The sequence below is a fragment of the Methylobacterium sp. P5_C11 genome, from assembly GCF_054049775.1.
Genome location: NZ_JBFULS010000003.1, coordinates 56,653 through 110,267 on the forward strand (window position 1 = coordinate 56,653; position 53,615 = coordinate 110,267).

General features: G+C 67.2%; 61 protein-coding genes, 1 other RNA gene and 1 pseudogene (2 of these 63 only partly in view). 38 read left to right on the forward strand and 25 right to left on the reverse strand.

Annotation, left to right across the window (positions count from 1 at the left end):
• Positions 1 to 367, reverse strand: partial view of an ABC transporter substrate-binding protein gene (locus tag ACXJKQ_RS03010; RefSeq protein WP_457104295.1) — the start only. The gene continues 893 nt to the left of window position 1, outside the view; 367 of the gene's 1,260 nt are visible here — the first part of the coding sequence; it begins with the start codon at positions 365 to 367; its stop codon lies off the left edge, out of view.
• A gap of 119 nt (positions 368 to 486) precedes the next feature.
• Here ACXJKQ_RS03010 and ACXJKQ_RS03015 point away from each other — a divergent pair, with 119 nt between their 5' ends.
• The 5 genes from ACXJKQ_RS03015 to ACXJKQ_RS03035 all read left to right on the forward strand — a co-directional run bounded on the left by ACXJKQ_RS03015 (position 487) and on the right by ACXJKQ_RS03035 (position 7,789).
• A complete protein-coding gene (locus tag ACXJKQ_RS03015) occupies positions 487 to 1,200 on the forward strand; it encodes a GntR family transcriptional regulator (RefSeq protein ID WP_457104296.1) in 714 nt (237 codons plus the stop codon).
• 2 nt (positions 1,201 to 1,202) lie between these two features.
• The gene (locus tag ACXJKQ_RS03020) at positions 1,203 to 1,970 is read left to right on the forward strand and encodes an SDR family oxidoreductase (protein WP_457104297.1); all 768 of its coding nucleotides are present in this window, start codon (positions 1,203 to 1,205) and stop codon (positions 1,968 to 1,970) included.
• 154 nt (positions 1,971 to 2,124) lie between these two features.
• Positions 2,125 to 3,930 carry an IlvD/Edd family dehydratase gene (locus tag ACXJKQ_RS03025; protein ID WP_457104298.1) on the forward strand — a complete coding sequence of 602 codons (1,806 nt, stop codon included), beginning with the start codon at positions 2,125 to 2,127 and terminating at the stop codon, positions 3,928 to 3,930.
• Between the two features lie 169 nt (positions 3,931 to 4,099).
• On the forward strand, positions 4,100 to 7,087 hold the full coding sequence (locus tag ACXJKQ_RS03030) for an FAD-binding and (Fe-S)-binding domain-containing protein (protein ID WP_457104299.1): 2,988 nt from the start codon (positions 4,100 to 4,102) through the stop codon (positions 7,085 to 7,087).
• A gap of 21 nt (positions 7,088 to 7,108) precedes the next feature.
• Positions 7,109 to 7,789, forward strand: a complete 681-nt coding sequence (locus ACXJKQ_RS03035) for a GntR family transcriptional regulator (protein WP_457104300.1) — start codon at positions 7,109 to 7,111, stop codon at positions 7,787 to 7,789.
• A 4-nt stretch (positions 7,790 to 7,793) separates the two neighbouring features.
• On the opposite strand, the gene ACXJKQ_RS03040 is transcribed toward ACXJKQ_RS03035, so the two are convergent.
• Positions 7,794 to 8,723, reverse strand: a complete 930-nt coding sequence (locus ACXJKQ_RS03040; protein ID WP_457104301.1) for a class I SAM-dependent methyltransferase — start codon at positions 8,721 to 8,723, stop codon at positions 7,794 to 7,796.
• Between the two features lie 156 nt (positions 8,724 to 8,879).
• Positions 8,880 to 9,533: a GntR family transcriptional regulator gene (locus ACXJKQ_RS03045; protein WP_457104302.1), complete on the reverse strand. Its 654-nt coding sequence runs from the start codon at positions 9,531 to 9,533 to the stop codon at positions 8,880 to 8,882.
• Between the two features lie 193 nt (positions 9,534 to 9,726).
• Between ACXJKQ_RS03045 and dctP the strand changes: the two genes are divergently transcribed.
• The 4 genes from dctP to ACXJKQ_RS03065 are packed head-to-tail and all read left to right on the forward strand — an operon-like array spanning position 9,727 to position 13,286.
• A complete protein-coding gene (gene dctP, locus ACXJKQ_RS03050) occupies positions 9,727 to 10,749 on the forward strand; it encodes a TRAP transporter substrate-binding protein DctP (protein WP_457104303.1) in 1,023 nt (340 codons plus the stop codon).
• A complete protein-coding gene (locus ACXJKQ_RS03055; RefSeq protein WP_457104304.1) occupies positions 10,746 to 11,438 on the forward strand; it encodes a TRAP transporter small permease in 693 nt (230 codons plus the stop codon). Before dctP ends, ACXJKQ_RS03055 begins: the two co-directional genes overlap by 4 nt.
• A complete protein-coding gene (locus ACXJKQ_RS03060) occupies positions 11,435 to 12,787 on the forward strand; it encodes a TRAP transporter large permease (RefSeq protein ID WP_457104305.1) in 1,353 nt (450 codons plus the stop codon). The genes ACXJKQ_RS03055 and ACXJKQ_RS03060 overlap by 4 nt, the downstream gene beginning before the upstream one ends.
• A gap of 31 nt (positions 12,788 to 12,818) precedes the next feature.
• Positions 12,819 to 13,286, forward strand: a complete 468-nt coding sequence (locus ACXJKQ_RS03065; protein WP_457104306.1) for a YbaK/EbsC family protein — start codon at positions 12,819 to 12,821, stop codon at positions 13,284 to 13,286.
• A 9-nt stretch (positions 13,287 to 13,295) separates the two neighbouring features.
• Here ACXJKQ_RS03065 and ACXJKQ_RS03070 read toward each other — a convergent pair whose 3' ends face one another.
• From ACXJKQ_RS03070 to ACXJKQ_RS03085, 4 genes are all read right to left on the reverse strand, one after another.
• On the reverse strand, positions 13,296 to 14,108 hold the full coding sequence (locus tag ACXJKQ_RS03070; protein ID WP_457104307.1) for an enoyl-CoA hydratase/isomerase family protein: 813 nt from the start codon (positions 14,106 to 14,108) through the stop codon (positions 13,296 to 13,298).
• Between the two features lie 23 nt (positions 14,109 to 14,131).
• Positions 14,132 to 15,352, reverse strand: coding sequence for a CaiB/BaiF CoA transferase family protein (locus ACXJKQ_RS03075; protein ID WP_457104308.1), 1,221 nt, complete (start codon positions 15,350 to 15,352; stop codon positions 14,132 to 14,134).
• Positions 15,353 to 15,358: 6 nt separating this feature from the next.
• Positions 15,359 to 16,651 carry an MFS transporter gene (locus tag ACXJKQ_RS03080; protein WP_457104309.1) on the reverse strand — a complete coding sequence of 431 codons (1,293 nt, stop codon included), beginning with the start codon at positions 16,649 to 16,651 and terminating at the stop codon, positions 15,359 to 15,361.
• Positions 16,652 to 16,888: 237 nt separating this feature from the next.
• The gene (locus ACXJKQ_RS03085) at positions 16,889 to 18,139 is read right to left on the reverse strand and encodes a nitrate/nitrite transporter (RefSeq protein ID WP_457104310.1); all 1,251 of its coding nucleotides are present in this window, start codon (positions 18,137 to 18,139) and stop codon (positions 16,889 to 16,891) included.
• A 501-nt stretch (positions 18,140 to 18,640) separates the two neighbouring features.
• Between ACXJKQ_RS03085 and ACXJKQ_RS03090 the strand changes: the two genes are divergently transcribed.
• Positions 18,641 to 19,588: a L,D-transpeptidase gene (locus tag ACXJKQ_RS03090; RefSeq protein ID WP_457104311.1), complete on the forward strand. Its 948-nt coding sequence runs from the start codon at positions 18,641 to 18,643 to the stop codon at positions 19,586 to 19,588.
• 69 nt (positions 19,589 to 19,657) lie between these two features.
• On the opposite strand, the gene glpX is transcribed toward ACXJKQ_RS03090, so the two are convergent.
• Positions 19,658 to 20,641 carry a class II fructose-bisphosphatase gene (glpX, locus tag ACXJKQ_RS03095; RefSeq protein ID WP_457104312.1) on the reverse strand — a complete coding sequence of 328 codons (984 nt, stop codon included), beginning with the start codon at positions 20,639 to 20,641 and terminating at the stop codon, positions 19,658 to 19,660.
• A 144-nt stretch (positions 20,642 to 20,785) separates the two neighbouring features.
• Positions 20,786 to 22,102 (reverse strand): homoserine dehydrogenase, encoded by a 1,317-nt coding sequence (locus ACXJKQ_RS03100; protein ID WP_457104313.1) that lies wholly within the window; start codon positions 22,100 to 22,102, stop codon positions 20,786 to 20,788.
• Between the two features lie 846 nt (positions 22,103 to 22,948).
• Here ACXJKQ_RS03100 and ACXJKQ_RS03105 point away from each other — a divergent pair.
• Entirely contained in the window at positions 22,949 to 23,233 is a 285-nt protein-coding gene (locus ACXJKQ_RS03105; RefSeq protein WP_457104314.1) for a hypothetical protein, read from the forward strand.
• A gap of 681 nt (positions 23,234 to 23,914) precedes the next feature.
• On the opposite strand, the gene ssrA is transcribed toward ACXJKQ_RS03105, so the two are convergent.
• The 7 genes from ssrA to ACXJKQ_RS03140 all read right to left on the reverse strand — a co-directional run bounded on the left by ssrA (position 23,915) and on the right by ACXJKQ_RS03140 (position 28,119).
• Positions 23,915 to 24,086, reverse strand: a transfer-messenger RNA (tmRNA) gene (ssrA, locus tag ACXJKQ_RS03110).
• Between the two features lie 198 nt (positions 24,087 to 24,284).
• Positions 24,285 to 24,596, reverse strand: a complete 312-nt coding sequence (locus ACXJKQ_RS03115) for a hypothetical protein (RefSeq protein WP_457104315.1) — start codon at positions 24,594 to 24,596, stop codon at positions 24,285 to 24,287.
• 426 nt (positions 24,597 to 25,022) lie between these two features.
• Complete coding sequence (locus ACXJKQ_RS03120) at positions 25,023 to 26,186, reverse strand: site-specific integrase (RefSeq protein ID WP_457104316.1); 1,164 nt, start codon at positions 26,184 to 26,186, stop codon at positions 25,023 to 25,025.
• A gap of 198 nt (positions 26,187 to 26,384) precedes the next feature.
• Positions 26,385 to 26,606 (reverse strand): J domain-containing protein, encoded by a 222-nt coding sequence (locus ACXJKQ_RS03125; protein WP_457104317.1) that lies wholly within the window; start codon positions 26,604 to 26,606, stop codon positions 26,385 to 26,387.
• Positions 26,570 to 26,968, reverse strand: coding sequence for a hypothetical protein (locus ACXJKQ_RS03130; RefSeq protein ID WP_457104318.1), 399 nt, complete (start codon positions 26,966 to 26,968; stop codon positions 26,570 to 26,572). The genes ACXJKQ_RS03125 and ACXJKQ_RS03130 overlap by 37 nt, the downstream gene beginning before the upstream one ends.
• Entirely contained in the window at positions 26,965 to 27,501 is a 537-nt protein-coding gene (locus tag ACXJKQ_RS03135) for a DUF1643 domain-containing protein (RefSeq protein WP_457104319.1), read from the reverse strand. The genes ACXJKQ_RS03130 and ACXJKQ_RS03135 overlap by 4 nt, the downstream gene beginning before the upstream one ends.
• Before the next feature lie 372 nt (positions 27,502 to 27,873).
• Complete coding sequence (locus ACXJKQ_RS03140) at positions 27,874 to 28,119, reverse strand: hypothetical protein (protein WP_457104320.1); 246 nt, start codon at positions 28,117 to 28,119, stop codon at positions 27,874 to 27,876.
• A 91-nt stretch (positions 28,120 to 28,210) separates the two neighbouring features.
• Between ACXJKQ_RS03140 and ACXJKQ_RS03145 the strand changes: the two genes are divergently transcribed.
• The 4 genes from ACXJKQ_RS03145 to ACXJKQ_RS03160 all read left to right on the forward strand — a co-directional run bounded on the left by ACXJKQ_RS03145 (position 28,211) and on the right by ACXJKQ_RS03160 (position 29,855).
• A complete protein-coding gene (locus ACXJKQ_RS03145) occupies positions 28,211 to 28,453 on the forward strand; it encodes a hypothetical protein (protein ID WP_457104321.1) in 243 nt (80 codons plus the stop codon).
• A 161-nt stretch (positions 28,454 to 28,614) separates the two neighbouring features.
• Positions 28,615 to 28,890 carry a hypothetical protein gene (locus tag ACXJKQ_RS03150; RefSeq protein WP_457104322.1) on the forward strand — a complete coding sequence of 92 codons (276 nt, stop codon included), beginning with the start codon at positions 28,615 to 28,617 and terminating at the stop codon, positions 28,888 to 28,890.
• A gap of 215 nt (positions 28,891 to 29,105) precedes the next feature.
• The gene (locus tag ACXJKQ_RS03155; RefSeq protein WP_457104323.1) at positions 29,106 to 29,402 is read left to right on the forward strand and encodes a hypothetical protein; all 297 of its coding nucleotides are present in this window, start codon (positions 29,106 to 29,108) and stop codon (positions 29,400 to 29,402) included.
• A gap of 168 nt (positions 29,403 to 29,570) precedes the next feature.
• Positions 29,571 to 29,855, forward strand: a complete 285-nt coding sequence (locus ACXJKQ_RS03160) for a hypothetical protein (protein ID WP_457104324.1) — start codon at positions 29,571 to 29,573, stop codon at positions 29,853 to 29,855.
• A gap of 5 nt (positions 29,856 to 29,860) precedes the next feature.
• On the opposite strand, the gene ACXJKQ_RS03165 is transcribed toward ACXJKQ_RS03160, so the two are convergent.
• Positions 29,861 to 30,865 carry a DNA cytosine methyltransferase gene (locus ACXJKQ_RS03165; RefSeq protein WP_457104325.1) on the reverse strand — a complete coding sequence of 335 codons (1,005 nt, stop codon included), beginning with the start codon at positions 30,863 to 30,865 and terminating at the stop codon, positions 29,861 to 29,863.
• Between the two features lie 267 nt (positions 30,866 to 31,132).
• Positions 31,133 to 31,639 (reverse strand): annotated as a pseudogene (locus tag ACXJKQ_RS03170) (DNA cytosine methyltransferase); the annotation flags it as partial.
• 55 nt (positions 31,640 to 31,694) lie between these two features.
• On the opposite strand from ACXJKQ_RS03170, the gene ACXJKQ_RS03175 reads away from it, so the two are divergent.
• From ACXJKQ_RS03175 to ACXJKQ_RS03205, 7 genes are all read left to right on the forward strand, one after another.
• On the forward strand, positions 31,695 to 32,087 hold the full coding sequence (locus ACXJKQ_RS03175) for a RusA family crossover junction endodeoxyribonuclease (RefSeq protein ID WP_457104326.1): 393 nt from the start codon (positions 31,695 to 31,697) through the stop codon (positions 32,085 to 32,087).
• Between the two features lie 100 nt (positions 32,088 to 32,187).
• Positions 32,188 to 32,802, forward strand: a complete 615-nt coding sequence (locus ACXJKQ_RS03180; RefSeq protein ID WP_457104327.1) for a class I SAM-dependent methyltransferase — start codon at positions 32,188 to 32,190, stop codon at positions 32,800 to 32,802.
• Positions 32,803 to 32,805: 3 nt separating this feature from the next.
• The gene (locus ACXJKQ_RS03185; protein ID WP_457104328.1) at positions 32,806 to 33,663 is read left to right on the forward strand and encodes a hypothetical protein; all 858 of its coding nucleotides are present in this window, start codon (positions 32,806 to 32,808) and stop codon (positions 33,661 to 33,663) included.
• Positions 33,635 to 34,228 carry a hypothetical protein gene (locus tag ACXJKQ_RS03190; protein WP_457104329.1) on the forward strand — a complete coding sequence of 198 codons (594 nt, stop codon included), beginning with the start codon at positions 33,635 to 33,637 and terminating at the stop codon, positions 34,226 to 34,228. The genes ACXJKQ_RS03185 and ACXJKQ_RS03190 overlap by 29 nt, the downstream gene beginning before the upstream one ends.
• A complete protein-coding gene (locus tag ACXJKQ_RS03195; protein WP_457104330.1) occupies positions 34,225 to 34,518 on the forward strand; it encodes a hypothetical protein in 294 nt (97 codons plus the stop codon). The genes ACXJKQ_RS03190 and ACXJKQ_RS03195 overlap by 4 nt, the downstream gene beginning before the upstream one ends.
• Before the next feature lie 100 nt (positions 34,519 to 34,618).
• Positions 34,619 to 35,482: an SPFH domain-containing protein gene (locus ACXJKQ_RS03200; RefSeq protein WP_457104331.1), complete on the forward strand. Its 864-nt coding sequence runs from the start codon at positions 34,619 to 34,621 to the stop codon at positions 35,480 to 35,482.
• 53 nt (positions 35,483 to 35,535) lie between these two features.
• Positions 35,536 to 35,958, forward strand: coding sequence for a hypothetical protein (locus ACXJKQ_RS03205; RefSeq protein ID WP_457104417.1), 423 nt, complete (start codon positions 35,536 to 35,538; stop codon positions 35,956 to 35,958).
• Positions 35,959 to 35,971: 13 nt separating this feature from the next.
• Here the strand turns inward: ACXJKQ_RS03205 and ACXJKQ_RS03210 are convergent, their stop codons facing one another.
• The gene (locus ACXJKQ_RS03210; protein ID WP_457104332.1) at positions 35,972 to 36,301 is read right to left on the reverse strand and encodes a hypothetical protein; all 330 of its coding nucleotides are present in this window, start codon (positions 36,299 to 36,301) and stop codon (positions 35,972 to 35,974) included.
• Positions 36,302 to 36,504: 203 nt separating this feature from the next.
• On the opposite strand from ACXJKQ_RS03210, the gene ACXJKQ_RS03215 reads away from it, so the two are divergent.
• The 11 genes from ACXJKQ_RS03215 (at position 36,505) to ACXJKQ_RS03265 (ending at position 44,344) form a co-directional block, all read left to right on the forward strand.
• Positions 36,505 to 37,239: a hypothetical protein gene (locus tag ACXJKQ_RS03215; protein ID WP_457104333.1), complete on the forward strand. Its 735-nt coding sequence runs from the start codon at positions 36,505 to 36,507 to the stop codon at positions 37,237 to 37,239.
• 167 nt (positions 37,240 to 37,406) lie between these two features.
• Positions 37,407 to 37,649 (forward strand): hypothetical protein, encoded by a 243-nt coding sequence (locus tag ACXJKQ_RS03220; protein WP_457104334.1) that lies wholly within the window; start codon positions 37,407 to 37,409, stop codon positions 37,647 to 37,649.
• A 174-nt stretch (positions 37,650 to 37,823) separates the two neighbouring features.
• A complete protein-coding gene (locus ACXJKQ_RS03225; RefSeq protein ID WP_457104335.1) occupies positions 37,824 to 38,597 on the forward strand; it encodes a recombinase family protein in 774 nt (257 codons plus the stop codon).
• Positions 38,594 to 38,827: a hypothetical protein gene (locus ACXJKQ_RS03230; RefSeq protein WP_457104336.1), complete on the forward strand. Its 234-nt coding sequence runs from the start codon at positions 38,594 to 38,596 to the stop codon at positions 38,825 to 38,827. Before ACXJKQ_RS03225 ends, ACXJKQ_RS03230 begins: the two co-directional genes overlap by 4 nt.
• Positions 38,821 to 39,003, forward strand: a complete 183-nt coding sequence (locus ACXJKQ_RS03235) for a hypothetical protein (protein ID WP_457104337.1) — start codon at positions 38,821 to 38,823, stop codon at positions 39,001 to 39,003. The genes ACXJKQ_RS03230 and ACXJKQ_RS03235 overlap by 7 nt, the downstream gene beginning before the upstream one ends.
• Before the next feature lie 100 nt (positions 39,004 to 39,103).
• Positions 39,104 to 39,277, forward strand: a complete 174-nt coding sequence (locus tag ACXJKQ_RS03240) for a hypothetical protein (RefSeq protein WP_457104338.1) — start codon at positions 39,104 to 39,106, stop codon at positions 39,275 to 39,277.
• Positions 39,278 to 39,358: 81 nt separating this feature from the next.
• Positions 39,359 to 39,676: a hypothetical protein gene (locus ACXJKQ_RS03245; RefSeq protein ID WP_457104339.1), complete on the forward strand. Its 318-nt coding sequence runs from the start codon at positions 39,359 to 39,361 to the stop codon at positions 39,674 to 39,676.
• Positions 39,677 to 39,697: 21 nt separating this feature from the next.
• A complete protein-coding gene (locus ACXJKQ_RS03250) occupies positions 39,698 to 39,988 on the forward strand; it encodes a DUF5681 domain-containing protein (RefSeq protein WP_457104340.1) in 291 nt (96 codons plus the stop codon).
• A complete protein-coding gene (locus ACXJKQ_RS03255) occupies positions 39,978 to 41,300 on the forward strand; it encodes a PBSX family phage terminase large subunit (RefSeq protein ID WP_457104341.1) in 1,323 nt (440 codons plus the stop codon). The genes ACXJKQ_RS03250 and ACXJKQ_RS03255 overlap by 11 nt, the downstream gene beginning before the upstream one ends.
• Positions 41,297 to 43,255, forward strand: coding sequence for a portal protein (locus tag ACXJKQ_RS03260; protein WP_457104342.1), 1,959 nt, complete (start codon positions 41,297 to 41,299; stop codon positions 43,253 to 43,255). The genes ACXJKQ_RS03255 and ACXJKQ_RS03260 overlap by 4 nt, the downstream gene beginning before the upstream one ends.
• A 60-nt stretch (positions 43,256 to 43,315) precedes the next feature.
• Entirely contained in the window at positions 43,316 to 44,344 is a 1,029-nt protein-coding gene (locus ACXJKQ_RS03265; RefSeq protein WP_457104343.1) for a hypothetical protein, read from the forward strand.
• Positions 44,345 to 44,574: 230 nt separating this feature from the next.
• On the opposite strand, the gene ACXJKQ_RS03270 is transcribed toward ACXJKQ_RS03265, so the two are convergent.
• Positions 44,575 to 46,737 carry a TonB-dependent receptor gene (locus ACXJKQ_RS03270; protein ID WP_457104418.1) on the reverse strand — a complete coding sequence of 721 codons (2,163 nt, stop codon included), beginning with the start codon at positions 46,735 to 46,737 and terminating at the stop codon, positions 44,575 to 44,577.
• Between the two features lie 989 nt (positions 46,738 to 47,726).
• Here ACXJKQ_RS03270 and ACXJKQ_RS03275 point away from each other — a divergent pair.
• The 4 genes from ACXJKQ_RS03275 to ACXJKQ_RS03290 all read left to right on the forward strand — a co-directional run bounded on the left by ACXJKQ_RS03275 (position 47,727) and on the right by ACXJKQ_RS03290 (position 49,849).
• Positions 47,727 to 48,824 (forward strand): N4-gp56 family major capsid protein, encoded by a 1,098-nt coding sequence (locus tag ACXJKQ_RS03275; protein WP_457104344.1) that lies wholly within the window; start codon positions 47,727 to 47,729, stop codon positions 48,822 to 48,824.
• A 94-nt stretch (positions 48,825 to 48,918) separates the two neighbouring features.
• Complete coding sequence (locus ACXJKQ_RS03280) at positions 48,919 to 49,056, forward strand: hypothetical protein (protein WP_457104345.1); 138 nt, start codon at positions 48,919 to 48,921, stop codon at positions 49,054 to 49,056.
• A 23-nt stretch (positions 49,057 to 49,079) separates the two neighbouring features.
• Positions 49,080 to 49,241, forward strand: a complete 162-nt coding sequence (locus ACXJKQ_RS03285; RefSeq protein ID WP_457104346.1) for a hypothetical protein — start codon at positions 49,080 to 49,082, stop codon at positions 49,239 to 49,241.
• Positions 49,242 to 49,507: 266 nt separating this feature from the next.
• Positions 49,508 to 49,849, forward strand: coding sequence for a hypothetical protein (locus ACXJKQ_RS03290; RefSeq protein WP_457104347.1), 342 nt, complete (start codon positions 49,508 to 49,510; stop codon positions 49,847 to 49,849).
• A 172-nt stretch (positions 49,850 to 50,021) separates the two neighbouring features.
• Here ACXJKQ_RS03290 and ACXJKQ_RS03295 read toward each other — a convergent pair whose 3' ends face one another.
• The 4 genes from ACXJKQ_RS03295 to ACXJKQ_RS03310 form a co-directional block, all read right to left on the reverse strand.
• Positions 50,022 to 50,231, reverse strand: a complete 210-nt coding sequence (locus ACXJKQ_RS03295; protein WP_457104348.1) for a hypothetical protein — start codon at positions 50,229 to 50,231, stop codon at positions 50,022 to 50,024.
• An 80-nt stretch (positions 50,232 to 50,311) separates the two neighbouring features.
• Complete coding sequence (locus tag ACXJKQ_RS03300) at positions 50,312 to 50,587, reverse strand: hypothetical protein (protein WP_457104349.1); 276 nt, start codon at positions 50,585 to 50,587, stop codon at positions 50,312 to 50,314.
• Between the two features lie 1,059 nt (positions 50,588 to 51,646).
• Positions 51,647 to 51,778 carry a hypothetical protein gene (locus tag ACXJKQ_RS03305; RefSeq protein WP_457104350.1) on the reverse strand — a complete coding sequence of 44 codons (132 nt, stop codon included), beginning with the start codon at positions 51,776 to 51,778 and terminating at the stop codon, positions 51,647 to 51,649.
• Between the two features lie 266 nt (positions 51,779 to 52,044).
• Positions 52,045 to 52,404, reverse strand: coding sequence for an ATPase inhibitor subunit zeta (locus ACXJKQ_RS03310; protein ID WP_457104351.1), 360 nt, complete (start codon positions 52,402 to 52,404; stop codon positions 52,045 to 52,047).
• Between the two features lie 168 nt (positions 52,405 to 52,572).
• On the opposite strand from ACXJKQ_RS03310, the gene ACXJKQ_RS03315 reads away from it, so the two are divergent.
• Positions 52,573 to 52,755: an Rmf/CrpP fold protein gene (locus ACXJKQ_RS03315; RefSeq protein WP_457104352.1), complete on the forward strand. Its 183-nt coding sequence runs from the start codon at positions 52,573 to 52,575 to the stop codon at positions 52,753 to 52,755.
• A gap of 362 nt (positions 52,756 to 53,117) precedes the next feature.
• On the opposite strand, the gene ACXJKQ_RS03320 is transcribed toward ACXJKQ_RS03315, so the two are convergent.
• On the reverse strand, positions 53,118 to 53,615 hold the 3' portion of the coding sequence (locus ACXJKQ_RS03320; RefSeq protein ID WP_457104353.1) for a hypothetical protein. Its footprint extends 75 nt past the window's final position; 498 of the gene's 573 nt are visible here — the last part of the coding sequence; its start codon lies off the right edge, out of view; the stop codon is at positions 53,118 to 53,120.

The window sequence follows — 53,615 nt, forward strand, 5'->3', positions numbered from 1 at the left end:
TGATCGCCAGCGCCGATGCGGAGTTGATCTCGCCGACGAGGCAGGCGACGCGGTCGCGCTGGACCATGCGCTCGGCCTTGGCCGAGGCGGTCTGCGGATTGACGCTGTCCTCCGAGAGCAGCTCGACCTTCCGGCCGGCGATGCCCCCGGCAGCGTTGATCTCTTCGACCGCCAGTTGAGCCGCCTGCACGGCGAACTCGCCCAGCGGTCCCAGGAAGCCGGTGCGCGGCGTCAGGTGCCCGATCCGGATCACGTCCGACTGGCCCTGCGACAGAGCCGGGCTCGCGAGCGCCGGCGCGAGCAGCGCCGCGCCACCGGCCCTCAGAAGGCTGCGGCGAGAAAGGGAATCCCCGAACCGGTCCGTCATCGTTCCGCTCCCGTGCGTTTCCTCCAGCCGGGTTGTTGTCGTGGGCTCTCGCGGCCCTCACCCAAACTGTGATCACAGATCACTAGCGCGATAGTGCCGGATCCGTCTAGTGTCGGCACATGAATTCCAGCGTGGCCCTGGCCGAACTGCCCCAGCTCGAGCGGCGGACCCTGTCCGACACCGTCTACGAGGCGCTAGCGGATCTTCTGGCGTCCGGGCGGCTGGCGCCGGGCGACCGCCTGTCCTTGCGCCAGAGCGCGGCGGCTCTCGGCGTCTCGGTGATGCCGGTGCGCGATGCGGTGAGCCGCCTCGCGGCGGACGGGGTGCTGGAGGTGGCACCGAACCGGGTGATCCGCGTGCCGGTCATGAGTGCTGCGGCCTTCCGCGCGCTGGCCGAGACGCGCATCGCGGTCGAGGGTATCGCCGTCGCCCGGGCCGCGAAGCGCCGTACGGACGATGAACTCGCGGCGATCCGGCGGGCGGAGGCGGCCTTCCGTGCCGAGGCCGAGGCCCCCCGGCCCGATTGCGCACGGGCGGTCCAGCTCAACCGCGACCTGCATTTCGCGATTTACGGAGCCTGCGGGCTCGCGCCTCTGCAGGAGATCATCGCCCGGTTGTGGCTCAAGGCCGGCCCGGTCATCAACCTGGACCTGCGTGCCCATCCGGAGCGGCTGTTCCAGGGGTTCGCGCTCCGGCGCCACGCCGAGGCCCTGGTGGCCATCGAGAACCGGGACGGCATCGCGGCGGCGGCCGCCATCGCGGCCGACATCCGGGAAGCCGCCGACTTCATCATGTCCCGCGGCGGCTTGCGGGACGCCCAAGGAGAGGACTGACCATGGATCTCGGGATCACCGGCCTGCGTGTCCTGGTGACGGCGGGTGCCGCCGGAATCGGCCGCGCCATCGTCGACGCCTTCGTGGAAGAGGGTGCACGGGTCTTCGCTTGCGACATCGACACGGATGCGCTCGCCGGGCTGCCGGACGTCGTCGGGCGCTGCCGAACGGATGTCGCCGACCGTGACGCGGTCGCCACGATGATGGACCAGGCGGTCGACTTCCTCGGCGGCCTCGACGTGCTGGTCAACAATGCCGGCATCGCGGGGCCGACCGGCCGCGTCGAGGAGATCGCCCCCGAGGAGTGGGACCGGTGCCTGACCGTCTGCCTGACGAGCCAGTTCAACTGCGCGCGCCTGGCGGTGCCGCATCTACGTCAGAGCGCGAACGCCTCGATCGTCAACCTGTCATCAGCCGCCGGGAAGTTCGGCTTCGCCCTCCGCAGCCCGTATGCCGCAGCCAAATGGGGCGTGATCGGCTTCACCAAGTCCCTGGCCATCGAGCTCGGAGGCGCCGGCATCCGCGTGAACGCGATCCTGCCCGGGCTGGTGGCCGGCGACCGCCAACGCCGGGTGCTGGAATCCAAGGCCCAGCAGCAGGGCACGAGCTTCGCCGAGATGGAGGCGCGGGCGTTCTCGTTCGTTTCCGTGAAAGAATACGTCACCGCGGGCCAACTGGCCGATCAGATCATGCTGCTGAGTTCGCCACGCGGCCGGACCATCTCGGGTCAGGCGATCTCGATCGACGGTGACACGCGGATGCTGTCCTGAAATCAATCCGGCGTCGTTTCTGCTGCGGACCGAGACGCGGCAGAGTAGGTATTCCCGATGGGATTCCGTCGAGGCCGGACCGTCGACGGGGAACGGGATGCGCAACATTGCCGCCCGTCTCCCGACGCCGGCCTGAGGATGTGAGGAAGCGACCATGAGCGACAAACGCCGGATCACGCCCGCCGACCTGCGCTCGAAGGCCTGGTTCGACAATCCACACAACCCGGGCATGACCGCGCTCTACCTGGAGCGCTACCTGAACTACGGACTGACGCCTGAGGAACTGCGCTCGGGCAAGCCGCTGATCGGCATCGCCCAGACCGGCTCGGACCTGTCGCCCTGCAACCGCCATCACCTCGAACTCGCCAAGCGGGTACGCGAGGGGATCACGGCGGCCGGCGGCGTCGCCTTCGAGTTTCCCTGTCATCCGATCCAGGAGACGGGCAAGCGCCCGACCGCATCCCTCGACCGTAACCTCGCCTACCTCTCCCTGGTCGAGGTGCTGTACGGCTATCCGCTGGACGGGGTCGTGCTGCTCACCGGCTGCGACAAGACGATGCCGGCCTGCCTGATGGCGGCCGCGACGGTGAATATCCCGGCGATCTCGCTGAACGTCGGGCCGATGCTGAACGGCTATTTCCAGAAGGAGCTGACCGGCTCCGGCACGATCGTCTGGAAGGCCCGCGAGCGCCACGCGGTCGGGGACATCGACTTCCAGCAGTTCATGGACATCGTCGGATCGTCGGCACCGTCCACGGGCCATTGCAACACGATGGGCACGGCATCGACCATGAATGCTCTGGCTGAAGCGCTCGGCCTCGCCCTGCCCGGCTCCGCGGCGATCCCGGCGCCCTATCGCGAGCGTGGACAGGCCGCCTACGCCACCGGCCAGCGAATCGTCGAGATGGTCTGGGAGGACCTCAAGCCCTCCGACATCCTCACTCGGGAAGCGTTCGAGAACGCCATCGTGGCCAACGCCGCGATCGGCGGCTCGACCAACGCGCCGATCCACATCAACGCCATCGCCAAGCATATCGGCGTGCCGCTGAGCTGCGACGACTGGGAGCGGATAGGGTTCGAGATCCCGCTCCTGGTGGATATGCAGCCCGCCGGCCGGTGGCTCGGCGAGGAGTATTTCAGGGCCGGCGGCCTGCCGGCGGTGTTCGCCGAGCTGATCGAGGCGGGCAAGGTCCACGAGGGCGCGCTGACCTGCAACGGCCGCTCCGTGGGCGAGAATTACCGGGGCCGACACAGCTGGAACCGCGACGTGATCCGCGCCTACGCCGAGCCGCTGATGGAACGCGCCGGCTTCCTCAACCTGAAGGGCAGCCTCTTCGATTCGGCGATCATGAAAACCTGCGTGATCTCCGAGGAATTCGCCGCCCGCTACCTGCGCAACCCGGCCGATCCGATGGCCTTCGAGGGCCGCGTGGTCGTGTTCGACGGGCCGGAGGATTACCACACCCGGATCGACGACCCGGCCCTCGACATCGACGAGACCACCATCCTGATCATGCGCGGTGCCGGTCCGATCGGCTATCCCGGCGCTGCCGAGGTGGTGAACATGCAGCCGCCCGGCGGCCTGATCCGGCGCGGCGTGACATCCCTGCCCTGCATCGGCGATGGCCGGCAATCCGGCACGTCCGGTACGCCGGCCATCCTCAACGCCTCGCCCGAGGCCGCGGCGGGCGGCGGGTTGGCACTGCTGCAGACCGGTGACCGCATCCGCGTGGATCTCAACCTCCGGAGCGCCGACATACTGCTCCCGCCGGAGGAGCTGGAGCGCCGGCGGGTGGACCTGCAGGCGCGGGGCGGCTTCCCCTACCCGGCGTCCCAGACGCCCTGGCAAGAAATCTACCGCGACCAGGTCGATCAGCTCGACCAGGGCATGGTGCTCAAGGGTGCAGTGAAGTTCCAGAAGGTCGCGCAGGCCTCCGGGGTCCCACGGGACAACCACTGAGGCGGCCCGCACCTGCGGCGGGGCGCGGCCGTCCCCGATCCGCGGCGCACCCGCCGATACCGGTTCGGCACCGTGGCCCCGTCGTGAGATTACGACGGGTTTGCTCGGCTATGAATTTTGAATACATTTCTTTCCGGGTGGGTGCGGACCATCCGGGGAGGAAGCGACCTTGACCGAAGCGAGGGCACAAGCCCCAGCGCCGCGCGCGGCGGCGCGCCTGGATTCCGGATTGGCGCGCAGGCTGGCGGAACAACTCCAGGGCGAGGCACGGTTCGACGCCTTCACGCGCGGGCGATACAGCACCGATGCGTCGATCTATCAGATCATGCCGGCCGGAATCGTGCTGCCGCGCTCCGCCGCCGACATCGCCGCGACCCTGCGGATCGCGGCCGAGCACGGCGCGCCGGTGGTCATGCGCGGCGGCGGCACGTCCCAGAACGGTCAGCCGATCGGCGCGGGGCTCGTCGTGGACTGCGCGCGCCATTTCAACGGCGTGCTCGCCTATGATCCTGACGGCGGGACCATCACGGTCGAGCCGGGGATGGTGCTCGAGCGGCTGAACGCCCGCGTGAAGGCCGACGGCTGGTTTTTCCCCGTGGAACCCTCGACCGCCACCCGCTGCACGATCGGCGGCATGGCGGGCAACAATTCCTGCGGCGCCCGCTCCCTGCGCTACGGCAAGATGAGCGACAACGTGCTGGCGATGGAGGCGCTGTTCCACGACGGCGAAGCCTTCGGCTTCGGCTTGACCGGAAACGCCCGCTCGGGCGTGAGCGGTTCGGTCCGGGCCGAGGCGCTGGCCGGGCGCATGCTCGACCTCGCCCACGGCCATCGCGAGGAGATCGCGGCCCGCTATCCGAAGGTGCAGCGCCGGGTGGGCGGCTACAATCTCGATGCGCTGATCGAAGCGCAGCCGAACCTCGCGCATCTCCTCGTCGGGTCGGAGGGGACGCTGGCCGCCACCACCGCGGTCACCCTGAAGCTGTCGCGTCTGCCCCAGCACCGGGTGATGGGCGTGTGCCACTTCCCCTCCTTCCGGGTCGCCATGGAGACGACGCAGCACATCGTCGCCCTGGACCCGGTGGCGGTCGAGCTGGTGGACAACAACGTCCTCGTTCTCGGCGCCGACATCCCACTGTTCCGCACGACCCTCGCCGACATCACCCGCGGCCAGCCGAACTGCCTGCTGCTCACCGAATTCGCCGGCGACGACCTGACTGCCCTGCGGCGCGCCCTGAAGCGCCTCGAGACCTGCATGGCCGACCACGGTTTTCCCGACGCCGTCGTCGAGGTGGTGGAGCCGCCCCGGCAGAGAGCGGTCTGGGAGGTGCGCGAAGCCTGCCTCAACATCATGATGTCGATGAAGGGCGACGCGAAGCCGGTCTCGTTCATCGAGGATTGCGCAGTCCCGCTGGAGAACCTCGCCGACTACACGGATGCGGTGACCGCGGTGTTCACCAAGCACGGAACCCGTGGCACATGGTATGCGCACGCCTCGGTCGGCTGCCTGCACGTCCGCCCGATCCTCGACATGAAGGAGGCGGGCGACGTCCGGCGGATGCGGGCCATCGCGGAGGAGACCTCCGCCCTGGTGCGCCGCTACAAGGGTTCGTATTCCGGCGAGCACGGCGACGGCATCTCGCGCTCGGAATACATCGAACCCTTGTTTGGCTCGGTCCTCACCCGCGCCTTCGAGACGGTGAAGGATGCGTTCGATCCCGACAACCGGCTGAACCCCGGCAAGATCGTGCGCCCGCTCGCGATGGATGACCAGTCGCTGTTCCGGTTCAAGCCGGATTACGCGGTGACGGAGCCCGTGAGCCCGGCCCTCGACTGGTCGGACTGGGGCGGCTTCGGCTCAGCCGTCGAGATGTGCAACAACAACGGCACCTGCCGGAAACTCGCTGGAGGCGCCATGTGCCCCTCCTACCGGGTGACCCGGGAGGAGCAGCACCTGACCCGGGGCCGCGCCAACACGCTCAGGCTCGCCATCTCCGGCCAACTCGGGCCGGACGCGTTCACCAGCCCGGAGATGAAGCGCACCCTCGACCTCTGCGTCTCCTGCAAGGCCTGCCGCCGGGAATGCCCGACCGGCGTCGACATGGCCAAGATGAAGATCGAGTTCCTGCACCACTACCATGCCCGGCACGGGCTGCCCGTGCGCGAGCGGCTGATCGCCCTGATGCCGCTCTATGCCGGGACCGCGGCGAAGCTCGCGCCGCTCCTCAACCTGCGCGACCGGTATCCAGCCCTCGCGACCCTGTCCGAGCGGCTCGTCGGCCTGTCGGCGAAGCGGTCTCTGCCGCGCTGGCGCCGCCCCTGGAACGAGCAGGGCGAAGCCGCCCATGTCGACGACGTCGCGGGCGATTTCCGCGACGTCATCCTGTTTGGCGACACCTTCAACCGCACCTTCGAACGGGAGAATCTCGAGTCCGCCGAGCGCGTGCTGCTGGCGGCGGGCTACCGGCTGCACCGGGTCTACCCGCCGCGCGGCCGGCGTTCGCTGTGCTGCGGACGAACCTGGCTGTCGGCCGGCCAGACCGATCGGGCGCGCCGGGAGGCGCGCCGGACCCTCGACGCGCTCCTGCCGTTCGTCCGCGCCGGTGCGCGGGTCGTGGGCCTGGAGCCGTCGTGCCTGCTCACCTTCCGAGACGAATTCGCGGCGCTGCTGCCCGGAGCGGAGTCCGCGCTGCTGGCACGCCAGTCCGTTCTGTTCGAGGAGCTGCTGGCCGCTGACTTGGCGGCGGGTCGGATCGCGCTGCCGTTGGCCGACCAGGGCGGACGGGTCGCGCACCTGCACGGCCATTGCCATCAGAAATCCTTCGGTCTGATGGGGTCCGTGGAGACAGTGCTCCGGGCGGTGCCGGGGCTCGATTTGCGGGTCGTCGAATCGAGCTGCTGCGGCATGGCCGGGGCCTTCGGCTACCGGCCGGAATCCATCGAGACGTCCTTCGCCATGGCGGAGCTGTCCCTGTTCCCGGCCCTGCGGGCCGCCGGACCTGACGACCTCGTGGTCGCCGACGGCACCAGCTGCCGGCATCAGATCCATGACGGTCTCGGCATCCACGCGGAACATGTGGCTCGCACACTCGATCGAGCCCTCCTGCCTCGACACTCCAGGGTCGGGGACCTACAGATAGATCACAGGCCGCAATGATCTGGCCTGGGTCGGGGGACCATGAATAAGATCGAGCCCGGGATCGGAATCAGCCGACGCTACCTCCACGACGAGGTGGCGGACCGGATGCGCGAACTGATCCGCTCTGGCGAGATGGAACCGAAGGCCCGGATCAACGAGGGCGAGCTGACGGAGCGGTTCGGGATCTCCCGGACACCGCTTCGGGAGGCGATCAAGATCCTGGCGACGGAGGGGCTGCTCGAATTGCTGCCGAACCGCGGCGCCCGCGTCGCCAGTATTTCGGACAGCGAACTCGAAGAGATGATGGAGGTGATCGCCGGCCTGGAGGCGACGGCTGGGGATCTCGCCTGCCGCACGATCACCGAGGCCGAGATCGACGCCCTGGTGGTCGATCACGATGCGATGGTGGCGGCCTGGAAGGCGGGCGACGAGGCCGGCTATTTCAGCCACAACCGGCAGATCCACGAAGGGATCATGGCGGCCAGCCGCAACACGACCCTGTCGAACATCTACGAGAGCCTCTCGGGCCGGATCCAGAGGTCGCGCTATTCGGCGCATCAGACGCCGGAACAGTGGGCGCGGGCCGTCTCCGAGCACGAGCGGATGATCGAACTCCTGCGCGCCCGGAACGGCGCCGCCCTCGCCGTGCTGATGCGCGAGCACATCCGCGGCAAGAAGACGGTGATCGCCGCCAATTACGGGGCGGCGGAGAGCGCCTGATCGCTCAATCCGGCGCTCTCGTCATCTCGAACCAGGACGACGCGCCCGGCGTGCGGGAATCGTTGGGGTAGAGAAACGGAATGTCGGGGCCGGTTCCGCGGGCGGCGAAAACGGTCTTCACCCGGGCGCTCATCGCCGGATCCTGACAGATGTACATCACCTGTGCAGTCACCCGGAACGGCGAGGCGCCGCACATCAACATCGCGGCGAGAAGATACTGCTCGTTGTAGAGGCGGCACTTCCACGCGGACGGATAATCGTCCGGGATGAAGATGTCGTGGATCTGCACGATCACGCCCGGCGCCAGGCGCGGCATGACCTCGAAGAAGAACACCGTCACGTCGGAATTCGCGAAGGAGCGATGCGAGCCGTCGAAGAACAGGACGTCGCCCGCCTTGAGCTCGTCGAAGATCTTGAGGTCGCAGGATTCCAACGGGCTGCGCACCGTCCAGTCGCAGATCTCGTCGATCTCGCGGCGCGGCATCGGATCGATGGTGGTGATCCGCGTCGGCAGCGTCAAGGTGTCGATCGCATGGCGCGCGAAGCAGGTCGAGCAGCCGGAGCCGATCTCGAAGAACCACGCCGGGCGCTTCCAGGCCAGCATCGTCATCAGCGCGGCCCCGTCGAGGGCGGTGAACCACGTGTTGTTCCAGTGGGGTACCGCCGAATGCGCACCGGGCGCCTCGTGCGGGACGCTGTGGAGCAGGTCGGCCTGCGCTTCCAGGGCGGCGAGGAACGCGTCGTAGGCGGCCTGATGGCGGGCGAGGACCACCTTCAACTGGCCGTGCGGCGCGGCGCCCGTCTTCCAGCGCGCGGAGGGCACCACCGGGTAATAGTTGTGGACCGTGTGGCTCCAGCGGAACGCCTCGCCGCTCGCGCGGAAGATATCCACGCCGGCACGGCGGCCGACACTCCTGACGACATCCTTCAGCATGGTCACTCCCGCGGCTTCGGGCTGACAATGGCGGCATTACAACTTACGGTCGAGTCGTTCGGAACACCTACGCAGTCCAACCCGCGTGTAGGGTTAGGACGCGATGAACGATACCGGCCGACCTGTCGCGGCGCGTTCGGGTGCGTGCCGTCGCATTCAGGCGGCGCTGGGCGCCCGCAGGCCCGCCACCAGGTCGGTGAAGCGGTCGCCCTGGACGATGACGTGACTGCGCAGCGCCTCCGCCGCCCCGTTCTCGTCGCCCGACAGGATCGCCGCGACGATCGCCGCGTGCTCGGCGAGCGACTGCGGCAGGCGTTGGCGGACGCGCAGCTGCAACCGGCGGTACGGCGCCAGACGGCGATGGAGCGAGAGCGCCTGCTCCGCCAGGAAAGCGTTGCGGCTGGCCCGGTACACTACCGTGTGGAAGACGTAGTTCTCCGCGTAGTAGGATTCGGTGTCCTCGGTCGCCAGCGCCGCGCGGCACCCTTCGAGGGCCGCGCGCAGGGCGGCGGCATCGTCGGCCACGAGGCGGCGTGCGGCGAGACGGCCGCACGCCGCCTCGATCTCCGCCATCGTCTCGAACATGGCCAGCAACAGATGGGGCTCGGGGGCGCTGACGATCGCGCCGCGCCGGGGTTTCGTCTGCACCAGGCCGGTGACCGCAAGCTGCAGCAGCGCTTCCCGGATCGGCGTGCGCGAGACGCCGAAGCGGGCCGCGAGCTGGTTCTCGTCGAGCCGGGCGCCCAGGGCTAGGTCGCCCGAGACGATCTCGTCCTCGATCCGCTGCCGCAGACGCTGAGCGTGGCTCATGCTGGTGGTTCCTCCCCCGCTCGACGGGCCGCGCGCCGCCCCGCCATTTCGGCCGGCGGAGGTTCGACGCACGCGAACATTATGCTGGAGCATTGACAAAATATACAAGCCGGTTTTCCATGCATACAACGAACCGGCGCACTATTGCGCCGCATAAAACGATGCCGCGTTGTTTGCGGTGCGGGAGAACGCCATGACGCCAACTCGTCGTTCGCTGATCGCGGCCACGCTCGCAGCACCGGCGGTCCTGCGGTTCGGACTGGGCACCGCCCAGGCGGCCACCACCCTGAAACTGTCCCACCAGTTTCCCGGCGGCACGATCGACGAGGGCGATTTTCGCGACCGCATGTGCCGGAAGTTCGCCAAGCTCGTCGGCGAGCGGTCGAAGGGCGCCCTGGACGTTCAGGTCTATCCCGGCTCCTCGCTCATGAAGACGAACGCGCAGTTCGGCGCCATGCGCAAGGGCGCCCTGGACATGTCGCTCTATCCGAGCCCGTACGCGGGCGGCGAGGTGCCCGAGCTGAATATCGGCCTGATGCCGGCGCTCGTGACGTCCTACGCTCAGGCGGTGGCCTGGAAGGCCGCACCGGTCGGCCGCAAGCTCGCCGAGATCCTCGACGCCAAGGGGATCGTCCTGGTCTCGTGGGTCTGGCAGGCCGGCGGCGTCGCGAGCCGCGAGCGGCCGCTCGTCTCTCCCGCCGACGCCAAGGGCATGAAAGTCCGCGGCGGCTCGCGCGAGATGGACATGATGATGAAGGAAGCCGGGGCGGCGACCCTCTCCATCCCGTCGAACGAATCCTACGCGGCGATGCAGACCGGCGCCTGCGACGCGGTGATCACCTCGTCCACCAGCCTGATCTCCTTCCGCCTGGAGGAACTGTCCAAGGCGCTGACCTCGGGCCGGGAGAAGTCCTACTGGTTCATGCTCGAGCCGATCATGATGTCCAAGATCGTGTTCTCCGGGCTGCCGAAGGACCAGCAGGATCTGATCATGGCCGTCGGGACCGAGCTGGAGGCCTTCGGCCAGGCCGGCGCCAAGGAGGACGACATCCGCGTCGAGGAGATCTTCGCGAAGGCCGGTGCCAAGGTCTCCCAGCTCGACGAGAAGTCCCTCGGCCAGTGGCGGGACATCGCCCGCAACACGGCCTGGAAGGACTATGCCGGCAAGAACGCGAATTGCGCGGAGCTTCTCAAGCTCGCGGAGCAGGTCGCGTGAGCCACGCCTTCGACGCGGCCACGGCCGCGCCGGACGCGCGGGGTGCCGACGAGCCGCGCGTGCCCGGCCTCCTGGGTGTGTTCGACCGGGCGATGCGCCTCCTGAACCGGGTGATCCTGGCGTTGGGCGGCCTGTGCCTGGTGGCCGCCTGCCTGGTTCTGACCCACAGCGTCGTCGTCCGCTACCTCCTGAAGGAGCCGACGGAGTGGCAGGACGAGATGGCGGTGTTCCTGATCGTCGGCGCCACCTTCCTGTCGGCGGCCGGCGTCCAGGCGAAGCGCGGCCACGTGGCGATCGAGGCGCTGACCGGGCTCCTCCCGCCGGCCGCCAACCGGGTTCGCCTGCTGCTGGCCGACATCGTGAGCCTCACCTTCTGCCTGTTCTTCGCCTGGAAGAGCTGGTCGCTGGACCATGAGGCCTGGGTGGATGGCCAGGTCTCGCAGTCGACCTGGGGGCCGCCCCTGTGGATCCCCTACACGCTGATGTCCGCCGGCATGAGCCTGCTCTGCCTGCAGTTCGTCCTCCAGATCGCCGAGGCCCTCGCCTACGGGCCGCGCGCCGCCGGCTGGGCGAAGCCCAAGATCGGGCTCGGCGCCGACGTGAACCGCGACATGCACGGGGCGCCCGAGATCGAGCCCCGGGGACCGGATCCGCTGGGTCAGACCGTCACCGCGAAGGTAGAGCGATGAGCACGGCCGCGATCGGCTTCCTGTACGCGGGCGCGACCCTGGGGGCGATGCTCTCAGGCATTCCCATCGCGTTCGCTCTGGGCTTCGTCGCCCTGGCGTTCATGGTGGCGTTCATGCCCGGCGCCTCCCTCGATACGGTGGCGCAGAACGTCTACGAGGAGATGGCCTCCATCACCCTGCTGTCGATCCCGCTCTTCATCCTGAAGGGCGCAGCGATCGGCCGGTCGCGGGCGGGTCAGGACCTCTACTCGGCGATGCACGCCTGGATGCACCGCATCCCCGGCGGCCTCGGCATCGCCAACGTCTTCGCCTGTGCACTCTTCGCCGCCATGGCGGGCTCGAGCCCGGCCACCTGCTCGGCGATCGGCTCGGCCGGCATCCCCGAGATGCGCAAGCGCGGCTATTCGCCGGGCTTCGCCGCCGGGATCATCGCGGCCGGGGGCACGCTGGGCATCCTGCTGCCGCCCTCGATCACCATGATCCTCTACGCCGTGGCGGCCGAGCAGTCGCTGGGCCGCCTGTTCCTGGCCGGGATCGGACCCGGCCTGCTGCTGGTAAGCCTGTTCGCGACGTGGTCGGTCGTGCGCTTCCGATCCGAATACGCGACCGCGAAGGCCACCCTCGAACGCGGCGGCCCGGCCTCGCCGATCCTGGCGGACGAGCAGTACAGCATGGCGCAGCGCTTCTCGACGCTGCCGCGGGTGCTGCCCTTCGTGATCCTGCTGACCGGCGTGATGGTCGCGCTCTACGGCGGCTACGCGACGCCCTCGGAGACAGCCGGTCTCGGCGGCCTGATGGCCCTCCTGCTGATCGCTGCGATCTACGGGGTCTGGCGCTTCCGCGACGTCACGCCGATCCTCACCGCGACGCTGCGCGAATCGACGATGCTGATGCTGATCATCGGCATGTCGCTGCTCTACGCCTACGTGATGAGCTACCTGCACATCTCGCAATCGGCCGCGCAGGCGATCGTGGCGATGCAGCTGTCGCCGTGGGTCCTACTGGTGACGATCCTGGCTCTCGTGATCGTCCTCGGCTTCTTCCTGCCGCCGGTCTCGATCATCCTGATGACCGCGCCGATCATTTTGCCGCCGTTGAAGGCCGCGGGCTTCGACCTCGTGTGGTTCGGCGTGGTGATGACCATCACCATGGAGATGGGGCTGATTCACCCGCCGGTGGGCCTGAACATCTTCGTCATCAAGAACATCGCCCCGGACATCCCGCTCTCGGACATCATCTGGGGCACCCTGCCCTTCGTCATCCTGATGGCGGTGGCGATCTTCATCCTGTGCCTCGTCCCGGGCATCGCGATGTGGCTGCCGGACCTGCTGCTCAGCTCGACCCGGTAAGGTCGCGGCGTCCGCTCGCCCGGAATCCGCCATGAGCCTCGAATCCGTCCGCGCCTTCTTCGCCGAGAAGGCGGCCGACATCGCGGTCCTCGAACTCGAGACCCGCACGGCGACCGTGGCGGAGGCCGCGGCCGCCCACGGCGTCGGCCCTGYGCAGATCGCCAAGACCCTGTCGATCCGCATCGGGGATCAGGTCGCCCTGGTCGTGGTCCGCGGCGATGCGCGGCTCGACAATCGGAAGGCCAGGGCCGCGTTCGGCGGCAAGGTGCGGATGCTCGATCTCGACGCGGTCGAGGCCGCCACCGGTCACCCGGTCGGCGGGGTCTGCCCCTTCGGGCTGATCGCCCCGCTGCCTGTCTACTGCGACGTGTCGCTCAAGGCGTTCGACGAGGTCGTGCCGGCGGCCGGCAGCACGCACAGCGCCGTCCGCATCGCACCCGACCGCATGGCCGAACTGACGGATGCGACCTGGGTCGATGTCTGTGGGGAACTGGTCTGAGGCCCGTGCTCAGCGCCCGTTCCACTCGGGCGTGCGCTTGCCGAGGAAGGCCTCCATGCCTTCTCGGAAATCCGCGCTCATGTAGCACATGAGGATCAGGTCATCGCCGGGATGGGACGCGCCTTCGGCGGGAGCCTCCTCCTCGGCGAGGCGGCGCAGGCCCTCCTTGGTGGCCTGCATGGTGAGCGGCGCGTGGCCGGCGAGCAGCTGCGCCAGGGCGTCCACCCGGGTGCTGAGGGCCGATCGGTCCTCGACGACCTCTCCGACGAGGCCGATGGCCAGCGCCTCCTCCGCGCCGACGAGGCGAGCGGTGAAGATGATGTCCTTGACCCGGGCGGGGCCGATCAGGCCGGCGAGCCGCTTCAGGTTGCCCTGGCTCAGGCAGTTGCCGAGCGTCCGCGCGATCGGGAAGCCGAACCGGGCGTCACGGGTTGCGACGCGCAGGTCGCAGGCCGCCGCGATGGCCGCACCGCCCCCCGTGCAGGCGCCCGCGATCGCCGCGATGGTCGGCACGCGCAGCCGCTCCAGGGATCCCAGCACCCTGTCCATGAAGCGCTCATAGCCCAGCGCGTCCTCGGCGGTCTTGAAGCTCCGGAACTGGGCGATGTCGGTCCCGGCCGCGAAGGCCTTGTCGCCGGCCCCGGTGATGATCAGCGCCTTGACGGCCGGGTTCGCGGCGATCGCCTCGCAGCAGGTGATCAGGCCCTGATACATCGCGAAGGTCAGGGCGTTGCGGGCCTGGGGCCGGTTGAGGACGATCCGGGCGATGCCGGCCGCGTCGGTCGTGAACAGCAGCTCGTTGGTGGCGGGCTCGGCGCTCATCGCAGCGTCTCCGGAGGGCAGGTTCAAGCCAGGGTCTCGCGGACAACGCCCCGCGCGATCAGACCGTCGATCTCGGCGGCGGAATAGCCGACCTCCGCCAGGATCGCCCGGGAATGCTCGCCGAGCAACGGTGCAGGTCCGTGGACCCGGCCGGGCGTATCCGAGAATTTGACCGGCAGGCCGAGGGTCTTCATGCGACCGACCCGGGGATGCTCGACCTCGACCACCATGTCGCGGGCGAGCGTCTGCGGGTCGCGGTGCATGGCGTTCACGTCCAGCACGGGGCCGGCCGGGACACCGCCGGCCTCGAGCCGCGCGAGCCACTCCGCCGAGCCGTGGGCGCGGAAGATCGGCGCGAGGGTCGCGGCGAGTTCGTGCCGGTTGGCCATCCGGTCGCGATTCACGGCAAAGCGCGGATCATCGGCGAGGCCGTCGGCGCCGATCGCCTTGAGCAACCGCAGCCAGTTGGTCTGGTTGGCCGCCCCGATAGTGATCCAGCCATCGGCGGTCTCGAACGCTTCGTAGGGGGCGTTCAGCGGATGGGCTGAGCCCATCGGACCGGGTGCGAGCCCGGTCGCCATGGCGATGGCCGACTGCCAATAGGTGTGGGTAATCCCGGCCTCGAACAGCGAGGTGTCGACGGCCTGCCCCTTTCCGGTGCGGAGCCGGTTCGCATACGCGGCCAGGACACCCATGGCCGCCAGGATACCGGCGGTGATGTCGGTGACCGGTGGCCCGCACTTCATCGGCGGCCGGCCAGGCCCCTCCCCCGTCACCGACATGAGGCCGCTCATGCCCTGTGCGACGAGGTCGAACCCCGCCCTATCGGCGTAAGGTCCGGTGCGACCGAAGCCGGAGAGCGAGCAATAGACGAGTTCGGGAAACTCCGCGCGCAGCGTGTCGTAGCCGATCCCGAGGCGCTCCATGGTGCCGCCGCGGTAATTCTCGATCAGCGCATCGGCCCCCTTCAGCAGCCGGCGCAGGACGGCGACGCCGTCCGGATCCTTCAGGTCGAGGCTGATGCCGCGCTTGCCGCGGTTCATCATCATGTAGGCGGCGCTCTCGTTCTGGAGGGCCGGCGGAACGGTGCGACGGGTGTCGTCACCGTCCATCTTCTCGACCTTGATCACCTCCGCGCCCATGTCGGCGAGCATCAGCCCGCAGACCGGACCGGCCATGATGTGAGCGAGTTCGATCACCCGCATGCCCGCGAGCGGACCGGACCGCCCCGTCGCTTCGGCCATCGCGCCCTACTCCCCTGCGGCCGCGGTGGCCACGGGGCCGCCCGTCGGCGCTGCGGGATCCACGAATTCCCGCTCGGGATGCATCGTGAAGGCGAGCCCGGCGCCGAGCAGGCACAGGCCGATCGAGCCGACGAACGGCAGGGTCCAGCTTCCGGTCAGGTCGACGATGACGCCGAAGACGATCGGCGAGACGATCGCCGCCACGGCCGAGCCTGTGTTCATCAGCCCGCTGGCGGTTCCGGCATACTTGGGTGCGATGTCCATCGGCACCGACCAGATCGGCCCGATCACGAGTTCGGCGAAGAAGAAGCCCGAGGAGAGGAGCAGCGCCACCAGGGTCAGGTCACGCGTCATGAACACGCCGGCGAGGCTCGCGGCCGCGCCCAGGAAGCCGACGACGATCACCGACAGGCGCGCGAGCTTCACGTTGCCGGTTCGATGCAGGATCGCGTCGCTCATCAATCCGCCGACCGTGTCGCCCACCACGCCGGCGAAGAACACGCCCGAGGCGAACAGCGCGGAGTTCTTCAGATCGAGGCTGTAATTCTCCTTGAAGAAGCTCGGGAGCCAGCCGAGGAACAGCCACAGGGTCCATCCGTAGCAGAAATACGTGATGCTCACGGGCAGCATGCGGCGGGTCAGGGCGCCCCACGGCACGTTCTGCTTCGCGCCGACTTTGCGGGGCGGCGGCAACGTGTCGAGTTCCGCCCGGGTGATCGCCGGGTGGTCGGAGGGATCGTCGCGGAAGTACAGCCACCAGATTGCGACCCAGACGAAGCTGGCGGCGCCGAGGATCACGAAGCTGGTGCGCCATCCGAAATGGTAGATCAGGAAGGCGACGATCGGCGGCGCCACCGCATTGCCGAGCCGCGCGAAGGCGTGGGTGATGCCCTGCGCGAAGCCGCGCCGGCCGGGGGCCGTCCAGTTCTGCATGGCGCGCGTGGCGGTCGGAAAGGTCGCGCCCTCGCCGAAGCCCAGCAGGACCCGGGCCAGGAACAGGCTGACCAGACCGCCGACCATCCCGGTCAGGATCGTCGCCATGGCCCAGATCATGCCGCAGATTAAAAGGGTCCGCCGGGCGCCGAACTTGTCGCCGACCGACCCGCCGATCACCTGGAAGATTGCGTAAGGATAAGCGAAAGCCGACAGGATCAGCCCGAAATCTGTCTTCGACATTCCGAAATCGCGGATGATTTCGGCTCCGGCGGTCGCGATGTTCACCCGGTCCAGATAGGTGATGAAATACATCACGCAGAGCAGGCCGAGTACGCCGTTCGTGGCGCTCACGCGCTTCAACATCGACCGTTCCTCCAGCGGTGAGCGTCGCGGCAAGCGGACGCCGGGCGCCTCGGCTCCGGGCCGCACGCTTTCTTGTAATGCATTATTCAAACGCCTCGGGCCGCAGAAGGCAACCACCGAACTGCATCCGCACAGCGATTCGATACCGATCCCGGCAAACGGAAACGGGGGCCGCAAAGGCCCCCGTACCAGGTGGATCGCCGAAATGGATTACCGTGCCGGCGGCGTACGGTTCCGTCAGGCCGTGGCCGGCCGCAGCTGGCCCTGCTCGGCTTCGGTCGCGAGGCCGAGCGCCTTGCCGCGGGGTCCGACCCAGCGGCCGACCCACTTGCGCTGCCACAGGGCGAGGCATCCGAGGACGAGCGCCGTGAAGGCCGCGTACCCGATGAAGCCGATCGAGAACGACCCGGTATACTGCTTGGACAGACCCATGACGTTCGGCAGGATCGCGCCGCCGAGCGCACCGATCTCGCCGATCATCGAGCCGGCCACCGCGGTGTTGCTCGGCCAGCGCAGCGGCACGAGCTGGAAAAGCGCACCGTTTCCGGCGCCGAGCGCCGCGAAGCACAGCATGAACAGGATCGTGGTCAGCGCCAGCGAGGGCGTGGCGGTGAGCGACAGGAACGTCGCGATCGCGGCGAGCAGGACCACCGACAGGACCGCGATGCCGCCCATCCGGTCGGCGAAGTAGCCGCCGACGATCCGGATGCCCGAGCCCATGAAGGCCGCCAGCATGGTGAGTCGCCCGGCCTCGACCTTGGTCACGGCGAACTGCTCGTAGAAGAAGGTCGGCAGGAAGTTCGACAGGCCGATGAAGCCCCCGAAGGTGATCACGTAGATCAGCGAGAAGGCCCAGCCGTCCTTCGTGAACAGACAGGAGACGTGCTCCCTGAACGACTGGTGCTCGCAATCCGGCGGCTCCTTGGCGAACACGATCATGATCGCCAGCGGCAGCAGCATCACCACCCCCGCAAAGGCATAGGTGGTCTGCCAGCCGTACGCCTGCGCCAGGGGCGGCGCGAACAGCACGGCGAGCACGGTCCCGGAATTGCCGGCGCCGGCGATGCCCATCGCGAGCCCCTTGTGCTCCGGCGGGAACCAGCCCGAGCCCAGCGACAGCGCGACGCCGAACGAGGCGCCCGCGATGCCGAGCAGGACACCCATGGCGAGCACGTCGCCGTAGGACGAGACGAAGAAGAACCCGTAGGCCATCGCCAGGATGATCACGCTCATCTCGGTGATCGCGGCGTTCTTGCGGCCGATATACTGGGCCAGGATCCCGAGGGGGAAACGCATGAGCGCGCCCGCGAGGATCGGTAGCGAGATCATGAAGCCGGTCTGGGCCGGCGTCAGCCTGAAGGTCTCCGTGATGAACGGACCCATCGCGCCGTTCAGGACCCAGATGGCGAAGCAGAAATCGAAGTACAGGAAGGCGGCGAACAACGTCGGGGGGTGACCCGACTTCATCACGGTCTTGAAGCTGGCCATAGCTGGTGCTCGTCTCAAGTGGGCGAACCGTCACGCGGTCGCTCATGCCGGGGGGTCCGGACTCACACCGTCCGCTGTTGGGAGCGCCGTTGCTCCGCCGCCGCAGCAGGCGCGGCTGATCCAGCAATGCAGCAAGTGTGCCAATCGAACGCGGTGCGGGAGACGTCGGCGGCGCGGATCGGCACTCTGGCGGCGCCGACTGGAAAACGGCCAAGCCGGTGCCCTTGATCGCGGCATCCCTGCCGAGCAAGCGGGCCACGGAACAGGCTCCTCACGGATCGGTGAGCGGCGACCTGGAAATCATTGCTGCATGTGAGCAACACAGGGTCGGAGAAAGTGTCCTCAACACCCCGTAAGTAGCCCGGGATCGCTCTCGGCAACTTGGCGGTAATGCGTGATCTTTGCTAAGCCCCGGCATGAGCTGAGCCGTGTCTTCGTGCAGGCCCGCTCCACCGCGCGCCGCGGCGGGTCCCGGCGTCGCCTCCCGAGGAATTCTGACCCATGTCCGCCCCGATCCGTCGCTTCCTCTTGGCCGGCTTCGCCGTCCTAGCCCTAGCCTCGACCGCACACGCCCAGGGCCGCGGCCCGGTCGGCGACTCGGGCATCGACGGGTTCGGAGACGACGGGCAGCTCTATCAAGATCAGAACGGTGCCTACTATGTGCGCCGCGGCGGCCGCTACCTGCCCTATACCGGGCGGACGGACTTCGTTCGCCCGGCGCCGCGAACCCCCGCTGCAGCGGTCCCGGCGCCAGCCGCGCCGGCCACCGCGCTCACCGAAGACCCGACGGTTCCGGTCCGCCCAGGCAGCGTGCCGCCCGCCGAAGGTCTCTCGCCCCTCGAAGCCGCCAAGGCCAAGGCGGTGTTGCGGGCGCCCGACAACGAGCCGATCGACTATGCCAAGGCCTATGGCCCGGTCACGGATGACGTGTTCCCGGTCCAGGCGTTCAATTACAAGAAGATGAGCCCGGCCTTCCTCCGGCAGGAAATCGCCTATAACGGCCCCTACGAGCCCGGGACGATCATCGTCGATCCGCGGGCGCACCAGTTGACTCTCGTGCAGCCCAACGGCCGGGCTCGGCGCTACGGCGTTGGCGTCGGCAAGCAGGGCTTCTCGTGGTCCGGGACTGCGACGGTCAACTCGAAGCAGGCCTGGCCGGACTGGTACCCGCCCAAGGAGATGATCGCCCGCAGCCCGAAGCTCGCAGGCGAGGTCGACAAGCTTCAGAGCGGGCTCGGCGTCCCCGGCGGCCTGCGCAATCCCCTGGGCGCGCGGGCCATGTACCTGTGGCAGGGCAACAAGGACACGCTGTTCCGCATCCACGGCACGCTGGAGCCCTTCTCCATCGGGAAGAGCGTGTCTTCGGGCTGCATCCGGATGATCAACCAGGATGCGATCGACCTGTTCAGCCGCGTCAACGTCGGCTCCAAGGTCGTGGTGCTGAACTGAACTGAGCTCCGAAGGAAAGCGTAGCGCCCCTGTCCGGATGCGTCCGGACCAGGGCGCCGGTGCTCCGCCTTAGCTCAGACTGCGGCGGTGTTCGCCGAGGATCCGCCGGACCGTCCCGGCCTCGGAGCGGTAAACGAGGGTCTCGGTCTGGATCCGGTCCGGCCGGAAGCGGACGCCCCGCAGGAGCGCTCCGTCGGTGATGCCCGTGGCGGCCACGATGACGTCGCCGCTCGCGAGGTCGGTGAGGTCGTACTTCCGATCGAGATCCGTGATGCCCATCTCGGAGGCCCGACGCCGCCGCTCGGGGGTGTCGAGGATCAGGCGCCCCTGCATTTGGCCGCCGATGCAGCGCATGGCAGCGGCAGCCAGCACGCCCTCCGGGGCCGCACCGGTGCCGAGATAAAGGTCGATGCCGGTCTCCTCGGGGCTCGCGGTGAAGATGATCCCGGCGATGTCGCCATCCGAGATCAGGCGGACCGCCGCACCGGCGGCCCGCACTTCGGCCACCAGGGCCGCGTGGCGCGGTCGGTCGAGGATGAGGGCGGTGATCTGCTGCGGATCGACCCGCTTGGCGCGGGCAAGCGCGGCGATGTTGTCGGTGGGACTCGCATCGAGATCGACAAGTCCGGGCGGATAGCCGGGGCCGATGGCGATCTTCTGCATGTAGACGTCGGGGGCGGCGAGGAGCGAGCCGCGCTCGGCCATGGCCATCACGGCGATGGCGCCAGGCATGTCCTTGGCGCAGAGCGTCGTTCCCTCCAGCGGATCGACGGCGATATCGACCTCCGGTCCCTCGCCGAGGCCGAGCTGCTCCCCGATGAAGAGCATCGGCGCCTGATCGCGCTCCCCCTCCCCGATCACCACCGTGCCACGAATGGGCAGGCCGTTGAGTTCGTCGCGCATCGCGTCGACGGCCGCCTGATCGGCGGCCTTCTCGTCTCCCTTGCCACGCAATCGCGCCGCGGCGATCGCAGCACGCTCCGTCACACGGGCGAGTTCGAGGGCAAGCGTGCGTGGAACGCCGCGCGGTGCCGACTTGGGGGCCTCAGCCATTGTTTCCTGCCTTTGTCCAGGCCCGATCTTGAGGTCGGATCCCGGGTGGACACCGCCGAATGACGGCCGTCCAGCCTACACACCGTTCACCGACGCCCAATATCCTGCATTAAGGCCTAGCTGGTCGGCACCCAAGATGCATTCTTATTCACGCTCGATCCGGATGAGCTGCGGCGGTTCCGCCAGCAGCCCGTCGGACCCAATGGCGTCGAGGGCCGCCCGGATGTTCCCCTCGGTGGCCGCATAGGTGATGAGGACCAGCGGCACGGGCCGGCCGGAGCGCCCGCGCGGATCAGTTTCCGCGCCTTCGATGCGGCGCTGCAGGATGCTTTCCAGCGAGATCTCGCGCTCCGCCATCCGCTGGGCCACGCCGGCCGCGACGCCGGGGCGATCGTGGACGGTGAGGCGGATGTAGTAGCCGCCCTCGTGACGCTGCATCTCGACGCGTTCGCTGGCGCGCATCGCGCTGGCCGGGATCCCGAAGGTCGGGCGCGTCACGCCGCGCGCCACGTCGGCGATATCGGCCACCACGGCAGAAGCCGTCGCTTCGCCGCCGGCACCGGGGCCGATCAGCGTCAGCTCACCCACCGCATCCGCATCGATCGTCACGGCATTGGTCACCCCCATGACTTGGGCGATCGCCGAGGATTTCGGCACCATCGTCGGGTGAACCCGCTGCTCGATGCCGGCCTCGGCGGCCTGAGCCACGCCGAGCAGCTTGATCCGGTAGCCGAGTTCGTCCGCCATGCGCAGGTCGAGGGGCTGGACCCGCGAGATCCCTTCCACCGACACGCCCTCCGCGTCGATGGCGGTGCCGAAGGCAAGGCTGGTCAGGATCGCGAGCTTGTGGGCGGTGTCGAAGCCCTCGACGTCGAAGGTCGGATCCGCCTCGGCGTAGCCCAGGGCCTGTGCATCCCTCAGGCAGGCCTCGAAGGTCAGCCCCTCCCGCTCCATGCGGCTCAGGATGTAATTGCAGGTGCCGTTCAGGATCCCGTAGACGCGGGAGATGACGTTGCCCGGCAGGCCCTCGCGCAGGGTCTTGATCACCGGGATCCCGCCGGCGACCGCCGCCTCGAAGGCGAGCGCCACGCCCTTCTCCTCGGCGCGGGCCGCGAGGGCGGCACCGTGGCGTGCGAGCAGCGCCTTGTTGGCGGTGACCACGGGCTTGCTGGCCGCGATCGCCGCCTCCACGACCGCCTTGGCCGTCCCGTCGGCTCCGCCGATCAGCTCAACCACGCAATCCACGGTGTCGGACTCGGCGAGCGCCACCGGATCGTCGAACCATGCGAAGCCGGCGAGGTCCAAGCCGCGGTCCCGGCTGCGGTCGCGGGACGAGACCGCGGTGACGCGGATGTCGAGGCCCGCTGCCGCGAAGGCGGCGCGCCGACGCTCGACCATCCGGACCACGGACGCTCCGACAGTGCCGAGTCCGGCGATCCCGAGGCGTAAGCTCACTTTCATGACCCCTTCCGTGCCCAGGCGACTGCGATGGACCAGCCGCCCGATGCGGCGCACTTTTGCAAGACACGACCCATATTCGTCAAGGCCTTGACTTCCTTTATGTTTTCGCTGTGTCCGATTGTCTTAAGTCTAGTTGAGGGGGCGTTTCGACGGTGGAGCGGGCACTTGTTGAAGACGAGCTGTCGACGTTGCTGTTCAGCTTGGATGCGCGTCTCCCAGCCCTGCCGCTCCTTTCAGAGCCAACATCGCGGGGGCCGCCGCAAGGAGGATCTCACGACCGGGACCAGGCGGCTTCGGAAGACGATCACGGATCCCACTCATAATCGACTGATCCTGCAGCGCTGCGCCGAAAGTGCCGCGTGCGATTAACGCCCGTCGCTTATTCAAAGATGTGGCAATACAAGCTTAATTTGAGACTTCGGCCCAGCACTTCAGTCTGATATATCTTTCGCAATCCATGCATTATATCGAATATTATACTGTTCATCTGCAGCGATTGAATCAATCGGCGGTTGAATTTTACAAATCAAACACAGTTATTTGCCCATCCATCGTCCCAAATGCATAAATATCGGGCAGAAAACTAATTCTACGACAACTCGAAGACGAAGATTAGTCGCTGTGACACACATGCAGACCACAAAGTCGATACGTACGAGGTTCGGCTGTTCGCTTTGTTCAGTTAGGCACGCTGCTTTTGTGGGCCGACCGTTGACAACATCAACGCATCGCGTGCCCCCGACTTCGCCTGGCTCGTCCGCCGCGGCATTGAGCATCGACGTAACCTATTCTTTACCATCCCATGCGGACGCGGCTACCGAATGCAGGCCAGAGTCGTTGAGGCGCATGGACATGTCCGCACCTTCCAAACGGGACGACCCTACGTCCGAATTGGACACCCTGGCCGATCTGCCAATCAACCTTTTCATCAAGCGCTGGCGGCAGATCACCGGCGAGCCGCCGGCCATTCTCCTGAACTCGCGCTCGGCGATGATCGCGCTCTTGGTTGAGAGTGTGCCCGTCGCACCGATTGAGGTCCACGGCGGGGCGGTTGGTGAGCCGCGCGACGAACAAGCCCCGAACTCACTCCCCTGTCGCGGGCGTGAACCGGATTCAGACCGAGCGGCATGACGGATCGGCGCAGAGAGGGCACCTCATCCTCGTGGTGGCCAATCGGTCAGCCCCGCGGTCAACGGCAGTCTTCTCTCCTGACCGCGACGGAGAGCCGTTTCGGACCGGCGCGGCCCTGGACGCACCCATCCGCACGTGCGGGCGCGGCAATGATCCCGATGCACGCGCGGCCATCGGACCTGCAGAGGGTCCGACAGCCGATTGCGGACCCTGTGATCCCATGCGTCGAGGTCGAGCGCATCAAGGACAGAATGCCCTTCAGCCAAGAGCGCACTGACACGGTCAGCAAGACCCTTCAAGCGCGGCTTTATCATCAACAGAAGCGGGATCGCTTGCCGCCAGGACGATCCGGCACTCGCGGAAGACCAGTAACGAACACGGCTGTTACGTTGTCCGAGCCGCGTCGGTCAGCGGTCGAATGCCCCTCGCTGGATTCAATCCGTGAGGGCTTGTGTCGTTTCAGCGAAGAAGAAATACGGGCCCCGAGGCCGAAGCCCCGGGTTCTGTTGCTAGGCGTGCCCACGCCCCGGAAGATTACGCCGCGAGGCGCATCTCCATGCCGACGTTGTCGTTGGCATTTAGAGTTTTGGTCAGGTGCTCGGAACGGGGGTTGCCCGCGCCGAACCGGTCGAGTCCTTACCGAAAGTCGCATCTTACCCTGCCGAGGCAGGACAGAACTCGCGATCCCTTTACCGTCCAGTCGAACCTGTTTCGCCCCCAGCAGAAGCACCCTGGCAACGCGCATCCGCAACGCCGGACGCTCGCTCTCGCCCCCGTGCGGTATCCGGGGCAGGATGCTTCTGGTGGAGGCGCCGGGTACCGCCCCCGGGTCCTGAAACGTTATTATGAACCGGTCATCAACCTCGCCCACACCTTACACCGAAACGGATGGCCGGGTCCACCGACGGATTACGGCCCCACCGTCAGCCGCGCCGTAAAGTCGCCTGCCGGGTTTCCCTGGCGAATCCGACCATCGACTGCGCGAGGCGGGATCTGGCACGACATCCCCTGGCCATCACCGGTGTGCGCGCCGCTTCAGCCACCTGCGCTGTCAGTACCGGACGTTGCGGAAGCCGCCGCCGCTGCCGGCGACGACGTGCTCGATCACTTCCTTGGTGGATGGGCTGATCCCGCCGTCGCCGCGCAGCCGCCGTCCATCCGCCCTTTCCAGGCGCGCGACATCATCGGAGCACCGGTTCAGCGCCTCACGAACCTTCGCCGTGAGCGGCTCCCGACGTTGCATCGGGGCGCCTCCCATCTCGAACCGCAGGCAGGAGGCCAGGTAGCCTTTCAGGTCGTCGAAGGCGGCTGCCTGCGCGCCTGACGTCAGGATTAGGAACAGCACAGCGGATCGGGCGAGCATCGAACACTCCAGCCGAGGGCGGACCGAGCTGAAACGCGCGAACAGGGCGTTGGTGGCCGAGCATCGCTTCGGTAGCTCTCCCCAAAGGGATGAAAGCAGCCGGTCCATCTGCTCAGACGTCAGGAAGCCATCCGCGACTGGCCTGCGCGTCCCTCGCCAATAAACGGTCCTATGGACGCCGCGCCGATTGGCCCGCCGCCTCGCGACTGGACCGTGCGGAGTACCCACGGATCGGAGAGCCGGAATCGATCCGCCTCCCGGCTTTCGCGCCGAAGCCCGTCGCCGCACGACCGGCCGATCAATTATCGAGGGGGCAGAACTCGGGAAAGATTGGTCGGAGTGGCAGGATTTGAACCTGCGACCCCCACGTCCCGAACGCGTTTCCATTCGATCTTGCCGCGTCGTCCCTAGGAGACGCTCAGATCATCACCCCGCTTTGTTCACGTTCGGTGCGCGGGAAAGCGTCCCGGTAGGCGTCCCGGTACTCCTACGACCGCCGGTCGCCTTGAGCGCGCCCTGGAAGTGCTCGGGGCAGTGGTGACCGTAGACATCCTGCAGGACCTCCAGCGTCACGCCGAAATAGCCGCACGCCTCCCATGGCGGACAGCCGCCGCGGAGCGCCAGGGTGATCGCCGTGTGGCGGAACGAGTGCGGGATGACGTCGGCGCCGAACCCGGCATCCTCGCGCGCCGCGCGGAACGCCTTGTTGATCCGCCCGATCCGCTTGCCCTGCCACTCGACCACGTAGCGGAACGCGATGCCGGTCCGCTCCCAACGCCAGAGGTGCGCCAGGAGCCGCGGGTGCAGCGGCGCCGGCGGCTGGCGCTTCTTGGTCTGCCGCGATCCCGGCGGCCGCCGGTAGAAGGTGCCGTGCTCAAGGTCGACGTAGCCGCTGCCCACGGTGGGGCGGATCGCGGCGCCGCAGATCGCACCAGCACGGGTACCCGTGTACAGCGCAACCAGGATGAACCGGGCGACGTGCTGGCGGGACCGCCGGCCGGTGGCGTGGCCCTTCTGCACCTCGCGGTAGCGCCAGGCCGACCAAATCAGCTTCGCGACCTCGGAGCGGGTGAGCCATCGCTCCCGCGCGGCGCCGCGTTCCGGCAGAACCACCGGCACCGGCGAGGCGAGATGCCCCTCGCGGTGGTAGTGGTTGATCGCCGCCCGAAAGTCCTCCAGCTCGCGCCGCGCCACCGCGAGGCCCCGGTGCTCCGCATAGTCTCGGCAGGCCCGGCCGGTGACCGTCGACAGCCGCTTGCCCTCGAAGAAGGCCAGGATGTTGCCCAGGCGGCCGGCGATCTCCTTCGGCCGCGCCTTCTTGCTGGCGATGTCGTCGAGGTAGACCGAAACTACGTCGGCGACCCAGACCTGAGCGGGGTCACGATCGCTCTCCCGCGCGGGTTCGTGCTTTTCGGCGATGTAGGCGGCGAGCCGCTTTTCAGCCGCTGCAGCCTCATCAGCGCGGCGACCTGTGCGGATTTTCCGTCGTCCGTCTCGGATGATCCAGGACGCATGCCGGGTGATCCGGCCTTCGAAATCCGTCTCTGCCCGTTCGAGCTTGAGGTGGGGGCCTTCGGAGCGGCGCGGCATAGCTCGATCATCTCGGCAATCGCACGAAGCGTGGTCCAGTCTTTCCCTGCCACGCGCGAGACAGCAAGCCGGTTGCGGGCTGCCTCGCGGCGCAACCCCGCCCCCGTCATCGCGCCGCCGGGGAAGGCGATAGCGGCCGCCACGTCGAGCCGCAGCGGCGTCGTGTCGTCGACCTCGTGCCGGTCCGGGATGCGAACGCTACGCGGCACGGTCCCCTCCCCTCGCCTTCAGCCCGGCGTCGCGCGCCCGGTTCAGATCGGCCATCAGGTCGTGGGACCCGCCCGGCCGGTCTGGGTGCCGCCGCTGGGCGAGCGCGCGATAGGCGGCATCGATCGCCTCAGGGCTGGCGGTCTCCTCGACGCCGAGCACCTGCCACCAGGGCATCATGCCCGGTGCCGGCAGCGCCTGGAATCCACGCATCGAAGCCCGCACCAGCGCCAGAGTCCCGTGCCGGAGTTCGACGCGCCGGGCCTCAATGATGTGATGGATCGCCTGGAGGTTGGCAGCGGGGTCGCGTAGCGGTCGACTGGGATGCAGCGCTGCTYGCCGTCCCATTTGAACCACACCGCGACTCCCGGGTCGGCCGGCTTCTCGTGCCCGAGCGAGACGTTCGACGAGAGCACGATGTCGGCGACCGGCTTGCCGCTGTCTGAGCCGAACAGGCCCAGGCTGTCGCGAACGTTCGCCAGGGCTGCCGAGAGCGTCGTCTTGAACTTGCCCTGCTCCCGGCGCGTCGAGCGCGGGATGAAGTCGGGCCACTGGAGCGGGTAGGCCCGGGTCACGCTGCCCTCCCGCTCGTGTCCTCAGTCGTCCGGATGACGTCCAGGCTCTCCCAGATGCTGAGCCGCCTTTCGTAGCCGAGCATCAGAGGGTGTAGCGGGTGGCCGTCCTGGGCGGTGCCGAGGCACATCAGGCGCCTGCCGGCAGCGAGCGCCATGTCGTGGAACCGTGCCCAGCGCCGACGGAGCCCAGGTGGCAGTTTGGCGAGCGCGCCCCAAGCCGCGATGCACATATCCGACTCGCCGAGGATCCGGCGCAGATGGGCGTCGTTCTCCACGCCGACCGGGGCTGGCGCGCTGTGCAGCACCCTGATGTCGGTTGCCCGGAAGGCGAACAGGTTGCCGACGACGACATGCCGGGCGCCCATCCGCTCGGAGAAGCCGACAACCTTCCGGATCGTGGCGTCATCGGTCTCGGCGTCGGCGGTCGACGGGTTGACCATGATCCAATCCACAGACGGGCCTGCCAAGTAACCGCCGATGCTGCGCTCCAGCCGATAGCGGTAGGTGCCACAGGGTGAGATGATAGCGTTCACACCACCTCCGGAAGATCCATCACGCCGCATTGCTTAATATTTTCAGAGTAAATGAGTACTGGCCGCCAAAATGGGCGACCGATATAAAACCCGCCTCTACGGGGACTCTGAATGCCCAACGAACGCAGAGTCACCACGCGCGGAACCGCCTTGAAGACGGGGCACATCCTTTTCGGACCTGACCAAGATTTCTGCGACTGTCTTATATGGGATCTCACCAAATCCGGCGCGATGATTGAGACAGGACCCGAGACTAATCTTCCGGCCGAATTCCAGCTGATCTCAGAAAGGCTGTATCTTAACAAGACCTGTCTAGTGATATGGCGCGCTGGCAGGAAATTGGGCTTGAAGTTCTCCGGCTGAGTCCTTCGATCATACATGGCGGCACTCGTCGCCGAACAGATCCCCCTTCGCGCCCTCGGCACCGGCCTCCGCGCGGAGCTTGCGCGCGATCGCCTGCATCAGCGCAGTCTGGCGGTCGGCGAGCTGCTGCGTCATGCGCCCGGCCTCGACCCAGCGCGGGTAGGCGCGCAGCCTCTGGCGGACCTCGCGCTCAGCGCAGCCGGCGAGATCGGCGGCGGTGAAGCCCTCGCGCGTGATGGTGCTGGACTCGGCCATGCTGCTACTCCGAGGCTTGGGTTAATGTCTGCCTGTGGCAAGGTGCCCCGAAACGCCCTAGGTCCTGGAGCCACTCCTCGAGAGACCCGTCATGGCCATTCCCACCACGACCGAAGTTACCGACGAGCCGGACGACGACATGGCGATGATCAACGGGCTCATCGCGCGCAAAGAGGCCGGCGAGCCGGTCGATGCGGACATCCTGGCGCTCTTGACCGACATGGAGCAGATCGGGCTGACCAATACGGAAGCCTACGCGGCGCTGGACGCCTACCGGCCCGGACTGGCAGTCGGCGCGACAGGCGGGGAGGATGAGGCTGTGTCCGAGGCATAGACGACGCGGCACCGAGCTCCTCCACCGCGACCGGTGCGGGATCGGCCGAAGGGCCGTCTCGCTGTGAGACGCGTTCATGCCGCGGCTTCCTCGCCGCTCGCCTGAAGTGGCGCGACGTCGAGCACACGAACCGCGCATAAGATCAGGCCGTTAGGTCCCCGATGCCCGACCTGACGATCCCGCTGATCTCGGCTGCCGCGTTCGTCGGCGTGGGCTGGCTGATCGTCCACGCCGGACGTGAGTTCGAGGACGCGGTCCACCACACCCTGACCATCTTCGCGCTGGTCATCGGAATGCTCGTGTTGATGGGCGTGACCGCGAAGCTGCGATCCATAATGGGTGTCGGTCGGATGTCGCATCGGATCGAGGCACGATCGCAGGTCGACGCTGCGCCGGGGCGGCCTGTACGAAAGCCTGTTTCGGGGCCAGGTCGGTAAGGCGCACTCGGTGCCGCCACTGCCGCCACGTCCGACCAGCAGCCGGCCGGCGAAGCGGTAGAGGTCACCGGAATGCAGGGGCTCGTAGTGGAGCGCGGACGGAGTGACCAGCTCAATTAATAAGCCATTGCATGACCGTAGCCACGTCATTGGCCCATCCTTAATACTCTGCTACGTAGTGTTATGAGAGTTGTAAGCCTGCGTATCGAGGCGTCATGAGCGACATAGCCGATCAGCCAAAAGCCGATACTGAATTGGCGCTCGACATGATCGGACGCGCCTACCTGGCGCTGGCGATCCTCTTCGAGACCGCCCATCCCGGAGAGTTCGAGAAAGTTCAGACCAAGATTCACGCCTTCGTCGAGGCCAATCTGCGCCTGATCGCGGAGACTAACGACCGAACGATTGAATCCGGTCCCGAGGGCGTCGCGGCGAGAGTGAACGGCATTCTTACTGACATCGAACGGGAGGTAGGCGCGATGATCCGCCCCCGCGGGAAGCCTGGCCCCTAAGGGGCAGACCCGGCCAGCACGCCCCCCGCCTGTTGCAGCTTGGCCATATGAATGCGAAATACCACTGCCGAAGTGGTCGCCAGACACACCGCCGCTTATCTCGGATCGACAGTTTTCCACAGCCATGTTAGGCCGGAAAACAGTCGGTCCGTCAGAGAACGAGCAGAAATGAACAATATCGAGCGCGAAGAGACAAACGACGTCGCGCTGAAATTGATGGCGCGTGCTTTTCATGCATTGGCAATCTTTTATGAGATCAAATGTCCTACCGACTACAATTATTTTGACAGAAAAATCATACCGTATTTGATCGAAATCTCTCGCATCGACAGTACGCACGATGCGGACGGCGCGATGCGGACGGCGCTGGCGCTCGACCGCGTGCGCGCCCTCCTGAACGAAGTCGGCACCGACGTCGCGGCGATCCGCAGTCAGATCTTGGTCGAAGGCTAGCCACATCACGCCACCGCCTCGAGGAAGGGGCCGGACTCCTCCCGGGTCTTCGGAGCGGCGTCGGCCATGATGGCGGCGACGCAGGCCGTCATCTTCGCGACCGAGACGGCGTTGCCGATCTGCTTGATCTGCTCGGTCTTCGTGCCGGTGAACTCGTACCGCCGCTCCTCGTCGTTGAAGCCCATGGCCGCGGCCAGCTCGTGCGGCTCCAGCATCCGGAAGAGGATGTCGTAGGTTTCTGTCCCCTCGACGAGGTTCACGCGGCCGGTGGCGCAGAGCGTCGGCGCCGGGTCCGCGATGTCGTGGACGCGGGGCGCCTGTCCCTCGCGCTCACCGAACTGCGCGGCGATGAACGCCAGCTCGCCGCGGTGCGCCGTCGTGATCGTCGGCAGCGGGTCGACCGCGGCATCCCTGGCGCGGTTGCCGCCGTCGGCGTGCGTGATCGGCACGACCATGCCGAACCGTGCCTTGGCCGTGGCGGTCGGCAAGGGATCCTCACCGCTTGCGCAGGTCTCGCCTGAGCCGGAGCTGTAGTAGGGCGAGATCAGAAGGTGCGAATGCTTCGCGACCTGGGTGGGAGTGGGCTGGCTGACCGGGCGCGCGGCGCCCTCCGCGTGGCGGGACAGCACGAGCGGCTCGATCAGCATCGGCCGGGCGCAGCCAGGATCCTCCGACCCCGCACCGCCGGTGGTGATCGTTGGGAGCGGGTCGGCAGTTACGCGGGGCACCCCCGTGCTCCCCGTGGCCATGACGAAGGGCTCGGCCGCGTAGAGATGGCCCGCGTGTGCCGTCTGGGTCGGCAGAGGCTCGTCAACGGCGGTGGCCGTCGACTGCCCCTTCATGTTGACGATGACGGGCTCGGCGAGGCCGAGGCGTGCCTGCGTCATCACCGTGGGTGCCGGGTCGTCCACGCCCTGCACGTCGCGCCGGAAGTTCTGCTTGATGAGGACCGGCTGTGCCAGGCCGAGGTGAGTGCCGCCCGCGGTGATCGCTGGAAGGGGCATGTCCATGCCCCGGGGCGGTCATGTGGTTGCGCAAGACCACTAGGAACGGCTCGGGCCAGCCGTGCTTCTGGGCGCCGGCATAGATCCGGGAGAGTGTCTTCGGCGCGAGGGGCTTCTTCCGGTTGAAGATCGATCGTCCCTTGATGTCCCAGTCGATGATCTCGCGGGCCGCCCGCCATGGCTTCGTTCCCGAGAACAGGTCGGCGACCTTGTCGTCCCGTCGTCGGTGCGTTGGCGTCGGCCACACGAGCCGCTTGCCGTCGGACCGGCCCATCAGGATGAAGCGGCTGCGCGTTGTGGCGTCGCCGTAGTGGCCGCGTTCAGCTTGCGCCATTCGAGCCGGAATCCGAGCCGCTTCAGCGTGTCGATCCAGGCGCGGAAATACTCGCCCTTGCGCGACGCCACCGGTCGGCCGGTGCGGTGGTCGACCGGTCCCCAGCCGATGAACTCCCACACGTTCTCGATGATGATGCGCTTCACCCGCAGCTCGGTGAGCCACGTGATGATTTGCCAGGGGTCGCTCCGCTGCTGGTCGGACGTCGGCTTGCCGCCGCGCGCCACCGAATGGTGCGTGCAGGTCGGCGAGGCCATCAGCAGGTCCAGGTAGCCCTCCGGCACCAGGAGGTGCGGGCGCACCGTCGCGATGTCCTGCACGTAGTGCCGGGCTGTCGGGTGGTTCAGCGTGTGGGTCGCGATCGCGGTAGGCCAGTGGTTCACGGCCACCAGCTCCATTTCGAGCCCGAGGTCCGCGAGCGCCCGCTGGCAGCCAGTCGAGGATCCACCGGCCCCGCAGAGCCCCGTGTTCGCGCCGCCCGGCCGCCGCGTGGTTGATTCCGTGACTGTGCTCCTGCCGGTCCCGCCATCGGTGAATGCCCTCTACCGGCATGGTAACGGCAAGGGGCCGCATCGGTCCGACGTCTACCGATCCTGGATCGACGGCGCCGGCTGGCGCCTCCAGGCCCAGCGTCCGGGACGCGTGCCCGGTCCGTACGTCCTCCTGCTGGCCGTGCCGCGCACGTCCCGTATGGATCTCGACAACGCGGCCAAGGCGGTCTCCGACCTCCTGCAGCGGCATGGCGTCGTCGACAACGACCGCGATGCCGTCCGCGTGCTCCTGGAGTGGCACGCCGAGCACGACGAGGTCGCCGCTACGGTGCGCGGCCTGTCCGACGGCGCGGCCCTGAAGCTGATCGCCCCCGTGCGCCCTCCGCTGGAGGCGGTGGCATGACATGGCACCTCCCCATCCTCGCGGGCTGCGCCCTCTCCGGCAGCATCTCCGCTGTCGTGCGCGCCAGCGCCGGATCCTCGCGCCTCCGGAGGTCCGCGCCGTGACCCACCGCGAGAACAAGGCTCACGCGCTCTCGGAGCGCGGGAACGACCTCTACGAGACGCCAGCGGTCGCCGTGCGGGCTCTGATAGGGACCGAATGGCTGCCGCAACGGATCTGGGAGCCAGCCTGCAGGCCTGGGGCGATCGTGAGCGAGTTGTACGCGGGCGGGCACGACGTGCTCGCCACCGATCTCGTCGACTACGGCTGGAGGGGGCAGGTCTCGGGCGTCGACTTCCTGAAGGTGCCGGAGGCCCCCGAGGGCATCGACTGCATCGTCACGAACCCGCCCTACAAGGACGCTCGCGCCTTTGTGGAGCAGGCCGTGCGGCTCTGCCCGCGCGTGATGATGCTGCTGCGGTTCTCGTTCTACGAGAGCATCTCACGCGGCTCCATCCTCGACACCGGCACGCTCGCTCGGGTGCATTGCTTCCGCAAGCGCCTGCCGATGATGCACCGGGACGGCTGGGATGGCCCGAAGGCCTCCTCGAATATGGCCTTCGCTTGGTTCGTCTGGGACGTCTCCCACGGCGGCCCGACGCAGCTCAGCCGCATGTCCTGGGAGGACTTCACCGACGAAGACGGCGCCGATCCTCTCCTCATGGCCGCGGAGTAGGCGATGGCGATCCGTTCAGAAGCCCTTCGCGCGCTCGTGGCGGCCGGAGCCTCGGCTGAGATGCTGCTCGCGGTGATCGAGGCGGACGAGAAGGCCGCGGCTGCCGAGGTCGATGCCATGACCGAGAAGCGTCGGACCCAGACCGCCGCCCGGGTGCGCCGGCACCGTGAAACGCATCTTAACGCTGGTAACGGCGGTAACGCGTTACCCCCCGTCCCCTCCCCGAATGGTCCGCCCCCTCTTCCTGCACCTCCACCCCCACCCCTTAACCCCTCCCCGACCCCCGGTTCCGATCCTGACGGATCGGCCGACGATGTCGGGCAGGCTGGCGGCGCTGGCGCGGCCGAGCAGGCCCGAGCTTTCCGCCGGGAGCTGCTGACCCGGGGCGCCGCGCTGATCTGCGCCAACACCGGCCGGTCCCAGCGCTCGGCCCTCGCCCTGATCGGCCACTGGCTGGCCATCGCCCACGACGAGGCCGTGGTGGTGCTCGGCCTGATCGAGGACGCCGACGGCCGCGAGCTGGCCGACTTCACGAGTTGGGTCGACCGGCGCCTCCAGGCCCGCCGCGAAGCCCTCGGCCGCCGCCCGGACCGCGGCCGCCCTGCCCAGCCCGCACCGACCGGTCTCGCCGCCCGCCTGATCCGCCAGCGCGCCGAATCCCAGACGGGAGCCTACGATGTCGAACCGCCTACCATCGACGCAAACGACCCCGATGCCGGCCCAAGTCGAGGAGAGGATCTCGGCACTGCATGGCAGGCTGGAAGCGCATCCCGTCCTTCCGACCCGCTACTCCGTGCGGCGGGACAGGGCGGCCACGATAGCCGAGCGTCGAGTGCTCTCCGACGTCGCCGAGCGGCTTAACGCCGAGCTGACTGCGGCCTCGAATCCTCGCCACGTCGACACGGTCGTGACCCGGGTCCTCCTGGGATTCGAGCAGGGGCGCGGGCGCGGCGACGACGAGAACGAGGTGCTGATCGCGGAGTACGTGTCGGCGCTGAAGGACCTGCCGCTGGCCGCGATTCACGCCGCGGCTGAGCGCTTCCGGAACGGCAAGACGCTGCGGCCCTGGGTGAAGCGTTGGCGGCCCTCCCCGGCTGAGTTCGCCGACGAGGTGCGCGAGGGCCTGATCCCGCTCCGGACGCAACTCCTGCACATCCGGCGCGTGCTCGATGCCGAGGTCTACGACGTGCCGACGCCGGAGCAGCGGGCGGAGGTCGCTCGTGCGGCCGAAGCACATTTGCAGCGGATGCGGCAGGCCGAGCCGCAGCGGCATCGGGTCGAGACGCCGGCAGAGATCGCTCGAGCGCAGCGAGCGAAGTTGAACGAGGACCTCGCGCGGCTCCGCGAAACCGGGCACGGGCCGGACATCGGTCGGCTAATCGCCCGCCTCGACCAGCGCCAGGGCCATACGGGAGGCGCGTCGTGAGGCCGAACCTCTGGGAGATCGAGCTGCGCCAGCGCGAGGCGGCGCGGAAGACAGCCGAGGAGGAAGCGGCCGCGAAGGCCAACGGGCCTGTCGAGCGCACCTGCGCCTCGTGCGGTGTGTTCGACGCCTCGTTCGGCTTTGGGTGCTTCCGAAAGCGCAGCGACGGCATGTGGTCGTGCGCCGATCGGGAGTGCCGTGCCATCGTCGCGGCCCGCGTGGCGCTGCCGCCGATGCCGGCGGATCCGCCGGCGTCCCGCGACCAGGACCTATTCAGCCGCTCGGCCGCCTGACCGAGTCACACCCTTCACCAGGAGAGAAACCATGGCCAGAGGCACACAGGTCGAGCGACCGCGTGACGGGCGTGATGAAGGACCAGGGAGGGCAAGGAAGGTGAATTACGTGAAGCTGGGGCTGGCGGGCGTCGCAGGGCTCCTCGTCCTCTCCGTCGTCGGCGGATCGTTCTACACGGTCGACCAGCGCGAGCGGGTGGTGCTGCTGACGAACGGCGCCGTGGTCGGCGAGGCCGATCCTGGGCTGCACTGGAAGGCGCCGTTCGTGCAGACGGCGGTCGCGATCAGCGTCGAGTCCCATCGCGTCGAGTTCGACAAGATGGAAGCCTACTCGCGAGACCAGCAGCCGGCGGTCATGAAGCTGTCCGTGCTCTACCACGTGCCGGTGGACCGGGTGTCCGAGGTCTACAGCCGATTCACGTCGACCCGGAACCTGGAGGCGCGTGTCGTCCAGTCGAAGGTGCTGGAGCAGTCGAAGAACGTTTTCGGCCAGTTCGATGCGGTGACGGCCGTGCAGGATCGGGTTCGGCTCAACGCGCAGATGGCCAGCGCCATCCACGAGGCGATCGGCGCCATGAACGCGCCCATCGTGATCGAGGCCGTGCAGATCGAGGACATCCAGTTCTCGCCAGAGTACATGCGGTCGATCGAGCAGCGCATGCAGGCCTCCGTCGAGGTCGACCGGCTGAAGCAGAATGCGCTCCGCGAGAAGGTCCAGGCCGAGATCGTGGGCACGAAGGCCGGTGCCGAGGCGAACGCGATCCGCCAGCGGGCACAGGCCGAGGCCGATGCGACGAAGCTTCGAGGCGATGCGGAGGCCAGCGCGATCCGAGCCAGGGCTGAGGCGCTGGGCTCGAATCCCGGCCTCGTCGCGCTGACCCAGGCGGAGCGGTGGGACGGCAAGCTGCCGACGACCATGGTGCCCGGTGGCGCTCTCCCGATGCTCAACTTGGGGAAGCAGTGAGGGGGCGCGTCGCCTCTTCTGGCGGACAGTAGGGGATCCTTGACCCGGTGCTGATGGCGAATCCGCTGCGGATCGAGGGGCCGGCCCCGCCGGCGATGACGTGCCGCGATATCGAGCGATGGTTGGTGGCGGCGTTCATGGCCTTCACCAGATCGGGCATCTTCAGCGTCCGGGCCAACCGGATGCAGCCGAACGAACCGCGCGAGATGGCTGCCACCTTCGACTGGATCGTGTTCTCGGCCGAGATCCTGGGCCGGGACAGCTCGGAGCGGATCGCGTTGCTGACCTGGGCGAGGGCCAAGGCGCGGCGGCGGATCAGGCAGCACCGCAATCTGCGGCTCCTGAGGGACGTGCCAGGCGGTACCGTCTCCGACTATTGCGACGAGTTCCGGATCTGGCGGAGGACCTTTGACCGGCGCCGAAAACGGGCCTGCGAGCGGTTTGCCGATGCTTGGAACGTGCGCAGCGCTCAATAGCCGAGACGGATGGTCAGGCGGTGAGGTCGACGAGGCTGCCAGGTGGGAGCTGTGCCTGCGAGGTCTCGCCGTTACCCGACGCCTTGGCCTGGGCGAGCTGAGCCTGCGCCTTGTCCACCAGCTTCTGATCGCAGGCGACACAACCGGGACTGTGGTTGCGCTTGTCCTGGTCCACGATGCCGTTGGCGTTAGCGAGCTCCTGCTGCGCCGCCGCGACCTTGGCCTGAGTCTTGGCCGTTTGTTGCGCCGATAGAGCGGGGTCGGCAGATTGCGCCTGCCCAAACGGTTTGACTGGCAGCGCGTAGGCCCCGCCCGAGGCGGCCGCGCCGATGCTGATCGACATCAGTTCGTATCCAAGCCTGCGGCTCGGATGGGATGGTGAGGACGAGAGATTGATATCGCACTAACTGGCGATGCTCGGAACGAACGGAACGCGGGCATGCTGGAGTGACGCACGCATAGATCACGCTTGCGTGTGTCCAAAAACGGGACGCAGATCAGGTGTCACGGATCGGCGGAAGGCCGGCCGCCTCAAGGTGCATCACCGTGGCAGCGTCCAGGACCAAGGCCATCACCCTCGCCGGCTCGCCGGCAACCCACTCGCACGTGCGCGTTGAGAAGCGCTCAGCCGGGGCTCGCCGTCGGGCGGCCGCGGCCCAGCCGATCACTGCGCGCGACCGCGAGATCCAGCCCGGGGCCGCGACTGTCCCGTGCCCCTTCGAGCTGGGCACCTTCATTCCGGCCACCGTCAACCGCCAGGTCGACGTGCTGGCCGCCGAGCGTGCCCGCGGGGACATCACCGACGCGCAACTCTTCGTCGGACGCCTGATCCAGGCCGTCTACGAGCGCGGCTCCGGCGCCCGGCTCGGCTCCGGCGGATGGGACATCGCCGGATCCCGCGACCAGACGATCGCCCACGAGCTGGCCATCATCTACAGCGTCGAGGATGCCGAGCGGGTGCGGAAGTTCTCCGCCCGCCTCGAGCGGGCCGTCGGCTCGGTCGGCGCCCGATTCCTCCGCGCGATCCTGACCGAGGGCTGGCCCTTCCGGACCTATGCGGCCGCGCGGGGCAAGGGCAGCGAGAAGGGCACGGCGCAGGTCGCGGCGCACTTCCGCTTCCTCCTGGAGGGACTGACCGCAGCCCAGCACACCGCCCGCGGCGCAGGGCGGTCGACACCGGACGATGTCTACCTCGCCGACGCGGAGAGCGTGCCGGGCCGGATCGCGGCGGCGCTGGCGCGGGACGAGGCGCTCGAGGAGGTCGAGGCGCCGGCGGCTTGACACCCGACGGGCGAACAGCCAGATTAATCTAGTCGCTAGACGCACGCCCGGAGCCCAAGGGCTGCCGGGCGTTCGCATGTCCGGACCCAGCTTCACCGAACCCGCGTAACAGCTTAGGCGTTGCCCCGTGAGACGCGGGCGGTGTTCCATGCCATGAGCGGTCTCCGATGAGCGCCCACGCTATCGTCACCGCGATCGAGGAGGAGAGCCTCGCGCTCTGCCACCTGCGCGCGACCGGGCGCCAGGATGTCGACCTCGAAGCCTGCGATCATCACTGCCGGCGCATCCGGTCCCTGATCCGCCAGCTTCGGCCGCTGATCGCGACCGTCGAGAAGCGCACGTTCGGCTTGTCCGGACAGAGTGAGAAGGGCAAGCCTTTCACCGTCGCAAGGCGGCGTCGGGCGGCCTGATTTGTAGGCCGATGCGGAATTACCAAGACATTTCCGCAAGAACCGCACCGCCAGCGTAAATAGATAAACGGAATGAGTAACTTACCCGCGATTTCAGGGTCGCGGCGAACCGCTCGCGCCCGGGGCAGAATAAAAACCCAAGAGGCCGCGAAGGCGGTTCTGGCCACCCGGGCGGTGGCCTACCTCCGGGTCTCCACCGACGAGCAGGCCGCGCACGGTTTCGGGCTGGAGACGCAGGAGCGCGCCCTTCGCGCCTTCGCCGAGAGCCAGGCCTACGAGCTGGTGGCGGTCATCACTGATGCGGGCGTGTCCGGGGCGACTCGGCCCGCCGATCGCGCCGGCTTCGGGGAGGTCCTGCAGCTCGCGGCCGACGGGCGGTTCTCGGTGCTCCTGGTCTACCGGTTCGATCGGCTCGCCCGCGAGATCCGGTACGCCGTGACTACGGTCGCTGATCTGGCCGAGACACACGGGGTCGGCATCCGGTCCGTCACCGAGCCGATCGACACGGCGACGCCGATGGGGCGCACCGTGTTCGCGATCCTCGCCGGCATGGCGGAATCGGAGCGCTTCACGATCCGGGACCGGACTGCTGGTGGCAAGCTCGCCAAGGCCGGCCGCGGCGGCTTTGCCGGGGGGCGGGTTCCCTACGGCTACGCAACCGACCGGGCCGGCGGCCTCGTCATCGTGCCGGAGCAGGCGGCGGTCGTCCGGCGCATATTTCGGGAGCGGGGCCGCGGCAAGCGCCCGCGGGCGACCCTCCAGGCGATCGCCGAGGGGCTGAACCGCGACGGCATCCTGTCTCCGACCGGCCGCCAGTGGAGGCACGACACGATCGGCTACGTCCTCGACAACCCGAAGTACCGCGGGGCGGTCGAGTACCTGTTCACCTGGACCGGCGCCGAGCAGCACGTGCTCCAGCCGGGCGCCCACAAGGCGATCATCTTTTGACCGCACGCCCCGACTTCACCCCGGCCGACGCGGACCGAGCGCTTCGCCATGCGCAGCGCCTCCAGCGCGACCCGGCGGCCCAGGCCTACGGCGACCACCTCCGCCGGCAGGGCTGCATCGGGAAGCCGGCCGCCACACCGCTTCCGGTCGAGACCCCGTTCGACGAGGCCCGGGCCGGCGAGTTCGAGGTCCGGCGCTCCATGGCGATGAGGAACGCGCGGCCATGTTGAAGCGCCTCGTCCTCCGCTGGCTGCTCCGCGGCGAGCCGGCTGCGCCCGCACCGGTCGTCCACCGCGGCGAGCGCGAGCTGTGCGCCGGCCCCGACCTCGGCGCGCCGGCCGGCCCGATCCCGAAGCTGTCCTACGACGAGGCGCTGCGGTGCTTCGGCGTCCACCAGGGGAGATGACGATGCCGGCTGTGGATCAGGAGACCCTGCTGCGGATCGTGGTCATCGTCTGCGTGACGGTCATATTCGTCGCGAACGCTTTCGCGCGAGGGCGGCGCTGATGCCCCGCCTCTGCGCCGCCATCCTGCTCGCCGGCATCGCCGCGGCGGCCCTGCGCCCGCGTCGCCCGGCCGCCTTCGTGACGGTCCGGCCCGCGCTGCCCGACGACGTGCGCGTAGCGGCCGAGCGCCTGACGCTCCTGTTCGGCGACATGCCGTCCCGGGCCAAGCACTGACGGCGGGCTGAAGTGTGATGGCCGCCACAGAGATACGTCTCAGCGTCTGCGCTGATGTGCTGGTCATGGAGATCGCGACCGATGCTTGAGATCGCCCGCAGCATTCTCGGTGTCCGGCAGCTGGCCGGCATTTTCCTGATCCTGATGTTCGGCTGGGCCTGGGTCTGGGTGTTTGACCAGCCGGCACACGCGGAGTCTCCGGGCTACATGGCCGGCGCACTCGCCTGCCCGCCCGGGGTCGAAGGGCCTGACTGCACGAGCGATACAGCCCTCGACGTGCTCACGCAGCCGGTGGCGCTCGTCACCGAATGCCCGATGGTCGGCACGCTGCTGACCACGCATCTGAGCCTGCCGGCCGGTGGCACACACAAGACGTTCTGCCAGCGGCGGCGCTCCTGAGATCAGACACGAAACAGGCTCATGAGCCAGTTCCAGCCCGGCCAGTCCGGCAACCCTGGCGGCCGCCCGAAAGCCTCGGCCAAGGTCCGTGACCTCGCCCGCGAGCACACCGAGACAGCCCTCGCCGTGCTGGTGGAGATCGCCATGGCCGGCGAGTGTGAGGCGGCCCGCGTCGCGGCGGCCAACGCCATCCTGGATCGCGGCTACGGCAAGCCGACCCAGTCCATCGACGGCGATGGTGAGGGCGGCGCGATCCCGACAGGCATGACGGTCACATTCATCCGGCCCGGGCGCCCGCCCGATGCAGGTTGAGTTCCCGGAGAAGCTCGACTTCCTCTTCGAGCCGGCCCGCTACAAGGTCGCCTATGGCGGCCGGGGCGGCGCGAAGTCGTGGGGGTTCGGCAGGGTGCTCCTCATCATGGGGGCGCAGCGGCCGCTCCGGGTGCTCTGCGCCCGCGAGTTCCAGAACAGCATCGCGGAATCGGCGCACGCGCTGTTTGCGCAGCAGATCGACCTCCTCGGGCTCGATGGCCTGTACGAGGTCCAGGAGAAGCGGATCCTCGGCCGGAACGGGACCGAGTTCATCTTCAAGGGGCTCCGGCACAACGTCGCCTCGGTGAAGTCGACCGAGGGCGTGGACGTGTGCTGGGTCGAGGAGGCCCGCACGGTCTCGAAGACGTCCTGGGACGTGCTGATCCCGACCATCCGCAAGGAAGGCTCGGAGATCTGGATCAGCTTCAACACCGAGCTGGCGGAGGACGAGACCTATAATCGTTTCGTGGCGAAGCCGCCGACCGGCGCGCGAGTCGTGAAGATCGGCTGGGAGGACAATCCCTGGTTCCCCGACGTGCTCCGGCAGGAGGCGTTGGATCTGAAGGCGCGCGACCCCGTCGCCTATGAGACGGTCTGGGGCGGCAACTGCAAGGCCGTGCTCGACGGCGCGATCTACGCGAACGAGATCCTGGCCGCGACGTCCGCCAAGCGGTTCACGAAGGTCCCATACGACCCGACGAAGACGGTTCACACCTTCTGGGACCTGGGCCGGGCCGACAAGACGAGCATCTGGTTCGCCCAGATCGTCGGGTTCGAGTTCCGGCTGATCGACTTCTACGAGAACCGTGGGCACGCGCTCGGCCACTACCTCGACCTGTTGAAGGAGCGGGCGCTCCCGGTCGAGCAGGGCGGGAAGGGCTACGTCTACGGCGAGAACTGGCTCCCGCACGACGCCCGGAATGAGCTGCTCGCCTCCGAGCGGACGATCGAGCAGCAGATGTGGGCGGCCGGGCATCGCGTCCGGATCACGCCGCGCCTGACCGTGGCCGCCGGCATTGACGCGGCCCGGAAAATCTTCGCGCGGTGCTGGTTCGACGATGAGGCCTGCGCCGACGGGCTCCATGCGCTCCGAAACTACCGGTACGACGTCGACGAGAAGACGCAGGCCTTCTCGAAGAACCCGCTGCACGACTGGGCGAGCCACGCGGCCGACGCCTTCCGGTACTTCGCCATCGGCATCGCCGAGCCCCGTGAGGACGATCCGCCGGTGGATGGTCGGAACAACGTCTACGCACGTCGACGCCGCCGCGAGGCGGACGACAGCACATCAGGATCAGGTTGGGCGGCATGACGGACACGGACGCGCCCGCCCTCGACGGCGAGGCAGTGGATCAGGCTGGGCTCGACCGCGAGGCGCTGCTGCGCCGCCTGCGCGGCTGGTACCGCACCGATCGGCAGGCCTCCGCGAAGTGGCGCGAGGACGCCCGCGAGGACTACGACTTCGTTGCCGGGCGCCAGTGGAGCACCGAAGACGAGGCTGTGCTGCGCCAGCAGGGCCGGCCGCCGGTGACGTTCAACCGGATCCTGCCCGTTATCAAGGCGGTCGCCGGCTCCGAGGTGAACAGCCGGCAGGACATCCAGTACCTGCCCCGCGAGATCGGCGACGCGGCCAAGAACGAGTTGCTCACAGAGGCCTCGCGGTACCTCGCGGACGAGGCGCAGGCAGAGGATGAGGAATCCGACGCCTTCGTGGACTGCGCGATCTGCGGCATGGGCTGGGTCGAGATGCGTCTCGACTACGAGACCAACCCGGACGGCGCCTATGTCGAGGACCGGGTCAACTCCCTGAAGATGATCTGGGACGCGTCCGCGCGGAAGCGGAACCTCATGGACGCGCGTCGCCTTTTTCGCGCGAAGACGATGGACCGGGCCGAGGCGGAGGCGCTCTTCCCCGACATCGACCCCGCGCTCCTCGATGCCGCCTGGGCCGAGGACCGCGACGGCGAGGGCGAGCATCACGAGATCCAGCCTGGAGAGCGCCGCATTGACCGGCTGGGCCAGGATGACGACGCCTCGTCCTCGCGCGTGACGATCGTCGAGTGCCAGTGGTGGGAGCGCGCCCGCGTCGCGGTGGTGATCGATCCCACGACCGGCGAGCCGCAGGAGATGGATCCGAAGCAGGCGGCCGTCCTCGCCCGCCGCGCCGAGATGCTCGGCATGCCAGTGAAGTTGTTCCACCGGATGAAGCGGGTCTACCGCCGCGCCTTCCTCGGCGCCGTCGTGCTGGAGGAAGGGCCGGCCCCGGCCGGCGACCTGTTCTCCTACGCCTGCCTGACCGGCGACCGCGACCACAACAAGGGCACGTGGTTTGGGATCGTGCGCCCGATGCGCGACCCGCAGCGCTTCGCCAACAAGTGGCTGTCGCAGACCCTCGACATGCTCAACCGCCAGTCCAAGGGCGGCTGGATCATGGAGAAGGGCGCGGTTCCGGACCAGCGCGCCTTCGAGGCGAGCATCGCCAAGCCCGGCGCCGTGTCGTGGGTCTCGGACGGCGCCCTCATGTCGGCCCGCATGAAGGAGAAGCCGCTCCCGGTCCTGCCGTCGGGGCATTGGCAGCTCATGGAGTTCGCGATCGGCTCCATCCGCGACACGTCGGGCGTGAACCTGGAGCTTCTCGGCCAGAAACAGAACGACCAGGCCGGCGTGCTGGAGTACCAGCGCAAGCAGGCCGCCATGACGATCCTGGCGACGCTGTTCGACTCGCTGCGCCGGGCTCGGAAGCACATCGGCCGGGTGCGCCTGTTCTTCATCCAGACGTACCTCTCCGACAGGCGCCTGATCCGGATCGTGGGCGACGAGGGCGCCAAGGTCGTTCCGCTGATGCGGGACCGGACGATGGGCGATTTCGACGTGGTGATCGACGACGCCCCGGCCTCGCCGAACCAGCAGCAGATCGTCTGGCAGACCTTCACCAGCGTCCTGCCGATCATCAAGGACATGATCACCCCGCAGGTCCTGCTCGAGATCCTGCCCTACTCGCCGTTCCCGGCCTCGTTCGTGGCCAAGATGCGCGACCTGCTCGCTCAGAGCGCCGACACGCCGGAGCAAGAGCAGCAGAAACAGATCGCCGTACAGACGGCGGTCGCCCGGATCCAGGACATGACGGCTGGCGCGAACCTTAAGAACGCCAAGGCCGGGCGCGAGCAGGCGCTGACCCACCACGACCACGCTTCGGCCGCCGTGCAGCTCGCCCAGTTGCTGACCGCCCCCGAGGCCGCAGCCCAGGCCGCGGAAGCGGCGGCCTGACCCCCTACGCCCGCCGGCGGCGCACGCCGGCTTTCGTCCCCTTCACGTCACGAGGACCACATGACCGATACCGACCTCGCCATCGGCGACAGCGAAGACGCCTTCACGCCCGAGGAGCAGGCTGCCTTCGAGGCCTACGAGCGCGGCGAGGAGACGCCCGCCTCCGATGGTCTGACGCCGCCCGCCGCCGAGCCCGCCCCGGCCGCCGCCGAGCCTCCTGTGGCCGAGCCCGAGGCCGGAGAGGAAGGCGCAAAGCTCGAGGGCGCGCCCGAGAACCAGCCGCGCGACGAGAAGGGCAAGTTCGTCCCGCACGGCGCCCTGCACGAGGAGCGCGAGCGCCGGAAGGCGGTCGAGAAGGAGCGCGACGAACTGCGCGAGCGGTTCGCTCGCGGCGACGAGCGCCTGCGCATCCTGTCAGAGGCGATGCAGCGTCCGGCCGCCCCAATAACGCCTACGGCCGCGCCCGAGCCCGTCAAGGTCCCGGACCCGGCCGAGGACATCTTCGGCTATGCGAAGCACCTCGAGCAGCAGATCGAGGCGCTGCGGACCGGCCAGACCCAGCTCACCGAGAGCCAGAAGAAGGCCGAGGAGGATCGCCGCGTCGAGGCCGAGCGCGGCGAGATCATCGGGTTCTACCAGCAGGACCTCCGCGCCGCGATCGCATCCGATGCGACGGTCTCGGACGCCTACGAGCACCTGTTCTCGGGGCGGGTGGCCGAGTTGACGCTGTTCGGCATGGACCAGAAGGCCGCGATCGAAGCGGTGCGCGAGGAGGAGTTCAACCTCGCTCAGACGGCCCGTCAGCGCGGCCAGTCGCCGGCCGCCATGATCGCGCAGCTCGCCAAGAGCCGTGGGTTCGCGCCGAAGGCTCCGGAGCCCGCGCCCGCCGCCGCCCCGGCCGAGAACGCCGCCGATAAGGCTGCGCGCGTCGCCGCCGGACAGGCAGGCCCAGGCCGCTCGCTCTCGGCCGCCGGTGGCCAGCCCGCGAGTGAAATCACGATCGAGACGCTGTCCAGCATGTCCGAGGCGGACTTCGAGAAGCTTCTCGCCTCGAACCCGGCCCGCGTCCGCGCACTGATGGGAGGCTGACACAGGAGGGCTGTGTCAGTCAGCTCAATCTGACGGTTGGCAGCTCTGCCCCGGGGCAGCTCATGACCTGTCGCGCGCGCGACAGGTCCGGAATGGGTGGTCTCGCGACCGTCCGCTTCCATATGGCAGCTGCAACAAAGCGGACGTCGCCGCCCAGCCAGATACCGGCCCTTCTCAGGCGTTTGAAAAGTACGCGTGCCTGCAGCCTAAACCTCACAGAGCAGCGGGGTTCAGAACCGAGCTATGATCTGCGCCCTTATAGTCCGTGGAGCGCCCGGCGTGATGTTGTTGTTGTTGTCCGCCGTGGAGATGTATTGCCGGTCGAACAGGTTCTCGATGTTGATCTGAGCGCGGACCGACTCGCTGATCTGGTAAAACAGTCCCAGGTCGATCCGGGTATATCCCGGCAGGCGGACCGTATCGTCCGAGGCTGCGAACGTGTGCGAGTAGTTCAGGATGCCGACCCCAACGGAGAACTCGCGCGTCACGTCGAACTTGTTCCAAAGCGTGAAGGCGTTGAACGGCACCAGCCCGACCGTGTTGCCAGCCACAATTACGGCTGAGGTGGCGCTGGCGATGCGCGCATCGGTGAAGGCGTAGCCGCCAGCGATCTGCCACCAATCGGTGACGTAACCGTTGGCACCGATCTCAAAGCCCTGCGTGTTGGTTTTACCCGACAGGATAAAAAAGCCGGGGTTGTTGGGATCGGCAAGACGCTGGTTGTACCTGTCCAGGTTGTAGGCCGCGGCCGTGAGCTGGAAGCGCGGATTGACGTCGTACTTGATGCCGACTTCTGTGTTCTCGAACTGCTCCGGCTTAGCGATGACCAAGCCGGGGGTGAAGGCACCGATCTGGTCACCCGAGGAAGGTAGATAGGAGACGCTGTAGCTCGTGTAGAGGGCGAGGTTCGGCAGCGGCTTCAGCACGAGACCGGCGCGGGGGGAGATCGGATCGTCTATGCGGTTGTTGGTCAGCATCGTGCGGCGGTCGGTGGACGCGAAGTCGAAATGATCGTAACGCAGGCCGCCGACGAGCTGCAGCCAGTCGGTGATATCGATTTGGTCTTGGGCGTAGACTGCTGCAACACCGAGGTTGTAGCGTGAATTGGCATCCGTCGTGCCGTTGTTGCGCAGGGTCGTGGGCGCGAAAGTCAGCGGGCGAAGCGGATTGACCACGACGCTGCTCGCAAGGCTGTTCCCGAAAAACAGGGACTGCCTGTAGGCCAGCCCCTCTTGATAGCCGAGTTCGAACCCACCCAGCAGCGTGTGCTTAATATCGCCGGTCAGGAATTTGTAGGTGAAGTCGTTCTGGCTGAAGTAGTTCGTCCGCGGCGTGTCGTTGCGGTACCCGGTGATTGTCACGGCGTTTCCGGCCGCGTTCACGGCGCTACCGGGAAGCGTGTTGACGTAGTACCGGTCATAATCCGCAAAACGTAGCTGGCTGTGCATCTCGACGCCCGAGTTGAACTGGTGATCGAGCTGCACGGTGGCGATGTTGGCATCGACATTTGTGAAGTTGACGTTCGGATTGCCGAAGAAGGTCCGGATGTTATCACGGTACCGGTAAGGGCGGCCGAACTGCGAGGGGATACCCCGGTCGGGGAAGCGTTGATCGTGGAAGTATTCGTAAGAGAGCTTCAGCGTCGTCTGCGGGTCGATGAGGAAGGTGGCGGTCGGATTGACGCCGTAGCGGGTCAGGTCGCCGAACTGGCGGTAGGTCCCCGAGTCCTCGAACACGCCGTTCAGGCGGAAGAAGACGCTGTCGCTGATCCGATCGCCGACATCGACGGCGACGCGCTTGTCCCCAAACTGCCCGCCGCCGGCCACGATCTCCCGCACGCGGTAGCCGTCCGCCTCCTTGAGAACGCGGTTGATTACGCCACCGCCACCACCGCGGCCGAAGATGAGGGAGTCCGGTCCCTTTAGAACTTCGATGCGTTGGATGTTGTATAAGTCACGAAAGTACTGAACGTCGTCGCGGATACCGTTGATGTAGAAGTCCGCGCTGGTGTTCTGGCCGCGGATGAGCACTTGGTCGCGGTTGCTCTCACCCTGCGCGGGGATCAAGCCCGGCACGAAGCGCAGCTGCTCGGTCAGGTTCTGATAATTCTGATCCAAAAATTGCTCCCGCGGGATGATAGTGATCGATTGCGGGATGTCGATGACCGGCGTGTTCGTCTTAGTCGCACTGCGCGTTTGCTTGGTCAGATACCCGACAGTGACGCCACCCTGCGGCTCCGGGCGCTCGCCTGAACTCTCGACTGTGAGTTGGTCCAGCGTTACGGCCTCGGCTAGTTCGACTGGAGCTACATCTCTTTGTGCATGCGCGGCCGTTGCAGATAAAGTGCTAGTCAGCACAAGCCCGAGAAAATGAAACCTGAAAGTCCTGCCCATCATTCACTCCGCGGCTTCGCACGAAAGCCGGCACGCCCCGAAATCTGCTCGAATTCGGACGAGGAGTTACGAGAGAGACACAACGCGGATCAAGACTTAATCCCACGCCAAAGGAGCGATGTTTCTGTGACTAATTTTAGAATTATTCTGATATTTAAGGCATCTCACTGAAAGGCATCACTATCGCGTTTTGATATTAAGTTAGATCAGTTAAGATCTGGAAATATCCGGTGCCGGACGTTGCGGATCGGCAACATGCCGGATGTGAACGGTTGCACCCTTGGGATCCGCTACAGTTCCGCGCTTGGTCAAACTGCCCTGGTAATACCGAGCTTCCCCATCCATTACCGGAACGCGAGTACCGCCCTGGCGCACCTGAACGGGCGCGTGGATACGATACGAGTAAATTGCGAGGGTCCAGTTCCGGAAGGCCAGAGTTGAATTCCACTCCCGAGCGGCAGTGGAGTGTTGGCTACCGATGGCTGCCTTCAGGAAGCGCTGACAGCCGCCTGCTCGTCTGACATAGGTCGAGAACGGGACGGACGCTTCGTTCCGGCCAATGACTGGGCATTCTAACCTGGACCGCATCGGCGTCGGTTGAGAGGTGATCCGGTCCCAAGCGTTCGAGGATCTGTTAGCAGGTCCTCTTCCTGCTCGACTCGATTTCTTGGTTGACCCGACGGGCGAACCCGCTCAAAGGACTATCCGTCGCGAGACGTGCGGGCATTGCTCCGTTTCAGCGCTTCCCCGAGTTCCGTCCGGTCCCCTGCCGCTCCCTGCCGCCAGGCTGGGCGTTCGCGCGTGTCCGGTCGTTCGACTGATCCCCGCATAGGATCCGCCCGGCCGCGTCAGTGCCTTCGTCCGCGCCACGCACGGCGCCCGTCCGACTCCGTCCCCAACGGTCATCTGGGGTCCGGCTTCCGTCCGCGCGCCGACGTACGGCCCGCACGAACCCTCCCCACGGAATCCAGCCTCCAGAGGCAACCCCCATGTCCTACACCGCATTCGGGCAGAACGACCCGATGGCCGTGAAGCTGTGGAGCAAAAAGCTCGCGGCCGAGGCCAACAAGTCCATCGACATCGATCCCCTGGTCGGCACCGGCGACGACGCCGTGATCCAGGAAAAGACGGAGACCAAGAAGGGCAACGGCGATCAGGTCACCTTCGGCCTGCGCATGCAGCTTCGCGGCCCGGGCTGCTCCTCGTCCGATGTGGCAGAGGGCAACGGCGAGCAGATCGGCATCAACTCCGACAAGGTCACCATCGACGAACTCGGCGAGGTCGTCGGCGTGAAGTCGGAGAACACAATCGACCAGCAGCGCGTGCCGTTCAACCTGCGCGAGACCGCCCGCGCCGGCATCGCCGACTGGTTCCAGACCCGCCGCACGGTCTGCTTCTTCAACCACGTCTGCGGCTTCACCCCGGCCAACCAGCTCACCGGGGCCAAGAAGTTCACCGCCAACAACGCCGTCACTCCGGCGACCGCGGGCCGCATCTTCCGCCCGAACGCCCGCGCCAACGATGCCGCGCTGACCTCGGCCGACATCTTCACCCTAGACCTGATCGACAAGGCGGTCGAGCTGGCCAAGACCGGCGGCGTGAACCGCAAGGTCATGATCCGTCCGGTCGTGGTCAACGGGCGCAAGCTCTACGTGATGAACCTGGCCAGCGAGCAGATCACGTCGATCCGCACCAATACCAGCGTCGGCCAGTGGCTCGACATCCAGAAGGCCGCGATGGCCGGCATGCAGTCGAGCAAGAGCCCGATCTACACGGGTGCCCTGGGCGAATATAACGGCGTCGTGCTCCGTGAGGCGCAGGACGTTACGCAGGGCGTCTCGGCCGACGGAACGACCGCTGTGCCGCTCACCCGCCGCGCGGTGCTGCTCGGCGCCCAGGCGGCGACCATCGCCTACGGCAAGGCCGGTGGCGACACCCGGTACCGCTGGAACGAGGAGTTGCTCGACCACAAGCGGAACCTCGAGGTCTCGGCCTGGGCGATCTGGGGCCTGAAGAAGACGACCTTCAACGGCGACGACTTCGGCACGATCGTCATCCCGACCTACGCCAAGCCCGCCGACGCCTGATCGGCTGCCGCTTCAGCCTGATGGCTGACCCGGGCCGGGGCCTCGCGCTCCGGCCCGCCGCTCCTCCCTGCCTGTCCCGAACCCGGAGGCCACCGTGCCCACCAACGTCATCCCGGTGCAGCCGCCCGCGCGCGAGCTGCGCGAGCAGGTCTCGCACACCATCCGAAAGACCGTGAACTTCGCCAACGGCGCCTTCGTCATGCCGGCGTCCCTCCCGGCCGGGCCTGGATGATCCCAACGGCGTTCGGGCTGTGCATGCTGCACTTCGGCGCGATCGTCCTCGACAGCACCTTCCGGTTCAACTGGCAGGTCGCGAAGCTGCCGGCGCCGTACGAAGCGATGGAGAACGCCATCGTGCTCTCGGTGATCGGCGTCGCTGGTATCGCGCCAACGGTACGGCGGTTCTTCGGCCGATAGCCCCTCATCCACTGAACGCAACTCTGCTTGTCTCTCACCAGAGGCCGGTTCGCTTAAAACAACGCCCTCTCTCGTTCGGAAGAGGGTGCCTGGGGCCAGCCGCCATGTCCGACGAGAAGCCCCGCCGCCGCCGTCGGCCGGCCTTGCCGCGCAAGAGCCTCGACCTGATCGCGGAGGGTGTCGCTGTGCGCGTGCCTCCTCCAACCCCTCCTAGCCTGGGCGAAGGCCTCCTCGTTCGCGCTCGCACCCCAAGGACAGCCTTTGCCATGCCTCCCGGTCACGACGGCGCAGACAACAACCCCGAAATGCGCATCCTGATCGCCCTCGCGCGCATCGAGGAGCGGCAGACCTCACTCGTCGAGGCCAACAAGTCGGCCCAGACCGCAGCGGAGGCCCGGCACACCAGCATCATGCAGGCGATCGCGACCTTCGTCCCCCGCTCGGAGATCGAGAAGGACAACCGGGCGATTCATGAGCGCATCGACGCCGTCGAGGAGCGGTTCGAAAAGCGGTTCGACACGATGGACAAGCGGGTCTGGAGCGCTCTCGCTGGGGCCGTCGGTGCGTTCGGGACCGTGATCCTCACCAAGGTCGGCCTGATGCACTGATCGATTGCGGTTGACCTAAGAGTCCACGGCCCGGGCGCCCAGGCTTCAGCTGGGGCGCCATTCGTCGTGTCAGGCGGCCGGAACCCCGCGTCCTCCCGCGCGTAGACCAATCCCCCAGGCACGACCCTCTTAAACCGCCCGGATCCGGCCGCGGCGGTTTTTTCGTGCTTGGCTAGTCTTCGGCCTCGGCCAGATCGTTGTCGGTGATCACGCCACCGGCCCCGCCAGCCTCTTCGTTCTTGCGGTTCTGGAGGGCTTGGAGAGTTTCCGAGGGCAGGTAAGCCGCCTGCCGAGCCCCGCGCTCAGTTGCATAGAACCCTGGCAGCCAGCCGCGTTGATCGGCCACGACGAAGCCGCCGTCACGCTGATGGACCTTGATCATCTGCCGTTCTCCAGCCCCGCCGCGCGGAGCTATTCGTTAATAGTCGCCCGTTATGCGAGCTGCGGGTTCGGCCTGTCCCCTCAAAGCGCCGAGCCCGAGAAGCCCGTCCGGCCCAGCGCCGCGGTGGGCTTTCTTCTGCGCTCAACGGCAGCCCCTGCCAGCCTGACGACCTCGAAGGTATCCGCGCGCATCCGCCAATCGGCGATACTAGCGGCCTCGCAGAACAGCAATTTGGCAGTATCGGCCGCGGCTTCTCCCGAGCAGGCGGACACGACGGCCTGCTGCTGCACGGCGCGGTGATCATGGCCGCGACAATCGAGAACGAGCTTGTGGAAGGTCACGAGGAAGGTGCGCATGTCTCAGCTCCTCTCTCGAGTTGCCGCCGACCTTAGGCCGTAGCGGCGGTGGAGCGACGGCGGGGGCGGAAGGCCGCGCGTTGAGCACTCAAACGGGCCGCCCACCGCAGCAGGACAGCCTGTAGTGACGCAAGGAATGTGCCGAACTCCTCTGTTCCGGCCAGATAAGCAGTTAACCTGGTTGAATACACCCTTTTCCGTCCGTATTCGTAAAAAAACATGGCGAAATGATATTCTGTGCTGCTGTCGAATACAGCTTTGCCGTTAGCTAAGCTGCGATCAGCTCTGCCGTATCGAGTTTATTCATAACCCAAGTCAAATGGATGATRCATAACAGACGAAATGATTATAGTTTTCCGCCCTTGATTCGCATGGGAGGTGCATATGTGTGATCTTTCTCGCGTCGATATATATTGCAATGAAGCTAGGAATATTGTTACGCATGCCGAGGAAATCKTTCAAAATCTGAGCAGTACCGGTGCCTGCGAAGGCCACAATTTAATGGCGGCTCAATATATCGCTGCGCTTGAGCGCCTAGCCCGAATTCTTGAAAGGCATCGCAGGCACGCTGCTTTCGATCCGCCTCCCTACAGCGTGGATCGGCCTGCTTCCGTCAAACGCAACCGGTGGTTCGCTATCTCGCTGCGCCCAGGAGGCAGAGCTCGCGCCCTTGAGGCGTCTGCCTGACCGTTTGAGAACTGTCTCTGAGTCTGGATGATGCCCCACTGCCTGATAGGATGTGCTTGTGTGACGCCGAGCACATTCTGTCGTGCGGCACTGGGATAAGAATACTCCATGCCGTAAAATACGTTGCAGTCCTGAAGGACATTCGCCATGCCCCGGATGAGGCACATAGCTGAGGCTGCGACCTTCGCAGTAGGCGCCGCTGCGGCAGCTGCGGCCGGCCAAATTCTGCTGCTGCCTCAGGTTCACGCGTGGGAGGCCGAGCTCATCGTGGTGATAATGCGCGAGCTGCCGCGGTTGTGAGTTGTCCTACAAAGCACCCGCCCGGTCCGCCGGCGCGGGCTTTTTCGCTCACGCCGGCGCCTCAGCCGGCTCCTACCGTTGCGGTAGAAGGTGTGACTTGAGGGCGAAGCGGACCGCCTGGCGATAATTGAGCCCCGCAATCAACTCCTGCTCGCCAAAATAGATAGCAAACGTGCCATCATGGACTTCCAGCAGTCGCAGCATTTGGGTCTCCTGTAAGTTCAATACAGGATAAATGAGGGCGCCGAAAACTGGTTCCAGGGCGATCGACGCGCACCCGAATGGACCGCCGCCACCGCCCTGTAATCGCGCTGACCATCTTGCCAGCGAGCCAAGTTGCGTATCGCCTCGGCTCGGCTCACACGCTGGTGAGATCGGACGATCCCCCGCCCCGTGAGCAGATCGGGGCGGGGGCGAGGGTGTAGAACCACGGGCCGCCGATGGGGAAGGCGGATTGGATCGCGTCTCCTCTACGGTGGAGGCAAACCATGGGCGGGCGCAAAATTGCGCATCTGGCCATCCACTACGCTGCGATGCGCTGAGATCCGGGCCATCTCAGCCTCCAGTTCCGCGAGCGACACCTCTACACCGTTGGCAGCCAGATCGGCTTGGACGCGCTCCAGCAGCGCAGCTGGCTTCAATCCTTCAATCCTTGCGGCAATCAGTGCCTGGGCATAGGCCTCTGATGTCAATCCATCCAGGCCAAGCATGCGTATGGCCAAGTCAGCGACGGCTCGGATGGCGGCGATGTGGTTCGTAAACCTCATCTCTTCGCCATGCATATAGATAAGCTCGGCCGCGCGCTCGCGTTCCTCGAATGACCTCAGCATGGCTAGGCCCTCATTGAGCTACAACCAACACTCATACGCTCATTTTTCCGCTCCGCAATATTGGCAAATATTCTCAATTGCGGTCAAAACAGGGCAGGAGTGAGCGGATCTTCGGAGGCTGCCGGCCGGTTTAATACGCAAGACAGGCTCAATCAGAGGAGGGGTACCATGAATATACGCCAGCCGCCGATACTGAAGGCTATCTCTGAAGGGGCTCGCGCTCGCGCAATCGGCCGCCCGAAGGATGCATGCCCGTACCCGGCCAATTCACCTGAGCGGAAGGCGTGGCTGGAAGGCTATGACGGCAAACCGAACGAAGACGGGCCTGACCTACCGATGGCTGACGCCTGACCAACGCGCGACACTCGGCGCTGTACCTACCTCGCCAACATTCAAGACCTCCCGCCCGCCTTCACCTCCCAGATCGAGCTCCTGTCCGAGCACGCCTCGCCGTGCCGGGGTCTTGCGGCAGATCAAGGACGAGCAGCACGAAATCCGTCACGGCAAAAGGCTAGCTGGAACGGGGTAGGCGCCGCTCAACCTCCTCACGATGCGCCTTGGGCCAATCCACGTAAGCTGCCGCCCCCGCGAAAACCGGCGGCGGGCTGGCTGACAGGACGTTCAGACGCTTGGCGCTGCCGCGCTACGCCAGCGGCGGCCGGGTCCGCGCGCTCCAGTCCTTGGCCCGCGCCCATTCTCGACCAACACCTCAATCACCGCGTCGGGATCGGGCGCCTCAACCATGGGCCGGGTGCGATCCCGCCCGGCACGCCGTCGGCCCAACCGCCGCCCGGATTGCGCGCGTCCTCAGCGTTGCGCACCATCCGCACGACGTGCCGCTTGCCCGAGCGCATCTCGATCACGACCTCGGCCGCGCTCAGGATCATGCTGACGCCGTGATCGTAGGCCCAGAGCCAATAGGGGGTCTGCCGCTTCTTGTCCCGGCCGGCCAAGTCGACGGCCTCGCGCAGGACGAGCCGGAGGCGGTGCTTCCCGTCGAGCTGATCCTGGAGCAGCTTGTGCACCACGCGGCCGGCGGTGATGTAGGCCGAGCCGCCCAGGCTGTCCTCGTGGATTCGCGGGTGGTAGTCGTCCGGCGTTACCTCTCGCCAGGGCGGCGGGGCGGCCGTCACTTCCTGGTCGTGCTCGACCAGTCCGCGGCTCGCGGCGAGGCGCCACAGGTCGTCATCCGAGAAGATCAGGTTGCCGAT

Coding starts and splice junctions, on each gene's coding strand:
- ACXJKQ_RS03015 (WP_457104296.1), top strand. CDS start 487: ATGAATTCCAGCGTGGCCCTGGCCGAACTGCCCCAGCTCGAGCGGCGG.
- ACXJKQ_RS03020 (WP_457104297.1), top strand. CDS start 1,203: ATGGATCTCGGGATCACCGGCCTGCGTGTCCTGGTGACGGCGGGTGCC.
- ACXJKQ_RS03025 (WP_457104298.1), top strand. CDS start 2,125: ATGAGCGACAAACGCCGGATCACGCCCGCCGACCTGCGCTCGAAGGCC.
- ACXJKQ_RS03035 (WP_457104300.1), top strand. CDS start 7,109: ATGAATAAGATCGAGCCCGGGATCGGAATCAGCCGACGCTACCTCCAC.
- ACXJKQ_RS03040 (WP_457104301.1), bottom strand. CDS start 8,723: ATGCTGAAGGATGTCGTCAGGAGTGTCGGCCGCCGTGCCGGCGTGGAT.
- ACXJKQ_RS03045 (WP_457104302.1), bottom strand. CDS start 9,533: ATGAGCCACGCTCAGCGTCTGCGGCAGCGGATCGAGGACGAGATCGTC.
- dctP (WP_457104303.1), top strand. CDS start 9,727: ATGACGCCAACTCGTCGTTCGCTGATCGCGGCCACGCTCGCAGCACCG.
- ACXJKQ_RS03060 (WP_457104305.1), top strand. CDS start 11,435: ATGAGCACGGCCGCGATCGGCTTCCTGTACGCGGGCGCGACCCTGGGG.
- ACXJKQ_RS03070 (WP_457104307.1), bottom strand. CDS start 14,108: ATGAGCGCCGAGCCCGCCACCAACGAGCTGCTGTTCACGACCGACGCG.
- ACXJKQ_RS03075 (WP_457104308.1), bottom strand. CDS start 15,352: ATGGCCGAAGCGACGGGGCGGTCCGGTCCGCTCGCGGGCATGCGGGTG.
- ACXJKQ_RS03080 (WP_457104309.1), bottom strand. CDS start 16,651: ATGTTGAAGCGCGTGAGCGCCACGAACGGCGTACTCGGCCTGCTCTGC.
- ACXJKQ_RS03085 (WP_457104310.1), bottom strand. CDS start 18,139: ATGGCCAGCTTCAAGACCGTGATGAAGTCGGGTCACCCCCCGACGTTG.
- ACXJKQ_RS03090 (WP_457104311.1), top strand. CDS start 18,641: ATGTCCGCCCCGATCCGTCGCTTCCTCTTGGCCGGCTTCGCCGTCCTA.
- glpX (WP_457104312.1), bottom strand. CDS start 20,641: ATGGCTGAGGCCCCCAAGTCGGCACCGCGCGGCGTTCCACGCACGCTT.
- ACXJKQ_RS03100 (WP_457104313.1), bottom strand. CDS start 22,102: ATGAAAGTGAGCTTACGCCTCGGGATCGCCGGACTCGGCACTGTCGGA.
- ACXJKQ_RS03105 (WP_457104314.1), top strand. CDS start 22,949: ATGGACATGTCCGCACCTTCCAAACGGGACGACCCTACGTCCGAATTG.
- ACXJKQ_RS03115 (WP_457104315.1), bottom strand. CDS start 24,596: ATGCTCGCCCGATCCGCTGTGCTGTTCCTAATCCTGACGTCAGGCGCG.
- ACXJKQ_RS03120 (WP_457104316.1), bottom strand. CDS start 26,186: ATGCCGCGCCGCTCCGAAGGCCCCCACCTCAAGCTCGAACGGGCAGAG.
- ACXJKQ_RS03125 (WP_457104317.1), bottom strand. CDS start 26,606: ATGCGTGGATTCCAGGCGCTGCCGGCACCGGGCATGATGCCCTGGTGG.
- ACXJKQ_RS03140 (WP_457104320.1), bottom strand. CDS start 28,119: ATGGCCGAGTCCAGCACCATCACGCGCGAGGGCTTCACCGCCGCCGAT.
- ACXJKQ_RS03145 (WP_457104321.1), top strand. CDS start 28,211: ATGGCCATTCCCACCACGACCGAAGTTACCGACGAGCCGGACGACGAC.
- ACXJKQ_RS03150 (WP_457104322.1), top strand. CDS start 28,615: ATGCCCGACCTGACGATCCCGCTGATCTCGGCTGCCGCGTTCGTCGGC.
- ACXJKQ_RS03155 (WP_457104323.1), top strand. CDS start 29,106: ATGAGCGACATAGCCGATCAGCCAAAAGCCGATACTGAATTGGCGCTC.
- ACXJKQ_RS03160 (WP_457104324.1), top strand. CDS start 29,571: ATGAACAATATCGAGCGCGAAGAGACAAACGACGTCGCGCTGAAATTG.
- ACXJKQ_RS03165 (WP_457104325.1), bottom strand. CDS start 30,865: ATGGACATGCCCCTTCCAGCGATCACCGCGGGCGGCACTCACCTCGGC.
- ACXJKQ_RS03185 (WP_457104328.1), top strand. CDS start 32,806: ATGGCGATCCGTTCAGAAGCCCTTCGCGCGCTCGTGGCGGCCGGAGCC.
- ACXJKQ_RS03205 (WP_457104417.1), top strand. CDS start 35,536: ATGGCGAATCCGCTGCGGATCGAGGGGCCGGCCCCGCCGGCGATGACG.
- ACXJKQ_RS03210 (WP_457104332.1), bottom strand. CDS start 36,301: ATGTCGATCAGCATCGGCGCGGCCGCCTCGGGCGGGGCCTACGCGCTG.
- ACXJKQ_RS03220 (WP_457104334.1), top strand. CDS start 37,407: ATGAGCGCCCACGCTATCGTCACCGCGATCGAGGAGGAGAGCCTCGCG.
- ACXJKQ_RS03235 (WP_457104337.1), top strand. CDS start 38,821: ATGTTGAAGCGCCTCGTCCTCCGCTGGCTGCTCCGCGGCGAGCCGGCT.
- ACXJKQ_RS03240 (WP_457104338.1), top strand. CDS start 39,104: ATGCCCCGCCTCTGCGCCGCCATCCTGCTCGCCGGCATCGCCGCGGCG.
- ACXJKQ_RS03245 (WP_457104339.1), top strand. CDS start 39,359: ATGCTTGAGATCGCCCGCAGCATTCTCGGTGTCCGGCAGCTGGCCGGC.
- ACXJKQ_RS03250 (WP_457104340.1), top strand. CDS start 39,698: ATGAGCCAGTTCCAGCCCGGCCAGTCCGGCAACCCTGGCGGCCGCCCG.
- ACXJKQ_RS03255 (WP_457104341.1), top strand. CDS start 39,978: ATGCAGGTTGAGTTCCCGGAGAAGCTCGACTTCCTCTTCGAGCCGGCC.
- ACXJKQ_RS03260 (WP_457104342.1), top strand. CDS start 41,297: ATGACGGACACGGACGCGCCCGCCCTCGACGGCGAGGCAGTGGATCAG.
- ACXJKQ_RS03265 (WP_457104343.1), top strand. CDS start 43,316: ATGACCGATACCGACCTCGCCATCGGCGACAGCGAAGACGCCTTCACG.
- ACXJKQ_RS03270 (WP_457104418.1), bottom strand. CDS start 46,737: ATGGGCAGGACTTTCAGGTTTCATTTTCTCGGGCTTGTGCTGACTAGC.
- ACXJKQ_RS03275 (WP_457104344.1), top strand. CDS start 47,727: ATGTCCTACACCGCATTCGGGCAGAACGACCCGATGGCCGTGAAGCTG.
- ACXJKQ_RS03285 (WP_457104346.1), top strand. CDS start 49,080: ATGCTGCACTTCGGCGCGATCGTCCTCGACAGCACCTTCCGGTTCAAC.
- ACXJKQ_RS03290 (WP_457104347.1), top strand. CDS start 49,508: ATGCCTCCCGGTCACGACGGCGCAGACAACAACCCCGAAATGCGCATC.
- ACXJKQ_RS03295 (WP_457104348.1), bottom strand. CDS start 50,231: ATGATCAAGGTCCATCAGCGTGACGGCGGCTTCGTCGTGGCCGATCAA.
- ACXJKQ_RS03300 (WP_457104349.1), bottom strand. CDS start 50,587: ATGCGCACCTTCCTCGTGACCTTCCACAAGCTCGTTCTCGATTGTCGC.
- ACXJKQ_RS03305 (WP_457104350.1), bottom strand. CDS start 51,778: ATGCTGCGACTGCTGGAAGTCCATGATGGCACGTTTGCTATCTATTTT.
- ACXJKQ_RS03310 (WP_457104351.1), bottom strand. CDS start 52,404: ATGCTGAGGTCATTCGAGGAACGCGAGCGCGCGGCCGAGCTTATCTAT.
- ACXJKQ_RS03315 (WP_457104352.1), top strand. CDS start 52,573: ATGAATATACGCCAGCCGCCGATACTGAAGGCTATCTCTGAAGGGGCT.